This is a genomic window from Shimia sp. (assembly GCF_039969785.1).
In the GTDB taxonomy this organism is placed as follows: Bacteria; Pseudomonadota; Alphaproteobacteria; order Rhodobacterales; family Rhodobacteraceae; genus Shimia.
In genome coordinates this window covers 1-46,133 of sequence record NZ_JBDVNC010000015.1, presented here as the reverse complement: position 1 = coordinate 46,133, position 46,133 = coordinate 1, and the positions used below count along the sequence as shown (strand labels likewise).

General features: G+C 52.6%; 14 protein-coding genes and 4 pseudogenes. 14 read left to right on the top strand and 4 right to left on the bottom strand.

Features of this window, described 5'->3' with window-relative positions; all coding sequences use genetic code 11:
• Positions 1–394, bottom strand: a 394-nt coding sequence (locus ABJI08_RS06620; RefSeq protein ID WP_348401032.1) for a hypothetical protein, incomplete at its 3' end; no start/stop codon positions are given.
• Between the two features lie 166 nt (positions 395–560).
• Positions 561–722: pseudogene (locus tag ABJI08_RS06615) on the bottom strand (IS5/IS1182 family transposase); the annotation flags it as partial.
• Positions 723–793: 71 nt separating this feature from the next.
• On the opposite strand from ABJI08_RS06615, the pseudogene ABJI08_RS06610 reads away from it, so the two are divergent.
• A pseudogene (locus ABJI08_RS06610) lies at positions 794–1,096 on the top strand (transposase); the annotation flags it as partial.
• 337 nt (positions 1,097–1,433) lie between these two features.
• Here ABJI08_RS06610 and ABJI08_RS06605 read toward each other — a convergent pair.
• Positions 1,434–2,219, bottom strand: coding sequence for an efflux RND transporter periplasmic adaptor subunit (locus ABJI08_RS06605; protein WP_348401034.1), 786 nt, complete (start codon positions 2,217–2,219; stop codon positions 1,434–1,436).
• Positions 2,220–2,317: 98 nt separating this feature from the next.
• On the opposite strand from ABJI08_RS06605, the gene ABJI08_RS06600 reads away from it, so the two are divergent.
• The 13 genes and pseudogenes from ABJI08_RS06600 to ABJI08_RS06540 form a co-directional block, all read left to right on the top strand.
• Positions 2,318–3,388, top strand: coding sequence for a methyltransferase (locus tag ABJI08_RS06600; protein ID WP_348401031.1), 1,071 nt, complete (start codon positions 2,318–2,320; stop codon positions 3,386–3,388).
• 206 nt (positions 3,389–3,594) lie between these two features.
• Positions 3,595–3,948 (top strand): hypothetical protein, encoded by a 354-nt coding sequence (locus ABJI08_RS06595; RefSeq protein WP_348401030.1) that lies wholly within the window; start codon positions 3,595–3,597, stop codon positions 3,946–3,948.
• Between the two features lie 240 nt (positions 3,949–4,188).
• Positions 4,189–34,200, top strand: a complete 30,012-nt coding sequence (locus ABJI08_RS06590; RefSeq protein WP_348401033.1) for an LEPR-XLL domain-containing protein — start codon at positions 4,189–4,191, stop codon at positions 34,198–34,200.
• 122 nt (positions 34,201–34,322) lie between these two features.
• A complete protein-coding gene (locus tag ABJI08_RS06585) occupies positions 34,323–34,631 on the top strand; it encodes a DUF3467 domain-containing protein (RefSeq protein ID WP_348401029.1) in 309 nt (102 codons plus the stop codon).
• Positions 34,632–34,714: 83 nt separating this feature from the next.
• Complete coding sequence (locus tag ABJI08_RS06580; RefSeq protein WP_348401028.1) at positions 34,715–36,496, top strand: GAF domain-containing protein; 1,782 nt, start codon at positions 34,715–34,717, stop codon at positions 36,494–36,496.
• Positions 36,497–36,508: 12 nt separating this feature from the next.
• Positions 36,509–38,656 carry a PqqD family peptide modification chaperone gene (locus tag ABJI08_RS06575; protein WP_348401027.1) on the top strand — a complete coding sequence of 716 codons (2,148 nt, stop codon included), beginning with the start codon at positions 36,509–36,511 and terminating at the stop codon, positions 38,654–38,656.
• Positions 38,649–40,655, top strand: coding sequence for a DEAD/DEAH box helicase (locus ABJI08_RS06570; protein WP_348401026.1), 2,007 nt, complete (start codon positions 38,649–38,651; stop codon positions 40,653–40,655). Before ABJI08_RS06575 ends, ABJI08_RS06570 begins: the two co-directional genes overlap by 8 nt.
• Positions 40,656–40,849: 194 nt before the next feature.
• Positions 40,850–41,425 carry a hypothetical protein gene (locus tag ABJI08_RS06565; RefSeq protein ID WP_348401025.1) on the top strand — a complete coding sequence of 192 codons (576 nt, stop codon included), beginning with the start codon at positions 40,850–40,852 and terminating at the stop codon, positions 41,423–41,425.
• Positions 41,426–41,517: 92 nt separating this feature from the next.
• The gene (locus ABJI08_RS06560; protein ID WP_348401024.1) at positions 41,518–42,303 is read left to right on the top strand and encodes a hypothetical protein; all 786 of its coding nucleotides are present in this window, start codon (positions 41,518–41,520) and stop codon (positions 42,301–42,303) included.
• Positions 42,290–43,348, top strand: coding sequence for a radical SAM protein (locus tag ABJI08_RS06555; RefSeq protein WP_348401023.1), 1,059 nt, complete (start codon positions 42,290–42,292; stop codon positions 43,346–43,348). Before ABJI08_RS06560 ends, ABJI08_RS06555 begins: the two co-directional genes overlap by 14 nt.
• 104 nt (positions 43,349–43,452) lie before the next feature.
• A complete protein-coding gene (locus tag ABJI08_RS06550; protein WP_348401022.1) occupies positions 43,453–44,241 on the top strand; it encodes a SapC family protein in 789 nt (262 codons plus the stop codon).
• A gap of 12 nt (positions 44,242–44,253) precedes the next feature.
• A complete protein-coding gene (locus ABJI08_RS06545; protein WP_348401021.1) occupies positions 44,254–45,768 on the top strand; it encodes a tryptophan halogenase family protein in 1,515 nt (504 codons plus the stop codon).
• Positions 45,769–45,809: 41 nt separating this feature from the next.
• A pseudogene (locus ABJI08_RS06540) lies at positions 45,810–45,982 on the top strand (IS6 family transposase); the annotation flags it as partial.
• A gap of 30 nt (positions 45,983–46,012) precedes the next feature.
• On the opposite strand, the pseudogene ABJI08_RS06535 reads toward ABJI08_RS06540, so the two are convergent.
• Positions 46,013–46,133, bottom strand: a pseudogene (locus ABJI08_RS06535) (IS3 family transposase); the annotation flags it as partial.

Sequence of the window (46,133 nt, the reverse complement as noted above, 5' to 3'; positions counted from 1 at the left end):
GAACTGTTCCCTCTACGAATTTATCCGAGGCCATCAACGCTGCGGGGATCGCTTGGACTAATGCATCTTCCCCAAGCTCAGCAAACCCTGGAACCAGCACGTTGCCAAGTTCATCGAGTAGATCCCCATCACGCCCAAGAGCAAATGTGAGTGTGACTACGGATGCACCGGCCAATCCTTCGCCAGCTTCGGCGACAATGAAACTGGTGACAAAACCGTCCACCTTGTCCAACACACCATGCGGGCTAAGCAAACCTTGTGCCATGCGCAAATCATTGAGCAATATACTCGCTGCGGCGTTGCCGAACAGTCCTCCCAGGTCCACTGCCCAACTCCAGTCCCGGGAAGTGCGCACTGGCAAATCCGATGTGTCGTAATACAAACGTGTGGGCACAATGTTAATCCTAAAAACTTTCAAATTATGGCTATGATTTTGGAGAAATTCTATACTTGGGGCAAGTCTCTAATATGGGATTCACGACGCTGAGATCTTTATTGATTAATTCGGCTTTGTTGCACAAATCAGGTGAGGATCGGACTTCCCCTTTCCCCGGACGGATTTAGCCTACGGCTTCTGTGACGGGAATGCCAAGAGCGGTATAGCGGTTGAGGACGGCGATACGGATATGGATCTCTGCGACCTGCCGATCAAAGTCTCTCGCCATGAGGCTTTGCCCCATCAGATTCACACAGTGCATCTTGGTCTCGACATGGCTTCTTCGGAGGTTGCGTGGCATAAAGGACAGCTTCACTGGCCTAGTAGAGACTGGTTCGAATTTGTCTGACACCACCCGGCCGACAGTTTGCGGCCTACCTCGGCCTTGTGCCCCGACAGAACTCGTCAGGCGGTAAGGACCGGCTCGGGCATATATCGAAGATGGGTAACGGCTACTTGCGTCGGTTATTGGTCGTCGGTGCCACTTCTGTCACACGGCGGGCGCCCACCATCGACAGCCGAACGGGTGCTTGGGTCCGATCGCTCCTGGAGCGAAAACCGACCCGGGTTGTCACCGTTGCTATCGCCAATAATACAGCACGCACTGCATGGGCACTGCTCGCGAAGGGAGAAAGCTATAAGGCCACGCCGGTCACCTGAACACAGAAAGAGATGACGGCGACTGGCATCGTCGCAAAGAGATGCAAGGGCAGAAGTGAGTGATGATGATCAAACGGGACCGCAACCGGGACACCCCGAGGTGCTGTCTTGGGCTCAAACCTCGTTCGTCTGATTAGGACCCGGTACGCGGACTTCATCAAGGCCAGCGGTTATACGCACCGCGCACAAAGGCCGGACACATGACCGCAACCTCGAACGATCAAGGTCAGCTCAAATCAATCCTTGCAAAACAGGGGCCGTCCACACGTGACAGCACCAAACAGGGGACGTCCACACATGACACCACCGTTCGAATTTGTCTGGCTCCGTTTCGCTACTATTGGGCGAGTGGCGTTAGAAGATCAATTTTGCATCGAACGCCTGCGGGTATGTTTCCATCTGGGTTGTTCAAATCCAATTGCAGTCCAAAAGTACCACTGGCTGCATCGAAAACCTGATCAATGGCTTTTATCTGTCCCTGAAACACACCATCCAATGGGGCGTTTTGCACCACCTCAAAAAACTGTCCCAACGCGATCTCATTATATGTCGCAATGGGTGCAAAGACTTCGACTTTGAGTGGATCCATTTCAGCGATTGTCAGAATTTCCAATTGCTCATGGGCGTATTCACCGACAGAAGCCTTCACTGCAGTTACAATGCCGTTCGTCGGGCTAAGAATTGTGCGACGATCCAACAGGGCCAGGGCCTGTGCATGCTCAATCTCAGCCAGCCGCCGACCGATTGCAGCTTGTTCGACGGCCAGTTCAGTAAGGGCCGTTTCCATTTTCGCGTCATCCACCGAGGAAGCCGTTGCCACTTTGCGCTCAAGTAACTTCTCTACACGCTCCAACTCTCTTTTGCTTTGCGCCAATCGGACTTTGCTCGATCTTTCTGTGACATCAGATTGCATGCGGGCCCTGGAAATTTGAACCTGAAGGCGTTGAAGACTGTCGTCGAGACGGATCAGGACGTCCCCCTTTGAGACGCGGTCACCACGTGCAACGGCGATTTCAACAATTTGTCCTTTGTCAAACGCAACCAGATTTACAACGCCTTTGGGCGTTATCAGGCAATCCAACGGTTCCGCAGAGACGCCACCAGAAAGTCCGAACAGCGCCATATAAAGCGTAACGGCGCGAAGGCGTGTAAACTGCATTTAATACTGCCTCGTGCTTGGTCAATTTCACAAACTTGCATCATCAATGTCCATGGCGCAAGGTGACGTTTCATTTACCAACATCCATTTCGGAAAGCCTCGTGGATTGTAAAGACGCCAGACTAACCTCATTTGAAACCGAGCTTCTTGATGATGCAACAACGCTTGTCGCGCTGGATTTGGCCTTTCGCCATGGTCTGATTGGAAAGCTGGAAATCACAGCGCGTGATCCCGGTTCGGCCGACGCGACCCGGCTTGAACTTGGGTTTGTTACAACCGTTTTAAGTGGCGCTGGTGCCTTGCAAAAAACGGCGTCTGGTGCTTGCAAGCTCACGCCAATCATGTGCGACCTGTTGAGCGAGAGGGGGCAGTCATTGGCGGCGCGTGCGTATTTCGGCGTTCTGGCGCTCCGGGATCTTGTCAACTTTGGTGACGCCCTGGTGAGCAATGAACCCGAGTTTCGCGCCAGAGCGCAGACTTTTAGTTTCTTTCGATACGACAGGGCGCAGAGCACTAAAGCGGCGAATGTTCAGGATACTGAGCCCTGGGTGCAATATGTTACGGCTCTTAGTGAACTTGAGGCACTGTCTTTGGTACCGATGATACCACTAGATGGGTGCACCAACTTGCTTGAAATCGGCGGTAACAGTGGTGCGTTTGCCATGGGGCTTGTCAGAGAGTGGCCTGAGCTCAGCGTCAGCATACTGGATCTTCCCGCGGTGTGTTATCTGGGCGAAAAATACCTTTCTGACAAAGATCATAGGGCGAGAATTTCGTTTGTTCCCGGGGATGCAGAGACCACGCAGTGGCCTGAATGTGATGCTATTTTGTTCAAATCAATGTTGCACGACTGGAGAGCAGAGCGAGCGGTTTTGTTTTTGCAAAGAGCCGCGCAGCACCTGCCTGCAGGTGGGCGGCTGATTGTTTGTGAGCGTGGGCCCATTGAACATGAAAGGGATCTTAAGGGCGCCATCGCGGCGACCAATCTGGTGTTCGCGCCATTTTATCGAAATCCTGAGTTTTACAAAACCGAAATGAGAAAGCTGGGTTTAATAATCGAGGCACAGGGTGATGAACCGGGAACTTCGAAAATGGATATGGAGTTCCATGTGATATGTGGTCTTAAACCGTGAAAAGGGGTCCGATCATCTCGGTTTCCGGGCGACCGGGTTCAGGTAAAAGCACTTTGTGCGCCGCGATTGCCAAGGAGCTGGCAGGCTCGGTCATTCAATATGATGCCTACGAAGATTTCACCAGACATGGTCCTGAGTTTGTTTTGGATTGGCTGGCCCGGGGCGCTCCCTACGCAGAAATAAAAACCTATGGTCTACGTCGGGATATGGAACGTCTGGCACAAGACGGGCCGGTGATCTTTGACACGCCGTTGGGGCGTGCTCATCCTGACACTGGACCGGTCATTGATTTCTCCATTTGGATTGAATGCACGGCAGACGTTGCTACGACACGTAAAGTTGAACAACTGCGCCAAGGCGTTCCGGCTGGCGAGGAAGCCGCATTTGAGCGTTGGTTGGCTGGTTTTTTGTCTGCTCAGGAAACAATCGTGGAGCCCGCCTGCCGTGTTCAAAAAGAACGCGTTTTACCACGGGTTGATCTGGTCGTGGATGGGCAGAATACGGCCGGGGAGTGCCTGGAGGTTTCTTTAAAAGAAATCGGGAACTTCAGTTTTTCCTAGGCAATTGTTTCCAATTTTGAACCAATAAAGATGCGCGTGAAATACACGAAAAACTTGCCACAACGACGCTAAATATGTGACGGTAATTGAGCAATTGTCTGCAATGAAAACACATAATTTGTTTTTCGGAAGTTTGTCACAGGTATTGGGTTTTAGGTTTTCTATCTAACCTTTTGTTTTGCTTCCTGAAATTTTGTGTGATTGCATTCTTTTCTGCATGAAAGGAACGCCGCCTTGTCTGTGCCATTTCGAATCCAGGAGGCTGGCCAGCTTCCCAAGCTTCCACTGAGTCGCCGGTTTAGATCGTGCTTAAAGCATCGAGATGGCGCGAGATTTAAGGCTTTGGAGCAGGCGGCGCGCAATTTAATGCTCGAGCCTTTGGAGCCTCGGGTGCTGCTGAACGCGGATATTCTCGCACTGGATTTAGCAGCTCTGCATCCGGACAGCAGAGACCACGAACTTACGGTGCGTTTGAACGAAGAAGTGATCAATGCTGGCGGCACAGCGACCACTGTTCAACGCGTCCAAATTCTGAATCTGGACGCCGGCTCTGTTCTTGCATTCGGTGACCTGTCTGAAATCAGCGGAATTTCCATCCTGGGCGGCGATGGTGATCAGTCTGTTGTGATCGAGGCATCCTCGTTTGAGGGAAATGCACCCTTTACGGTAGAATTTATTGGTGGCGCTGGCACGGATTCAATCACATTCGATACGAACGAATCCACCAATTGGATAATTGACGATACCAATGCGGGCTCGGCGACTGATGGGTTCGTGTCGGTGGTGTTTGAGGACACCGAATGGGCCAGAGGCGCTGCGGGCAATGATGACAATTTCACACTAACCGCTGCAGGACATATGTCTGGTGGGATCGACGGAGGTGTCGCTGGATTTGATGTTCTGACCCTAAGCGGTGGCAGCTATGACACCCTCAAGTATCAAACCGTAGATGAAACGTCGGGTTATATTCACCGGGACAACGATACGCTCTACTTCACGGGTCTCGAGCCGATTTATGATAATACGGATGCAGCCAACCTGATTATCGACATCAGCCCGACAGACGGCACCTTGACGGCAACCACGGCCACGCTCGACGTCGGCACCACCATGGACTTTGTCATAGATGGCCCAGCCTTCGAAAGCTGGGAGTTTGATGCGCCATCCAACAGTCTGACCATCACCAGCGAAACACTTTTGCTCAATCCGGTCGTCGATCTGACCATTGAAGGGTTTTCCAGCAATTTTACGGGCGATTTGATCGTTCAGACGGAGAGCATCACAGTCAATTCCGATGTGTCTATCGGTAGCAGCGGTGCTGGAGCACTCAGCAGCGTCCTGCTTGAATCGTCTGATCGTGCGGACGATGGGTCGTTGACAGAGTTGAATTTCGTCGGGATTGGCAGCGTCAGCAGCTTTGTTGACGTGCAGGGTGATATTTTTGCGTCTGGCGAAGTGTCACTTTCGGCCAAGGCCGGCCGTACAATGGATGCGACAGGTGACTTTTCTTTAACGGCGACTAGTGCGCTGTCTCCGTTGCAAATTCCGACGCTTAGCGCGGTCGCGACCGTCGGCGCAAACGCAGTGATCGAAGCCGGGGCTTTCCTGCTTGAAGCTTTGACAGACCTGAATATCACGATTGACGGCAGTCAGTCTGTCCTGAGTTCTTTGTTCAATTACGTCGGCGCAGACGCCACCGCACATGCCATCGTAACGACTGGTGCCTCGATTGATGTGGGCACTGATATGGTCACAGGAGAGGCTGTCAGCGGCCTGATCCGTGCGCAGGATTCTTCGAACATTACTCTGGATACGACACCGAATACCGCTGGTTTGGCTGGTGGTGTGTTGGATGATTTTGGTGTGTCTGTGGGCGTCTTGACCGTGACCCGTGACACTCAGGCTATCGTGAACGCGGCCAATTTTGGGTCCGGGTCATCTGGTAGTCTTGCTGTCGAAGCTTTGAACACAGGCAAATTTGTCAACAAGGTCAGCTCTGGCATTATTGGTGTCACTTATCTGAACGCGTCTGACACGCTGATTGCGAAACTGGATGGGACAACTGTGCGCGGGGACTCTTTGTCGGTTCTGGCGCGCAATACCACCACCTATGACACGCAAGCCAAGATCGCCGTGAACACGATTTCAGGCGAAACAACTGTTTTGATGGATGGCACTGACATAGAGGTCGGCAGTCTGACAGCCCTTGCAAGCGATGAAAGCAAGCTAAGTGCGTCGTCAAAAGACTTTGACGGCACTATGTCGGATTTCTCTTCGATTGACCTATCTGTTGCGGCTGGTGTCAATCAGATGAGCAAGGCGATCTCGGCAAAAATCTCTGGCGGCTCGGTTTCGACGACGACCGGCGTGCTGTCTGTTACTGCTGAGAACTCTCAACAGCTGGTGGGCATCGCGGATGCGCCATCGGTTGAAGACGGGACAGCAGATCTGACGAACTATAGTCTTTCGATGGGGGGCACTTTGTCATCCAACGAGATGTTGGGCGATACTGTTGCAGCCATCGAGATGGGTGCGGTGGTGTCTTCGGCCACTACCCTGACTGTTGAAGCCAAAAATATGTCGGTGATGGACAGCACGACGCAGGCTTCTACCAAAATCACTGGTGGGGCAAATTCGTCGGTTGGGATTTCTATCGCCTTTAACCTGGTTGGCTATGATGTCACCAATATCTTCCTGCTTGGAATTGATGCTCTGCTAGGGTTTGGCCTGGGTGCGACTCCTGGCAGTGCGCAGGCGCATGCCTATATTTCGGCATCAGAAGTCTCGTCTACGGGTGCGATGGCGGTCCGAGCTGAAAACAAGGCGCTGTTAAACGCAACCGTTTCCAATGTTGCCAAGTCAGAGGCCATCGGTGATCCGCTTCGCGAAGCCAACGGCATGGGCTTTGCCATGGTGTTTGCGTCGAACAAGGTTTTGGCAGACGCCAAGGCAGAGATTAAAGATTCCGCAAATCCTGGTGACATCGAATCTGGTGGAACGCTTGATGTGATCGCCAAAAATGAAAGCGGTATTTTCTCGAACGCTAAAGTCACCTCAAGCTCGGTGACCACGAACGACGGTGGCGCCACGCAGGTTGATGCGGCGCTGGGCGAGTATTCGATCGTGGAATGGCGCACGGATGGCGTGATTGTCTCTGAAGCGGATGGCACAGAAAGTGGGACCACAACCAAGGACATCTCATTCGGCAATCGGATTGGGTTGTCAACCGATTACGAAGCGGTGCACCCGGATGCTGGCGGGGCTGCGGGTACGATTTACCGGTATCTTGGAGATACAGATGGTGGCCCGGTTAGCATTGATCTTCTCGCCGAGAATTTTGACAATACCGATGTCTGGCAACCAGTGCCGGAAACCGAACTTGTACCAACCGGCACCAACCTAACCAAAAGTGACAGTATCGGCGTTGGCGGCATGGCCGTTCGCAACGAGCTTACATCAAGCACAACTGCGCGTATTTCGAATTCTGATGTGGAGTCTGTGGGTGATCTGAAGGTAGATGCCACAGAAAACGCAACCCTGAAAGCCGAGGCCGATATTGGTGTCGAAAGTTCCGGGGGCAGCGCATCCGGGTCGGGCACATCCCTGGCCGTTGGGGGCGTATTGACCGTTAATACGGCCAATGCCAGCGCACTTGCCGCGATTGAGAACCAATCGGATGTTGAAGCGACAGCGGGGGCAGTGACCGTTGAGAGCGACAATACCGCCCTTGTCGACGCAAAGCTTAAAGCCGCTATCAGCTCGGGTGCGGATGCTGTTGGGGTCATGGTCGCTTTCAACACATTGGGGTATGCTCCAACAAACCTTTTGTTCCAAACTTTGGATGCGTTGATCGGCACGGACATTGGGGCGCAAACCCCCTCTGACACGATTGCCCGCATCACAGATTCGACTGTTGTCGGGGAAACCGGTGTCACTGTTAAGGCTGACAACAAGGCGACACTTGACGCGACAATCAACACGGATGTCTCTGCCAAAGGGGCCGCATTCCAAGGGGCGTCGGCCATGTCTGCTCAGGGTGTTCTTGCATCGAACATGCTGTCTGGCAGTGCCAAAGCCTATATTGACGACACCGACACGACTCCGTCTGCCGTTAGCGTATCTTCCGGCAGCGGTGCGATTCTGGTTGAGGCAAATGATACGACCACGTTGGAATCCCAAACCATCATGGCCACCGGGTCCTCGCGGACGAACGACCTTGGGCTTGGCTTGTTGAACAAACTGGCTCAGGAGTTACTGGATGCCTATCAGTTCACAACGCAATCGGGCGCAAAAACGCTTGAGTTCGGAAATAAAGTTTTTGTGGCGTCTGATTATGCAAATTCCGGCGATTCCGATACAGACGAAGCAACGCGGGGCAAAGTCTATCAGTTTATGGGTGAAACTGGTGGCGCAGCAGCAAATAATGTCGATTTGAGCGCTGTTAATTTTACCGACACAAATGCCAAGGACCTGTGGAAAGAACTGGATGCCACGAACGTCATCCCATCTGTAATCTCCGGGCTTGCCATCAAGGGTGCAGGTTTGGATGCGGGATCCGCTGAGTCCTATTACGCGTTGGTAACACGGAACGAAGCCCAAGGTGGTGCCGAAGCCTTTATCGATGATTACACAATCGCCGCAGAGACCGGCGTAGGGGTAATTGCCCGCGAACGTGCGACAATGAAGGCGCTGGAAGCCAGCACAATCAATTCAAAAGACACCATTGGCGGGATAATCGCGACCAATGAACTGAATTCCAAGGCGACCGCCTATATCAAAGATAGCGATGTGAACACGACCAGCGGTGATGTCACCGTAAACGCGCTGAACCTTGCTGTGATGGATGCGACAACCTTGTCGGAAATGTCGGCTTCGGCGGATGCGGTAAGTGTTATTATCTCTTTCAACTCGGTTGGTTATGATGGTTCTAACATTTTCTTCCAGGCGGTCGATGCCTTGCTGGGATCAGACTATCTGATCGATGAACAACCTGTAGGAGCCGATGCATACATCGAGGACTCGGTTATTCTATCCGGCGGTGCGGTCGACGTTTCTGCAGAAACAAGCGAGCATCTGTTCGATTTGAGCGGCACAACGGCACAAAGCCTGGACGATATGTCAGAGACCGATGCGCTGGATGAGGATGATGAAGCGCAGGACTTGGCGGCAATCGAAGCCTTGCAGGACGAATTTAAAGTTGCAGAGATTGAATTCACCGGGGCCCTTTCGGTCGAGGTTATTGCAGCGCAAACGCGGTGGTATGTTTCGGACGAAGCCGGGCACACGTGGCAAGTCAGCATCAATCCGGACACGGATGCTTTGGAAGTGGCGCTGGTCAATCTTTTGGATGCGCGGGTGGGCAATGAAACCACTTCAACTGCCAAGAACGACAAGGCGCTGTTTGATGCCTATGTGACGGGTCAGAAGAAGGATAATAAAGGTAAAGGCCTCAAGGACTTAGAGTATGGCGCGAATGGATCTGCCGCGGGCGGTGTGCTCGCTACAAACCGGGTTGCGTCCGAAACCCGTGCCTGGGTAACGAATACGGTTGCCGATTATACGGATGCCGACACGGTAAAGGGGCTGCGGCAGGGCGATACCGTTGCGTTTGACGGCGAAGTCTATGAGTTCGTCGGTGTTGCACAGCTGCGTGAAACTGACTTTGACTACGCAAGTCGTGGTACGATCGCGGACTTGGAGGCTGGCGATCTGGTGCGTTTGCACGAAGATGCCGGCGCCTTCTCGGAAGGTGACATTCTATTGTACTCGGGTGGCAACCTGTCAGACGCGGATGTGTCTGCTCTGGTGGTCAGTGTGGCCGGCCATTTTGCGGTTGCGAACCCCGAATTGGCCATCAGCCTTGAGGATGCAGACCAAAACTATTCAAGCAATTCAGACTGGGCCTTGCGCGACAGTGGTCTGCCGACCGGCTCTGTAACAGCTGCAACTGGTGTGAATGTCAGCGCTGACGACAACGCCAACATCCGCTCTGACAGTGGCCTCGAAGTGTCTTCGGTGGTGATCAATAACGTCGATGCATTTGCCGCTTTGGCGGCGTCGCAGTTAGAGACCAAATACAAATATACCACTGAGTCCGGGTCTCAGACCCTGGAAACCGGCGATTTGATCTATATCGCATCGACCAGCGGTTCGTCCCACGATGGGGCCGTGTTCCAGTATCTGGGACTGGGCGAAGAGATTGACCTTGGCGGTTTGACCGACGGCGTCACGGGCACAAATTTGGGCAATACTACAGTTTGGGACAATGTTTCCGGGGATGCTTCGGTTCAGGATGTTTTCCCAAATATGGGGAATTTGGCAGACAGTAACTCGCGTGCCTATGGTGGTATTATTGTCACCAACGATGTTCGCGCAGGGGCGACAGCCTTGGTTGAAAACGTCACTGTGAACACGACAACAGGTGACGTTGAAATTCAGGCGGTGGTGAATGCCACTATGCTCGCGTTACTGAAATCGTCTGTATCCTCATCAGGCGGCAGTGCCTGGGGAACGGGTGACTCTTTGGCTGTTAACGGCCAAATCGCCACCAATATAGTGCAATCTAGCGCGGATGCATTGGTCAAGGATGCCGTTTTGGCGGCTGCGGCCGGCGGCGTAACAGTAAATGCGGATAACGCGGCTGTACTGGACGCAACGGTGACCTCTGCGACCAACACCGGTGATACCGGTGTTGGTGTGACGCTCAGTTTCAACACGCTGGGTTGGAAATCGTCAAATCTGTTGTTCAATACGGTGGATGCCATCCTTGGTGATCCACTTATCAATTCTGCCCTGGATGGTGAAAACCCGTCCAATGCCACAGCTCGCATTCAAGACAGCGATGTTCATGCCGGAACCAATGTTTTGGTCAAGGCTACTTCTTCCGAACTGCTGAACTCGACTGTGTCAAATGCCGTAATTTCAGATGCTTCTGCTCAACGGGACGCCAGCGGCAAAAGCATTGGCGTTGTTTTGGCGTCGAACAAAGTCAGCGGCGCAGCACATGCCGAGATCGACAGCAGCGGGGCCAGTGTCGGCGAAGACATCACGTCGACCGGCAACGTCACAGTTCAGGCAGATGACAATACGCGTCTGTTCTCGAATTCGAAAATCGTGTCGCAATCGACAGTCAGCAATGATGGCGGGGCCGCCGTTATGCAAGAAAGCCTGAATGATGAAGAGAAGGTAGACTGGACCGCGTTCAGCTCTGGCAATCAGGAAGTTGATGTCAAATTTGGCCATAAGGTCCGTCTTGATGATGGCTATTCCGGCAATGGCTCATCGGGCGGAGTCTATCTTTTCCTTGGTTCGGATGATGAAGGCGAAAACCTTGATCTGAATGCTGGCGGAGATGGTACGAAATCTGATTTCTCCAACACAGATTACTGGAAGCTTACGCTGGATAGTCAGACAGTTCCGCAAGGTTTGAATGTCACGGATTCCGACTCGATCGGTGTCGGGTCGATGTTGGTCTACAACGACCTGCGCTCGGAAGTGTCGGCCTTTATCCGTAGCGCAACTGTTACGACGACGGATGGAGATATCACTGTCCAAGCCGTTGATAATGCTGAGATGAATGCGGTTGTAGATGCCGCAACTACGTCTTCGGGTGGCAGTGCGACCGGGACTGGTACGTCATTGGCGGTTGGTGCGATTATTGCCACCAACCTGATGCAAGGCGGCGCAAAAGCTGGAGTTATCGACAGCTCACTGACCGCAAATGATACAATGGTTTCCGGCGAAGGAAATATCCTTGTCCAAGCTAAAAATACGACTGCGCTGACGGCCACCAATAATGCGCTTGTTGCCACTGGCGACACGGGCGTTAATGTTCTGCTGGCCTTTAACTCGGTCGGTTGGAAGCCATCCAATATTCTGTTCAACACAGTTGACGCGTTGCTGGGCGATCCGTTGATTTCGGATGCCTTCGATGGCGAAGCTCCTGTGGACGCAGAAGCGTTTGTTGTGAACAGCGCGTTGAATGCTGACGCCCAGGTTAAAGTTTATGCGGAAAACGATGCCTCGATTGAGGCGTCTACGTCTAATGAGACCACATCGTCAGCTTCGGCCATGAAGGACGCTAGCGGCACGGCAGTTGGCGCCGTGATCGCAATGAACAAGCTGTCCGGCAAGGCGATGGCCTATATCGATGTTGCCAACCTGCGCGAAAGCGATGGCGAGCAACCGATTTCCAAAGGCGATCGCGTGCTTCTTTTGAACGGTAATGTTTATGAGTATTCCGGTAACGAAGACCATCTGGATTTGCTGTCTGTAAACTACGCCAGCGGCGACTGGGCATTGGTCTATGATACACTAGGATATCGCAACGATATTGATGCGGGCACTGGTGTGATCGTTGAAGCAAAAGACACCAACGATATTGATGCCGACAACAACATGGAAGTGACCACAACCGTTAGCAACGATGGTGGGTATGGGCAAATTCTGACCCAGATTGAGAATGTTGCGAATGACTACGCTTACACGACCAAATCGGGCACGCAAAAGGATGTAAGATTCGGGCAACGTGTTTTGATTGCGTCGGATCACAATGTTGGCGACACGGATGCCGATAAAGGCAAGACCGGCTCAATGTACATGTACGTGGGCATTGATCTGACAGGTAATGAGCTTGATCTGGACGCTGTGGATTATGAATCCGACGGTGATTGGGTGGAAATTGATCCGCTGGATATCGAGTCTTTGGTGCCTCCTGGGTTGAACCTGAATGTTTCAGACAGCGATGCTACTGCGGCGGGTGGTATGATCGCACTGAACGATACGCGCGGCGAAGTGATCGCACGCATCAATGAAGCCACTGTGGACACGATCAGTGGTTATATAACTGTTAAATCGACAGAAGATGCATCTATGGAAGTGCACAATACCGGCAATGTCAAAGCCGATGGTGGAAGCTTCTTTAATGGTGGTGGTACGACTCTTGCCGTCAATGCGTTGATTGCAACAAATCTGGTTCAGGCTACAGCGGATGCCGCAATAGAAAACAGCGATATCGACGCAGGCACCGGTACGGTTACTGTTTGGGCGGCGAATACAGCTGAAATTGACAGCGATATCGACATGGAGACCATCGCCGAGGGTGCCGGGACGTCCATCGGGATTGGTGTTACGCTTGCGTTCAACTCGATCGGAACCGCCAGCCAAAACTTTTTGTTCAGTACAATTGATGCGCTGTTCGGTCTGTTGCCTGCAGATGAAATTCCCTCAATGGCCACCGCGGAAATTATCAACAGCGATGTAATAGCAGATGGTCTTATCAAGGTGGATGCCGACAGTGATATGGATCTTACGGCTGACATTCTGAATGCAGCCCTCTCAACTTCGATATCGCTCAAGGACAATACGGCAGTGTCGGTTGCACCGATTGTCGCGCTTAACCGGGGCAGCAGCGGGGCTGAAGCGGCCATTCGCAATGCAGATGAGGTGAAGTCGACAAATGGCAACATCGAGGTGATCGCCGACGATGAGAGCCTGATCCACGCAGAGGTTGTGTCAGCAGCTGCGTCTCTGGCTGTTGGGGCCGATAAATCTATTGCCGTCGCAGTAGCGACTTCTTTTGGCCGCAACACGTTGCGGTCCACCGTAGATGCGGGAATTTTCTCCTCTGGTTCGGACACTAGTCCAGTTCAGGCCTCTAATGGTGAAATCATTGTTGCAGCAACCCGCAATGCGCAAATCGAAGCCAGATCACAGGCCGTTTCGGCCACCCTTTCGGTAAGCGCAAGCAGTGGCAATTCCATCGCCGTTTCGGTTGGCGGTGCAGTGTCCGTGAACCGCATCTATGGTGCTGCGGATGCGAGCATCGAAGACAGCGTTCTGCGTGCGGATGATGTGAGTGTGAAGGCCAAAGGCATCTCTGCAATTACAGCGGATGTGATTGCAGTTGCCGCATCGGCAACCGTTTCTGCGGCAGGCGATGCCACCGCGGTCGCGGTCGGTATGTCCATCTCTGATAACCTCATCGGGTGGCAGGATGTAGACGTCACGGCGACCCATAATGGCGATCAGACGGTCACATTGGTCAATGGCAATACTGTTGAGGTTGTAACTGGTGCCCGTCGTGGGCAAGTCTATGAATACATTGGAGATACTCAAACATCTTCGACGGATTTATCGATCGCTGACTTCGGAGATTCGCAGGCTTGGAAACAGATTGGCCTTAACCGTGAAGGTGCGCTGACGTCGGCGCATATCGACAACACCAGCATTCTCGACGCAGTCGGGGACAGAGCGGATGTCGTGGTCGAAGCTTTGACACAACAACGGATTTCCGCCGTTGTTTTTGCAGGCGCGGTCGCCGTCGGAGTTGGCAAAGGTGGCACGTCCTTTGGGGGAACCGGTAGCTTCTCGCGTAACCGTATCGCCTCTGATGCTCAGGCCTATGTCACGGGCACTGGCGCCCATGGCATGACTGTTAATACGATACGTGTTCAGGCCTTTGACTACTCGTCAATTGACTCTTTTGTCGGGGCCGCTTCGGCAGCAGGTCAGGTCGGCACCTCTTCCTTCTCGGCTGCGATCTCTTTGGGCGTGGCCATTTCGATGAACGAAATTTCAAACGCCGCTGATGCTTACATCGGTTCCGCAACACTGACGGCACTTGGAACAGGGGCGATTGATGGCTTAGACCCATCATCGGTGGCCGTCACTTCCTTTACAGGTGGTGGTACGAAATTCGATCTTGCGAGCCCTGGGTTCGATGGTGATGATCTGGATAACGCGGCTCAGACAGATATGGTCGAAGTCGCCGATGGTCCGGATGACGATACCGATCCGGATGTTGTCGTGGATACAGTCGACCAGGCCGCAGATATCCTTTTCCTGTCGAATCTGCGCGATGCGATGAACAGTGAGCTGAGCGCTGCTGAACAGATTACCGGAGACTTGCGGGTTTCTGAAGCAGGCAAAAATAAGTGGATTGCACTGGCTGAAGATGGTCGCACCTTTAATCTGCGTTTTGAAGGGGCCGCTCTGAGAGTCGAGCGAAACTCGATCAACTCGACTGCATTTGCTGCCTCGATCAGCGCGGCCATCAGCCCGTCATCGTCCAGTGTGGCAGTAAGTGGTGCAGGTGCTTACGCCGAAAACGTGATTACTTCTCAAACCAAAGCCCATATTGATGGTTCCGTCATTTCGGGGGCCGGAGATGTGGTGATTGACGCGCAGAATGATGCGTCAATTTCTGCAACAGTTGTGGCTGCGTCGGTATCAGTGGCAGTAAGTGGGTCAACAGGTGTTGGTGTCTCAATCGGTGTTGCGATAGCGCGCAATTTCCTTGGGCAAGACCGCACGGGCACGCCGGACTCGGTTCTGGTTCACGCATATTCTTCTAGCTCGCAGATTCATTCGGTTGGCGGCAATCTAAGTATCACCGCTGACGCAGATCAATCGATCAACGCGCTGACCTTTGCGGGTTCGGCTGCTGTTTCAGGTGGTTCGACCGGAGTCGCTGTGAGCGGTTCGGGCGTTTGGAATGAAAACGTTGTTGATGTGAATGTTCTGGCCGCGATTGACGGAGATCACGTCACTGCGCCCGGCAACACGATTGAAGCCGAGTCTGTTACAGTTTCTGCAAAAAATGACAGCGCGATTTCGGCGTTTGCCGGCGCTGCATCGGTGGCGGTTGCCTTTGGATCCACCGGGGTTGCCGTGTCTATCGGTCTGGGTCTTGCCCAGAACCGTATCGGCGGCACAGTTGAAGCCCGTATTCTAAATGCAGATGGCGGTGTCTCTTCAGAAGGCGTTTACACCCGTTCCGGGGACATCAACGTTACCGCAGAAGACAGTGCCGACATTGAAGTAACGGCTCTTGCCGCATCAATAGCCGCGGGCTTTGGGTCGACTGCCATTTCCGTGAGCGGTGCCGGTGCAGAAGCAACGAACCGTCTGAACACCACCACCAAAGCCCATGTCACGAGTAGTGATATCAATGCATTTGCAGGTGATGTTTTCGTGGACGCGGATGCAACCGGAAACATTGATGCGGTCGTTGTGGCGGCTTCTGCGGCTGTGGCTGTTGGCTCCACAGGGGTTGGCGCATCTATCGGCGTTGCGGTTGTGCGCAACTTGGTTGGGTATGAACAAACGGCAGTGGCGGCGACCAATACGACGTCTGATACGGTTCCGGATCTCACTAAGAACACCACGATCGTCGAAATCCTGGCGGGCGCCCGCAAAGGAGATGTTTATAAATACGTTGGCGACACAGTAAACGAAGCTGACAATGTGATTGACGGGGAGGGTACGACTGCCCAATTCGCGTTAAGTGCGCAAGATTATGGCAATACAGACCTGTGGGAACTCGTCAATCTTGGCGAACAACGTGCAGTGGTCGAAGCCGCGATTGTGAATAGCGAAGTGGATGCATTTGACGGCGTATCTGTAGATGCCCGTTCAGAACAATCCATTAAAGCGACAACAATCGCAGGGTCGGTTGCGGTGGCCGGAGGTTCGGTTGGTGTTGCTGTATCTGGCAGCGGCGCAGGTGTAGAAAACCGTATTGCGACAGATGTCAAAGCGCATATTTCGGGCGCTGGGTCTGCAGTGAATTCCCGGTATGTCGTTGTAAATGCTGACGATATATCAACAATTGACGCATTCTCTGCAGCGTTTAGTGTATCTGCGGCCTTTGGCCAAACAGGCGTTGCTGTTGCGCTCGGAATCTCCGTCGCAATAAACGAAATCGCTAACAATGTGTCGGCATACATTGATACGGGCGCGGATGTAACTACGACTGGTGTTGATGCCAATGGTGCAGGGATTACTGTGTCTGCCTCTACACCCGAGCTACCCATTTACCAAGACATCCTTGACCCTTCCATTCCAGGTTTGAATGCGGCCAGTCTCGATGACGCTGCCGCCGTTGAGATGGACGAGAATGAGAATATTGATGCAATTGACCAATCGGAGGATGCTGCAACACTGGCAAGCCTCAAAACAGCGCTGGATCCTCATTTCAACCTGAAGGGTGATTTGCGCATTACAGTGGTGAAGGCGCTTGAAGCCTGGACCGTCATTGATGACGAAGGCACTGTGGTTTCATTGACCAAGTCGGGTTCTACCTACAGTGCGACACGGTCTTCTATCAATGCCGTTTCGGCAGCAGCGGCTGTGTCGCTAGGTATCGGCCAGGTTGGTGTCGGTGTTGCGGGCGCAGGGGCGGTCTCGCTTAACTCGATACAGAGCAATGTCGCAGCTTATGTGGATGGCGCGACTCTGGACGCCAATGGCAATGGAGACATTCGAATTGATGCGCGGTCTGACAGTGAAATCAGCGCGACTGTTCTGTCTGTTTCAGTTGCGGTTGCCGCTGGTCAAGTCGGAGTCAGCGTCGGAATCGGGATTTCGGTGGCACGCAACTTTATTGGTCGTGATCTGACTGGTGAAGTCGTAACCGATACCGGAATGGTTTCTGCCTATGCCAAAAACAGCTCGATTGACGCGCAAGGGCTTTTGGATATCAACGCAGAAAGCGCGCAGACCATTCGCGCCCTCACAATTGCCGGATCAGTTGCTGTGGCGGCTGGTCAGGTTGGGGTCGCCGTTGGCGGCGCAGGCGTTTATGCGGAAAACCTCATCGACGCAACAACCGAAGCCTATATCGATGGTGATGGGGCCACCGGTGTGCTTGCTGATAGCGTCACTGTTTCAGCAACCGATACGTCCAGAATTGATGCAGTTGCTGCGGCGGCCGCGATTTCAGCAGGATTCGGCATGGTGGGCGTTGCCGTGTCCGCTGGGATTTCGATCGCCTCAAACACGATCCTGAGTGATGTGAGCGCAGAAATCCGAAATGCGAACACGCAGGTAAGATCGCGGTCTGGCGACGTGGACGTTCTGGCGACAAACAATGCCGAAATACAGGCGGCAAGTGCCGCTGCGGCCGTGGCGGTTTCTGCTGGTTTGGTCGGTGTGAGCTTTGCAGGGGCAGGGGCCTATGCAACCAACACCATCGAAACCAAAACTGAAGCGAAAATTGACTCATCAACAATCAATGCTTTCGGCGGTGGTGACGTACATGTCACGGCGACCGGAAACACGGAAATAGAAGCTCTTATCCTGGCGGCTTCTGTGGCCATTGGTGGCGGTGCGGTTGGGGTTGGTGTGTCTGTTGGGGCGTCATTGGCCGAGAACTATATCGGCGGTGGGGATGATACAGGTGTGTTTGCCAGCATCGACGACAGCACCGTTACCGCCGAAGGTGACATTGATGTCGAAGCTCTTGTTGAGACAGCCAAAATTGAGGCGACCGTAGTCGCCTTATCTGTTGCCATCGCTGGCGGGGCAACTGCTGGCGCCGCCGCAGGCAGCGGTTCGGATGCACTGAATGTGATTGATTACGCGGTGATCGCAGAAGTTGAGGGAAGCGATCTGACGGCGATTGGTGACAAGGTGACCGTCAAGGCGCGCGACAACTCGACTATCGATAGCTACGTTGGCGCTGCCTCGGTTGCGGGTTCAGCAGGATTGGTTGGGGGATCGGTATCGATCGCGGTTGGCCTGTCTGAAAACACGGTTTCAAACCTGGTTTCTGCAGTCGTGAACAATTCGAATGTGACCGCAGCAGACCTGGACGTCATCGCAGACGATGACAGCGTTATTTATGGCGTGGCCGAGGCCGCGGCTCTTGCAGCCTCAATCAGTCTTGGTTTCAGCGCTGCAGGCTCTGGTGCCCGGACCGTTGCAACATATAGCAACACGGTGAAGGCTGGCGTTTCAGGTATTGGCGGTGACGATGTCATCGACCTGACCGGCGATCTGGATGTGAACGCGACAGCCACCCCGAGTGTCACTGGGGAAACCGGTGTCGCATCTGCGTCGCTGGGGCTGGCTGCGCTAGCCGCGTCGGGTGGCGTTGTTATTGTAAACGCGACCCCGGATGTTGACGTCTATGCGACCAATATTGTTGTGAATGCTGATGAAGTGGATCTTTCTGGCAGTGCACAAGTGCACGCCGCAGGTAGCGCGATTGGTATGTCGGTTTCGACGGGCCTTTCGATGGGTGCCAATGATGTGAATGTGACAAGCTCGCCAAATGTTCAGGCTGATGCAGGCGGCTCGAGCAGCGAGTTCAACGTACGTAATATGACCGTCGAAGCATTGACGCAAAAGAATGCAGGCAGGCTCAATGTTGATGCCTACGCCGCGTCTTCTGCCGGTGGCTTGTTGTTGGGGGCAACTTCGACCCAAACCACTGCCACGAGCAATGAAGTCGTCAAAGCACGTTTAACCACGGGTGCTGATGTCGATGCGAGCGGAACTGTGACAGTTCGTGCGGACAGCAATATCGAACAAAAGGCCGATGCAAACTCTGCTGCACTGGGTCTGGTTGGTGCGGGGGCGTCCACTGCAGTGACGCAATCGGATACGACCATTCAGGCAATTGTCGGCCACAATGCCACGGTTGATGCAGACAAGCTGGAAATCATCGCAGATGGCACAGCGAAAAACACCGCTGAGACAACTGCTGGTTCTGGTGGGCTGGTTTCTGGAGCAGGTGCTGCGCCAGAGACAGACACTAAAGCCGATGTTTTGGCACGGATCAATGACGGCGCTGTGGTGACCCTTCAGTCCGGTGTTGGATCATTGAATGTCACGGCGTCTCACTTGGCGCGTCCGAACACCTTTGTGGTGACCGACAGCTATGGCCTGATCGCTGGTTCAGGTGCTGAGGCCGTCAATGAAGTGGATGCAGATGTCACCGTCGATATCGGTACCGATGATGCCGATGTGTCTGGGGCAACGATCACCGCCAAAACAATTGCGCTTAACGCGACAAATACTGTGACAAAATCTGCGCCACCGGATGTGAACATTGAAGGTGACGCTGGCGGATTGGCCAGCGGTGCCGCTGCAGACAGCGACATCGATCTTGAGCTGTCCACCGAAATTAATGTTACGGATTACAGCACGCTAACCACGACTGACTCTGATGGCGACCTCTCCATGAAAGCCTTCAACGAGATCAATATCGTTGATGAAATTGCGCTGTTTACCGCGGGTGCTATTTCCGGAGCCGGCGCCTATGCCGATTTTGTTGCCGATGAATTGGTGGCTGAAGTTACAGTTGGCACAGGTGCAATGGTGCATGCTGCCGGGGCTTTGGAAATCGAAGCCCAAGGCGAAAACGACATTTATCTGTCTTCGTCGAGCGAGACTTATGGCGCTGGGACAGTGGCTTTGGGCCGGGCGTTTATCGATGTATTTGCTGACAATCAGGTGCATGTCTTTGGCACAGTGTTCTCGGAAGGGGATATGTTCATCAGCACAGGCACCGACAAGGATCGCCGCCTGCCAGAGAATTCTTTGGTGGCGCGTGTTGATAACTTTGCCGGATCGCTTATTCCGATCGATGATCTGGAAACCCGTGCAGTATATATTGTTGATAACATTATTAATGTTCATTCCGGAGCTCTTGCCGAGAGTTATGGAAACATCACGTTGAATGCTGATGAAATCGGTTTGGCAACCGTCGACGGTGTCGCCAAGGCAACCAACTGGGTGTCTGCTGTAGGCGACGCAATCGACAGCGCGCTGGGTGGGAACAACACTGAAATTGGCGATGGTCAGGGATTGGCGGACGCGCAGGCACAGGTCATCGTCGATGGTACAGTGCGGACTGGCGCCAAGCGGGTCAAAGAAATCGTTATTGGATACGATGACTTTGGTGACAATGATCCAAACACCGGAGCTTTCATCGAGACGTCGGGTACTGGCGACATCACCTTTACGGCAGGGCAAGAGCAGGTTGAATCTTCGAATTATCGCCAGTTGGAAGAAGCCCGCGAGAACCTTCAGCGCTATTCGGTCACGCGAACCGATGCGGGGCATGTCGGGGAATATGTGAACCCTGATCTGGTTGCCTTCTATCAAAATCAGATCGATGAGCTGCTGGTCGAGCTTCTGGCCAGTGGCGAAGCCCAATATATCAACAACACCACCGGAGCTGTGGCGCCTGCGGGACTCACTGACTACACGGGCTACACTTTGGTGCCTTTGCTGCCAACGGTCGAGACGATCACTATTGATCCGGTCGTGGCGCAAGCTGGCCGTGTGATGGTTCTGACGGATCAACTCTCGGGTTCGGGCACATTTGATGTTCCGCGGGATTCACGCATTAGCATCATCAATGAAACACACGCCTTCCTGATTATTGAAGGTGCAGAAATTCCGGATGTGAACGGTGGCCTGATTTTCAACGGCACCGATGTATCGCTGATAGGGGATTACAACGGGGCGATCACAGCTGAAAACCTTGTTTCCGTCAACAAAGACAACAATCACCCTGATATTGTCGGCGTCCCTTCGGTTGGACTTATAACGTCAACACTCAATCTCACTGCAGCTTCCACCACGGCGTCTGGTGGTGATCCAACAATTCTGATTGAGAACGACTTTGATGTTGTCGGTGCGGGCCTGAATGGCACTGGCACCGGGGTGTGGCCTGATATCATCATCGAAGGTGATGTTCTGAACCTGCGCGGTGATATTCTTATCGATAACAATTCTCAGTATGGTTCTTCGATTGGCGACATTGTCATTAACGCCGAAGTGAACGGAAAATCTCTGGTTATCCTTTCAGGCGGCACCGTATCCATAGGCGGCGGTGACGAAGAAATCATCTATCACAATGCCGGGGATCCCTATTCCAAATGGAAGACGTCGGTTCTGACCGGTGACATCAACAATGATCTAGTGGCGGGCACGCTGGACGCCGAGAGGATTGATCAGGTTGCAATTGATGCGTTTCTCGATGTCGAGCCTTCTGGTGTCTCACTGGAAGCGCGCAAGATATTTATCGATACGTCGGTTATTAATATCAACGGCACGATCAAAAGTGGGGAAGATACCTATAGCGTTACACTCGATTCGAGTGTGAAGTCTCAGATTGAAGCGCTGCGGGACAGCGGAACCAGTACGGTTACCTTGTTGAATACAAACAACAATGACTTCCAGATCTATTACGATCCAACCGGCAACAATGGCAACGGAAAAGTTATTGTAACCGACCTTGTTGTGTCTGGTGGGTATGTGGATATCACAGGTAAGGTCGCCAACACTCGCAATGGTAAGATCATCGTAAACGGAGGCTATCCCGACATTGATATCGTCAACGAAATGGGTTTTGCCGACGGAACGCAGCCAGAAATCGTGCTGCAGGACCTGGATGCGACAACACGTGGTGACGGCGAGTTGATCCTCAAAGATCAGATTATTCAGCCGAACGGCAGCACTGTTCTTAAGGCAACGATTTATACCGTCGGAGAAGATGGTGTTACGGTAAACCGCAGCGTTGACGGTGTGAATACCGTTCTCGGATCTCGTAATGAGATCGTGAACGGCGTCAGCACCGCAATGGACGGCAGCCATGATGTTTATAATCCACAAGCTGGATATCGCTATGGCTGGACGATTGCGCAAGCCAACCGGACAGAGCTGATCGAAGAATGGACCGAAGGAGATTGGCTAGGCATTGACGCCTTCGTACCGGACCGGCGCCAGCCCGATTACGTTGATTCAACCGACTTTCCCGGTGAATTGCTACCGGACTCGAACTATTTCTATCTGGATACGTCCTTGGACGGTGATGCGTATAAGAATTCCGAAGTTGAAGTGGTCGGCTATGACTCGGGGCGTCAGAGAACAGGATATGACACTTGGTCAACATGGTACGGCACCAACTATACTTGGTTCCAGTACACAACCATCACCGAAAGCTCGACCTACGATACTCATACCATCGAAGCGGATCGGTCGATTGATATCGAATTCCTCGGTCATTCAGAGGGGTCGATCTTTGTCGATGCCCAAAACTCGAATGTTGTGGTTGATGGCATTCTTTCAAATGATCTGGGTACGACCACGATTGAAACATCTGGCACGATCCGGACGTCTCTTGCCGGTGTGAGCGGCGAAATTGGCGGGCGTCGCATTGACTTGTCCGCGGATGCAGGAATCGGGATTGCAATCAATCCGGTGCGCGTTGATTTATCGAATGCTGACGGTGTGACCGGTCAGCGTCTTGATACTGAGGCCGCAGCGGGCGCAATCTATCTCACTGAAACTCTTGGCAATATGGTTGTCGGGGAGATCACAGCCGGCGGGCGTCGCGACGTCGTTCTGGATGCGGATGATGGCATATCACGCGCGTCCGGATCGCATGGTGTGACGGGCGGTGCGATTACCTTGACAGCTGGTAGCGGAAGCATCGGTTCGTCGAGTTCGCTCTTGTCGATCGACTCTGGTGACACGGACCGTGATATCCTCAAGGCCTACGCAGAAGCTGGTGGTGTTCATGTGTCCGAAGCCACAGGAGACCTGCGTCTCTTTGAAGTTTTGGCGGCTGGAGATGTGACCGTTCAGGTTGTGGCTGGCGATCTTGTCGATGGCAATGTGAATGAGGTCAAAGACGACCGGGCGATTGAAGACCTGCAGGCGGGTCTCTGGGGCGATATGAGTCTCACCGATTACACCGACGGTGTTTACACGGGCAACGCGACCGGCAAAGTACAACAAGCCAAAGACACTCTGATCAGCGCCAAAACCGGCGAGTACGTGTCGTATTGGAATGTCCGAACGACCCAGTTGGAGGCCAGAGAAACGGACCTTCGTGCAGGGCTTGTTGCGGGTATTTTGCCCAGCGACGAGGCGGCCATTCAGGCCGATCTTGATACCTGGCATCTGACGTTCCGCAGTGGTGATGCGAAGTTTGATGGGGCACAGTTGATTGCCTTTACCGCCGAAGAATTGGCCTATTACGAAGCGTTCTATTCCCAGCAAGGCATTGACGAAGAAGGCTATACTCTGGGATCAGCTTTGCTGGCACAGTACGTGGCCGATGCAATCCTGACGCTGCGCACAAGCCGGACCGAGCAATATCGCAACCTCGACGCTGTCTATGGCAGCGATCCCGGTGAGGACGGTGATGTTGATACCTTTGATGACACCTATTCAGTCAGCCTCACGGCGGATGAAGAGACCGCGATTGAAGACTCGATCAAAATCTGGACTGAAGACGAGTTGATCAACGCCATTGGTGCAGGTTTGTTGAAGCCGGTGACCGACACGGATGTTGTGATCGAAGATACAAATATTGAGGGTGCAAATGTCAAGTTGGACGTGTTCGGTGCCATCGGTCGCACGGGCGGTCAGGAACTTATAATCTTGGCCGGAGACGTGAACCTAACGGACGATCAGCGATTGTTGCTCGGCGCTGCGGAACGTGACGACGTATTCTACCTGACATCTCCGCGCTATGAGGCAACGGTCGACTTCAACGTTGCTAATGGCACAATTATCAGAAGCGCTGGCACTTGGAGTGCCGATCTGATCGGGCAGGTCATACAAGTTGAAGGTAATTCCGTAAATGCGACAGAAGAGGGCCCGTTCTATACGGTGTCCAATGTGGTTGGGAACACGATCTTTATCGACAACTCACGGGTCGAGTTGCAAGCCAACGAAGTGTCGCAAACTGTTCATCTGTCATCAATCGCGCTTGATCCGCGCGGTGAAACCGCTGAGAGCGAAGTGTCCATTTCCGGGGGCAATACAATTACGCGCTCGGATGGTGACGACTTCTCTGGCTTTACAGTTGGCATGAAAGTCATTCTGGCTGGCGACGATGACATCGCCAACGATGGCGATACGCTGTTCACAATCCTGTCGGTAACGGCGAATGAGATTGTCCTAAGCGGTTCACCTGGTCTTGCTGACAAGACGGATATCGAGATTACGGTGGATCAGTTTGTCGAGCTTTATGCTCTGCAGATTCAGCTGCGCGAAGACCTTGATGTCCTTGCGACTGGTTCGTTTGAAACAACAGCGGGTGACGAAAGCTTTATTGGGTCCGAAGGTCCATTGGCGCTGACCAATGTCAATGTCGATGGCAACCTGCGCATTCGCGCGCAGGGCAATATCACCAACCATATTGGCTCAGGCGCGACAAATGTCACCAGCGACAACCTGTTGCTGGAAGCAGGAGCGGGTGGCGTTGGTGCGAGTGGCGCGGCCAACCGGATTTACATCGATCAGACCGACGGTTCGTCGCTGACTGCGCGTGGCGGCCTTGGGATCTACATTACCGAGAGAACGGGTGACATGAATGTCGCCACGATTTACTCGCAAAATGAAGATGTTGATCTTGTTGCCTATGGCTCGATCCTGGATTTCCAAGGGAATGAGTTCGTAAATATCGAAGGTGATAGTATCACGCTTCTGGCTGAAAATGGCAGTATCGGGACAAATACAAACGCCCTTGAAATCGAAGCTCGCGGGGATGCACCCTCGACGGAACTTGGTTTGCTGACAGCCACGGCGCATGGCGATATTGTGATCTTTGAACAGTTTGGCGATATGAACGTGCGCAACGTTCTGTCGGAAACCGGAGATGTACATCTTGAAGCCGCGTTGAGCATTCTGGATGCAGTCGATCTGAGCGATCCGACCAACCCAACCACAAGTGGTGAGGAGGCAGTCGGCACTGCGCAGCTGGAAGCTGACGTGCTGGCGGCAGGTGATGTGAAAGTAGTGGCGCGTCTTGGCTTTATCGGGGCGTTTGGCAATGAGTTGGACATCGATAGTCGTCGCAGCGGCTCTTCGGGTGTTGTCACCACTTTGAGTGAAGAAAACACTTATCTGATCGAGCAATCCGGCGACATGTATCTTGCTTCGGTAGGGGTGACATCGACTGATGCGCTTGCAACTGCCTATTTGACGGCAACTGTTGGCGGCATCTTTAATGGCGCGCCGGGTGGGGCTTCCAACGTCTCAAGTGGTCGTACGTTCCTGACGGCGCAGACCGACATCGGGACCGCACTTAATCCGTTGTTCACTGAAGTTGGGATGATTCAATCCATCTCGACGACCGGATCGACCTATGTGACCAACGAAGGTGCGTTGAATGTAGACGTGCTTGATGGGGGCGTGGGTGACGGACAATTCGCGGGTGGATCCGTGCAAACGGTCGCTTCCAGCCCAATCACAGTATCCAGCAACATTATCAGTGGCACCGGCATTGAGCTGTTCGCCGATGAGACAAAAGCTGCCGGGTTTGGCGATTACGACACGATCACAGTTCTGGCTGATGTTCTGGTTCAGGCCACAACCGGTGACATACTGTTTGATGCCGGTGATCACATCGTTGTCGAAGCGGCAACCTTGGCCGGATTGGCAGGCGTTCATGCCCTGGATGGGAATATTGAATTCCGCGCGGACTTTGATCGCGCCGATCTGGGCGATCTAGAAATCAACAGTGATGTTGCAGGTGGTCAAATCACAGTTCTGGGCACGGTTGATGCATCGCAAAGCATCACCATGACCACGCATGGTGACGACGACACTGTTACCTTGTCTGGTGTTGTTGATGCAGGTGGCAACTTTACTCTGAATACCGGCGAAGACGCGGATATTGTGGTCGTTGATGGCACTATCCTCTCCGGTGCGAACGTTGCGATCAATACTGGCGGTGGCGCGGATACACTGACCGTGTCCAATCAAGTAAATGCAGGCAATAACGCATCTATCAACACAGGTGCGCAGGCGGATTCCGTTACGATATCTGGAATTCTGTCTGCAGTTGCTGCGCTTACTCTTTCTACCGGTGATGGCGATGATGCTGTTGGTATTTCTGGCGTTGCAATCGCCGGCGGTGCTGCTTCGGTAAATTTGGGAGCGGACGAAGACCAGTTGGTCATTGGTGGCACTTTGGAAGCGGGTACGGCGCTGACCATCGATTCCGGAACGGTGCGTGACTTTGTGACAGTAACCGGTGATCTGGTTGCCGGAGAGTCAGTCGAATTATTGCTGGGAACGGGTAATGATCAACTCGTCGTGACAGGCGGCGTAACGGCGGGAACGACGATCACGGTGCATGGGAACGACGGCGACGATAGTGTTCTGTTTAAGGACATGCATGCCTTTACAGGAATTGCCAGTATCTATGGTGATGATGGTGACGATCAGGTTGAAGTGGTCCGTCTTCTGACTCAAGATCGGTCGACTGACAGTCTGCTGATTGATGGCGGAGCCGGGTCCGACGATGTGACGATCCAGTCTCACGGGTCAATTGCCGGGGTATCGGTCGATTACATCATTGATGTGTTCGACACAGGGCTTCCGGGGCAGGGCGCAGATACAATGGTTGTGGTCGGAACAGCTGACGAAGACTTCTTCCTCAGTCGCCGCAATTTCCTGGCAGTTCTTCACGGAACAACGGACGAAATCCGCGGTGATCTCGTGAGCCGTCCTGATACCGTTGAGCGGATCAATTATGACCGCAATATCAATGGCCGTGTAACGGCTCTTGGTATGGATGGAAATGACAACTTCGTTGCAGACGACAACAGCTCGATTATGACGTTTGACGGCGGTTCTGGTGACGATGATTTCCAGTTTGGCCAGCTGTTTGGCATCGAACCGATTGAGGGCAATAGCGGCATCGCAGTCGGCGATGGCATCGACACTGTACTCACGACGCGTGGCTATTTGTCAGGTGGAATTAGCTTTGCAACAGTTGCCTTTGGCGGCGAAGGCAATGACCGCTTTACTGTCTATTCTAACCGGGCTCAGGTGAAGCTTGAGGGTGAAGACGGAAATGATGACTTTATTGTGCGGGCCTTCCTTTTGGATAATGGTGAAAGCACGAGTCAGGAAGAAACCGAAATTCTTGGCGGTGACGGCGACGACAATATTCAGTACAACATCAACTCACCTGTTGATATCGACGGTGGCGCCGGATTTGATACCGTTATCGTGTTGGGCACCGAAGGCGATGACAACTTTGTGGTTTCGGAAGACGGCATTTTTGGCGCCGGATTGAACGTCAGGATTTCGAACACTGAAGAGGCCGTTGAAGTTGATGGCCTTGAAGGGGACGATACCTTCTTCATTCTTTCAACCGCTGCAGGTGCGGTAACTAACGTGATCGGTGGACTTGGCTCTGATACGTTCAATGTTACCGGCGACGTGACCGAACAAATCATCTCTTCCGATATCGAAGGTCGCTCTGGTCTGGTGAATCATCAGGTTGAGAGTGATGATGATGCTTATGACGAAACCTTTGTTGCTGGTTTGGGCACGACCATTGCTGATGCCAAGAAGGGCGCAGTTGTCATTAGCCAAGAAGGTGTTGGTGACAGCACTCCCGGCAAGTCCGTCGTGTCTGAGCTGGGTGGAGGAACAGAGGATATCTACACCGTGGCACTGGCCGCGGCTCCTGTGATTGGAACTGTCTACGTAACTGTTTCGGCTACCCGCGCTTCAACTGCTGACAAGGCACTGACCGTGCCTCGGATGACAGCAGGCACAGGCATCAGCTTTACTGCTGGCGGAACGGTTTTGACCCGTGATTCCGGTAGCTGGATCGATGAAGGCTTTGATCTTTATCAGTCGCTTGAACTCAATGATGTAGGCGACAATGATGGCGTTTACGAAATCGTGTCGGTTTCTGCTACGGAGATTGTTGTAGTCGAGACCTTTGCAACAACCGAAGGCAGCCTGACAACCGCATCTGTTCTGGGCCAGGAGGCGGAATCCGTCTTGATTTCGGCAGGCGGCGACTTCACGGATGCGCTGGTGCTTGAGTTCAACGCGAGCAACTGGAATATCGCGCAGACAGTTACTATTCGGGCTCAGGATGACGCTGCCGCTGAGGGTACGCGCAACGTTGTCATCAGTCATTCGGTCATGGCGGCAGAAGATGTCGTTACGGCGGATGGTGTAGCATTTGACGGAGCGCAGGTTCAGAACATCGTCGTGGAAGTCCGTGACGATGATCTGGCTGGTGTTGAAATTTCAGAAAGCGGCACCGAGACGCAAGTGCTTGAGGGGTCTGCAATAACCCAGATCACTGATACTTGGGACGTCGTTCTGACGAGAGCACCGGAAGACGGTGAAACGGTGACGATCACGTTGACGGATGATAGTAATTCTTCTGATCTGTCTTACAGCTCCAGCATTTTGACATTTGACGCCAGCAACTGGTCTGTTGCGCAAACTGTGACAGTTACGGCTGTTGCCAACGATGGAGTTGAAAACGAAGAACGTGTGATCGTGACGCATGCGGTTACCACAGACGGAACTGTTTATAGCAATGCGGCCGATGCAGAGGCCACGGTTGCCGTCATTGACGGCGATACTGCTGGAGTTCTGGTACGTGAAACGGATGGCGATACCATCATCATCGATAACGCCGGTGAAACGGATGACTATCTGATCCGCCTGACGCATGCGCCGACAGACGCGGTCACCGTGAACATATTTGACGATGGACAAAGCCGTATTGTCGCGGGCGGACGGGTGACAATGGCCACGCTTGCTGCTGAGACATTGGCGGTTGAGTTCGTGCACGTCTCGGAGGGCGCTGACTATATCACGCGAACCAGCGGTGATTGGGCGGCAGACGGGTTTGGCTCGGGGCAGACGCTGGATATTTCAGGTACAGCCGACAACGATGGGGCTGTTTTGATCGGTGGCGTTTCGGAAGACGGCCTGACATTGTTCCTGGCAGGTGGGGTTACTGTATCCAACGAGAACGCAGGTACCGCTGATCTTACAGTTGAAGCCGCCCAGATTACGTTTGATACAACCAACTGGTGGCAGGACGTCACAGTTGTTCTTGAGGCGGATGACACATTTGTCGCGGATGAAAATAGCTATGTGACCAAAGTGTTCGCCGCAGAAGAGCACACCACGTCGAAAGTGTTTGGTCCCTTGATCATCGACGGTGGCCCAACCACCGAACGCAGCCTGAGAACGGCTGTTATGCTGCCAACTGAAAGTGACCCCGGTCCGCTCGAGCTTGATCTGGATATTGACGAAAGCGAGCAGAACGATCGCGTGAATATCTTTAATGACACAGACGTTACCGGCGCAGCTGGGTTCATGACTACAACCACTTTGCCTGGCGGTGAAGAAGCCCTTTTGGTGAATGGTCTGGGTATGGGGACGGGAACCGTCGTGTTTGACGAAGGCGACGTCAACACTGGTGAAATCCTGGTGACCTATGCCGATGGTATCACGATGCGAACCGTGGAAATTGTCGACGTTCTTCTAGGTGAAGGCGATGATAACTTTACCGTGCTGGATACCAACAGATTCTCTGACAACACTGTGGATCTTCCTGTCACGGCCATTCATGGCGGCGGCGGCTCGGATACGATCACTGTCACTGGCGGAGCAGGACCTGAGTCACTCTTGGTGATCTACGGCGACACTGTGACCGATGGATCGCGCTATAACTATCTTGGCGCGGCACCAACCGGTGGCGGATTGGTATTTGACGGCTTGGATGCGCCTGAAAATCATGCTGACTTTATTGATGCTTCGGCTTTGACCTTTGACGGAACGGTGGGTGTCGGTCTGACGATCTATGGTGGTATCGGCAATGATACTATTCACGGAAGCCAGGCCGGTGATCATATTGCCGGTGGCGGTGGAGATGACAGTATCTTTGGCCACGGCGGCGCTGATCACATTTATGGTGACAACGGGTTTATTGTAGATTTGTACGCCCGCGAACTTGCGGTCGTCGATGTCCCGAACGCGACCCCTTCACTCGATAGTGCGGACACGCGCCTTCCTGGGGCTGATACCATTGATGGTGGTGATGGAAATGACATCATCCTGTCCGATCTGGGTGAGATAGTTCAGGTTGCAGGCACAATGCGGCTTGCAACAACCGGGCTGGTAAACCGCGTGGAAACCACTCAACCGATCTTTGGTGCAAGTGACCGGGTCATGACCGGATTGGGCAACGATATTGTTCTGGCCGGACTCGGCGATGACACAATCGAAGCCGCAGGCGGTGACAATGTTCTCCTTGGCGATCATGGATTTGCCACTTGGGCGACTGTGAATGAACAGGTTGAGCATATGACCCTTGTTCAAAGCCATTCCACCGCGGTGGGCGGCGATGACGAAATCAACGCCGCGGGAGGACATGATATCGTCGTTGGTGGCTTTGGTGCTGACCTGATTGATGCAGGTCAGGGCGACAATGTCGTCTTTGGTGACAACGCAATGATCGCGACCGGAAGCGGTGCTGCGAACCTGGGTGCGCTTCCGACCGAGTTGTTGGACATTTCGACTATGGATCCGTCTCTTGGCTCTGGTGACGTGATCACAACTGGCTTGGGTGAAGATATTGTTCTTGGTGGTGCCGGCGGTGACGAGATCAACACTGGCGATGCTGGATTGCTGGCTGGGCCCGATGGTGCTGATATTGTCATGGGTGATCATGGCTTTATCGCTTGGGTAAACGGAGCTGACAATTCGACCGATCTCGCCCGTCAGATCAGGTCCACGGATGTGAATGAAGGTGGCGATGATCTGATTTCAACGTCAGACGGAAATGACATTATTATCGGGGGTACTGGCGCTGACATTATCAATGCAGGAGCAGATAACGACCTGATCCTGGGCGATCACGCTAACATCTCGGGTGATATTGATGAGACAGCGATGCCGTTGGTCACGGGCACCCGTCCGTTTGACTATACCTCAATCTGGACTAGCGACATTGATGGCGGTGCTGGTGACTATATCGTTGCCGGTGCGGGTGATGACATGGTCCTGGGTCAATTTGGTGCTGACGTTATCTTTGGCAATGATGGAGATGACGACATCATCGGCGGTCATAATGTCGAACAAGATCAAAATGGTTCTGCGGCATTTGATGGTGGTGATGCGATTGACGCCGGTGCAGGAAACGATGTGGTCGTTGCAGACAACGGGCGAATTTATCGTTCCGGTGTCGACGCCGATGCGCGGATGCGCGCGTTGAGTGGCTCAGTCATCTATGGAACAACCGCGGGTGTCGATGATGGCCAGGCCCTGATTGATACGACTGCACAGGACAACGTTGATGGCATTGTGCAACGTGATATTGAAATCTTCGACCATTATGCCGGCGCCAACCCTGATGAATATGGAGCAGATTATGTGGCCGGCGGTGCCGACGATGATATATTGTTCGGCCAGATGGGAGACGACACTATTCAGGGCGATGGCAGCATTGATCTGGATGGGGATGGACTTGCGGACAATGATGCCTTGGACACAGATGCGTCTGCGGTAAATGCTCTGCGTGGCGTTGATCGTTTGTTGCAACTCTGGGCGTCTGTCGATGATTTTGCCGAGCCAGATGGTGATGGTGACGATTACATTGAAGGCAACGGTGGTGACGATGTGATCTTTGGCAACCTTGGTCAAGATGACATTATAGGTGGGTCTTCCACTTTGTTTATGGGGCTTCAGGGCGATAGCAGCCAGAGACCAGATGGCGAAGACCTGATCTTTGGCGGATCAGGTCTTGCGGCTGGCAGGAATGATCTCGGTGACGAAGGTGTAGATGGCCATGCGAGAGATGCCGATGTGATCATCGGTGACAATGGTGACATTTTACGTCTGGTTGGTACCAACGGGTCCAGCTCGGGCGACTACCTTGGCTTCAACTATGATAGCTACGGCGGCCAACGGATTATTGCACGGGCTGTCGTGCTTCAGGACTACACCGAAGGCGGTGAAGACTTTGACGCGGTCTCTGCTGCCGGTGACATTGGTGGGGCCGATGAAATCCACGGCGAAGCTGGAGATGACTCAATCTATGGTATGACCGGCAGCGATGCATTGTTTGGCGATGCTCAAAACGATGACATCATCGGCGGTTGGGGGCACGACTGGATCTCCGGCGGCACTGGAAACGATGGCGTCATCGGCGACGACGGCCGTATCATGACCAGCCGGAATTCGACGGATTATGGCGAAGAGCTGCATGGTGTTTCCGCTCTAGACGCTGTCGACGTTTTGGTCACAGCGCCTAACTCGTTCAATCTTCGCTACATCATTGATGTTGACCAACAGCTGACAAAATCTGTCAATATCACTCCGTTCTATCTTGATCCGGCTCAGAGCGATAAGCATTTCGCGCCGACAATGGCGGATGACGTGATCTTCGGTGGTTGGGGCGATGACTCGTTGCACGGTGCATCCGGAGATGACGCCATTTCCGGAGCAGAGGCACTGCCACTGTCTGAAACTCCAGAGAGTATGAATGGAATTGTCATCAGCTATGACACGCCGTTCAATCCGGGCGGTTTGCTTGGCTATGATGCCGTTACGCAGGAATTTGCACATTATGATGAGGACAATCCTCGTGCGAAGGTTACCACCACAAATGGTACTTTCTTTCTGAACTTTGATCACACAGAAGGCCCAGTTGACGCGCGTTCGACCAACGGCTTTGCGACCGATGGTGATGACGCCATCTTTGGTGGCTTTGGCAATGATGCCTTGGTCGGCGGTACAGGTCGCGACAGAATGTATGGTGGGTATGGAGACGACTGGCACAATGCGGATGACAACCTAGAAACACTGGGTGGCACAAATGATGGGACCGACACAGATATCTCCTACGAGGACTATGTCCTTGGTGGTGCAGGTCGCGATGTTTTGATCGCCAATACTGGCGGGGATCGCCTGCATGACTGGACCGGTGAATTCAATAGCTTCATCGTTCCGTTCAAGCCATTTGGTGCCCCTACCGTCAACAGATTGATGGCACCGTCGGCAATTGAGTTCTGGTACGATCTTGGACGCAGCGATGGTGCTGACCCGACGCGTGCCGCTGACAGCGGGACTGATCCCCTTCGCCATGGCGAGCCAGAAGGCGAAATGGGCATCGTTACACAACAGGATGATGATTGGGGTGACCAACACGGTGGTCCGGCGGATCCGCAGCCTGGGAATGGTCCGGCGAAGCGCGATGTGCGGGTCTCTTCAGCAACAGGTGGACACAACGATGCGAAGTCACCAACTGGCGACTATGGTGGAGTAGGGGTGATAGGTGCGCAAACTTTGCCAGCGACGGAGACAGATCCTGACCCACTTGGCGAAGATACCATAACTACGGCGGAGCGACCGACAATTGATGATTTTGTGAATGCCATTGAGAACAGCGAAATTGTTTTCGACATTCACAATAATTCTAAGAAGAATCAGAGCAAAGGATCCTATGTCTATGATGCAGACACCGGTGAATTCCTCCTGCAAACGTCATTCAGCAATCATCCAGATGCACCAACGAATTCGGCCTATGAAATGTTGGATGAAGACGGTGAGTTGTTTGCCTATGTTGACACCAATGGGGGACTCTGGATTATCGATGATATCCACGAAAATCCGGGTGGCTACGCGGATGATGAGGTTGACGATTGGGTGTTTCACTCTGATTACTGACCAGAGCTAAAATGTCGGGCTTCTATTGTTTATTTCACTTTGGAATTTTCTCTTTGGTGGTCTAGGCTTAGCTTTATCGGCGCCGGTGGCACCGTGGGAGATATCAGGGAAGGACGCGACGAATGGCCAACACCAAGGATGACTCTGAAGCTAGTCAGGATCGCAAGCAGTCAACTGTCGAATGGAATGACACAGCGATGCAGACGACTTTTGCGAATGTCGTCAATATTCAGGGTACCCGAGAGCAGGTCGAAGTGTTTTATGGAACAAATCGAACTTGGGATGTGAATAACGATGGGCCAGTTCGTGTTGATCTGACCAATCGGGTCATAATGACGCCATATGCTGCGAAACGCATGCATCAGATTTTGACCGGAGTATTACGTGAGTATGAAGCGCGTCATGGCGTTCTGAAAGTTGACGATAAGTGAGCGAAAGCACTCAAGCCACCGCTGAATCCTCGCAGCAGGTTACAATGCTTGAGGGCGGTCTGTGGCGTCAATTGACGCGCGCAATGGGATCTGAAGCTGCTGCCAAGTCATGGGCTCCGCTTATGTATTCGCAGATACAGCAGGCCGAATTGTGCTGTACGTTTATCAAAAACCCAGAAGATGGCCGCTTGAGAATGACGGCAAATTGGCCCGAAGCGCGTTTGGCGACTTCTGCAACGCTGGCAGCCGCCGAAGAGGCGGTTGCCGGAAATCATGGCGTGGTTCGGGGCTATAGCGAAGACACGTTTGGTGAGTTGGTGGCAATTGCTGCGCCGTTGGCGCTGGATGGCACGCCTTTGGGCGCAGTTGCCATTGAATTTCTACCGGAAAGTAATACCGATTTAAAGACTGCGATGCGGCAACTGCAATGGGGGGCCGCCTGGTTGCGGGATCATCTGCGGCGCGAAGAGGCTTTTGAGAAAACCGCCCGCTATGAGATGGCAATCGAAGCTCTGGGCACGGTTGTCACGGTGGCAGAAAACGAAGATATCGCCACGGCGGCAAGGGCGGCGGCCACAGATTTGGCGACGCGATTTGGATGTGATCGGGTTTCTATTGGGTTCCGTCGTTTGCGGGGCGTTGCTGTCACCGCAATTTCGCACTCTTCCCAGTTTGGCAAGCGCATGAACCTTGTGCGTCAATTAGGGGCCGCAATGGACGAAGCCGTAGATCAACGCGGCGTGGTGCTTTTTCCCAGTGACAACATTGAGCCTCCCCGCGCGACGCATCGTCATGAAAAGCTTGCTCAAAGTCATTCAATTGGCTGGGTGCTGACTGTCCCCCTTTTTGCATCTGATCGCTTTATTGGTGCGGTTGTTTTTGAACGGCCAACCCAAAAGCCATTTTCTCAAGACGAGACAGAATTACTGGAAGCCGTTTGTACGGTCATTGCACCTGTTCTTGAAGAAAAACGGCGAAATGATCGGTGGTTGGTCTCGAAGTTTTTCGAAATTCTTGGAAGTCACATCCGGCGCCTCGTTGGACCGGGGCGGTTCGGGCGAAAATTGTTTGTAATTGCTATCGCTGCGCTGGCCATTTTTTTCTGGTACGCAAAAGGGGAAGACCGCGTGGCCGCAAACGCGGTCGTAGAAGGAGAGCTACAACGCTCAATTGCTGCGCCTTTTGACAGCTACATCGCCGAGAGTTTTGCGCGGGCAGGTGACTATGTAGAAAAAGGCGACCTTTTAGTGCGACTGGATGATCGTGAATTGGCATTAGAAAGGTTGCGCATATCGAGCGTTCTACAACGTCAAAAAATCGAATTTGACCGTGCCCTGGCAGAGGGAAACCGTGCGCAATCCTCAATCTACCGCAACCAGATCAAGCAGTCAGAGACTGAGATTTCACTCGTGGACCAACAACTGGCACGGACGCGACTGACTGCGCCCTTTTCGGGATTGGTGACATCGGGAGATCTCTCTCAATCCATCGGATCAGCGGTTGAATTGGGGAGGGCGCTTTTGACGATTACCCCAACTGAGAACTACCGCATCGTCCTTGGAATTGATGAAGCGCGCATCGCCGATATTAAGCGAGGATTGGCGGGCAGTTTGCTTGTTACTGCTTTGCCTGAGGATAGCTTTGACATTCAGGTCACCAAAATCACACCCGTGGCCGAATACGGTGATGGTGCAACGACATTTCGGGTCGAAGCGTCTCTTGATGGCGAACACACCAGTCTGCAACCCGGCATGGAAGGGATCGCAAAAGTTGATATTGGTGAAAAACGTCTGATTGCGATTTGGACCCGGCCGATGGTGAACTGGGCCAAGTTGTGGGCGTGGCGCTGGCTGAATTGGGAATAGAGAGGGCGATCCATGGCTAACGCGTCTTTTCTGTCTCAGAACTGGTACCGGGTTGCTCCGTTACGTCCACGTTTGCGCAGCCATGTGGAAATTCACCGACAAAAATTTCGTGGACAGGTTTGGTACATCGTGCAGGATCTGCATTCAGGTAAGTATCATCGGATCAGCCCTGCAGGAAACTTTATTGTCAGCCTGATGGATGGTCGGCGCAGTATGCAATCGCTGTGGGAGGCGGCCTGTGACCGGTTCGAAGATGACCCTCCATCGCAACCCGATGTTATCGGGCTGTTGGCGCAGTTACATGCCTCTGACCTGATCGCCGGGGACGTACCACCTGACTTTGTCGAGATGGGGCAAAGATTTCACGATCAAAGCCAAAAAACCTTTCTCTCCAGATTGCGAAATCCATTGGCACTTCGGTTTCCATTGATGGACCCGGATGGGTTCCTGGATGCCACGAACTGGCTGGTGCGCCCAGTTTTTTCGGTTTGGGGATTTCTGGCCTGGTTGGCATTGGTGGTGACTGGGGTGACCCTTGCCGTCATGAACTGGCCTGAATTGACCGATAGTGTTGCGGACAAAATCCTGTCGGCAGAAAACCTATTCCTTATCGCGATTGCCTATCCAATGATCAAGGCTATCCACGAGTTGGGGCACGCGTATGCGACCAAGGCCTGGGGTGGTGAGGTTCATGAAGTAGGTTTCATGTTGTTGGTGTTGATCCCCGTCCCCTACGTAGATGCATCATCATCAGCGGCATTTCCCCAAAAGTCGCGACGCGCAGTCGTCGGCGGTGCGGGGATTATGTGCGAACTTGCTTTGGCAGCTATAGCGATGATTTTCTGGGTGAATGCAGAGCCGGGACTGGCGCGCGCCTTTGCGTTTAACATTATGCTGATTGGTGGTGTGTCCACCCTTTTGTTCAATGGAAACCCGTTGCTTCGGTTCGACGGCTATTTTGTTTTTGCTGACTTGATTGAAATTCCCAATCTGGGCCAACGTTCCAACAAATACTTTTGGTATCTGGTGAAAAAATATCTCCTGGGGATCAGGACTGCTGACAACCCGGTCACTGCAAAAGGCGAACGCGGTTGGTTTTTGTTTTACTCAGTGGCGGCCTTTTTGTATCGCGTGTCGATTTCCATTGGGATTTCATTGTTCATCGCCTCAAAACTGTTTTTCGTTGGTATTCTGTTGGCAATCTGGGCTTTGTCCAACGTATTCGTTTTCCCCGTTTTCAAGGGGCTTAAGTTTGTATTGACGTCCGGATCGTTACGCGGGCGCAGGGCGCGAGCGGTGACTTTGACGGCATTGATCATCGCTGTTCTTATGGGGGGAATAACTGCGTTCCCGGTTCCACATGCGACCATGGCGGGCGCGGTTGTATGGTTGGACGAGGATGAAATCCTGCGTGCCGGAACCGATGGGTTTATTTCTTCGGTCGGACAGGAAGACGGGCAGGTTGCGAAGGATGCAATCTTGATGAATATGTCCGACCCCATTTTGGATAGTCAGACGAAGCTTGCAGAAATTCGATTGCAGGAAATTCAGCTGCGTTTGGCAAGTGTTGTGACGCGGGATCTGGTTCAGAGCGAGCTTTTGCGCGCACAAGAGCGTCACCTCAAAGGGCGTTTGGCATTGTTTAACGAAAGAAAGAATGCCCTGGTGCTTCGGGCCGCGCGCAATGGGCGCGTGCTTATCCCAAATGCTCAAAACCTGAAGGGTCAAATGGTTCGAAAAGGCGCTGTAGTGGGCTATTTACTCAAAGGGCAAAACATGCGGCTTTTGGTGGCCGTTCCTGAGGATGAAGCAGACCTGGTGCGCAATGAACTTGAGACTGTGGATTTGCGCATGGCAGACCAGTTGGATCGCCCCATTCCGGCCCACATTGTATCTTCGGCGCCTGAAGGCCAACCTATTCTTCCATCACCTGCCCTGTCGACAACGGCAGGTGGCAGCATTGTTCTGGATCCTGCAGACCCCGAGCAGCGACGCACACTCGAAACACTGTTTCTTTTTCAGATTTCGCCCAATCACCCTTTGCCCACGACCTTTGTCGGTAGTCGTGCAATTGTGCGGTTCGGGCATGGCAATGAACCGCTGGGTCGCAGAATTTATCGCGGATTGCGTCAGTTGTTCCTGAGGCAGTTCAATGTTTGATGGCGAACAAACCAGCCTAATAACTCTGCCCCGCCTTGAAAGTTATGCGGAACGCCCGGACGAACAGGATACAAAGTTCGACAAATGGGGGGCCAGGGCGTCAGGTGTTTTCAAAGCGAAATTCAGTTCGTTGAGGGCGATCAGGTTAAGGCGGATATTGAAACACGTTAAGCGGCACGAAAAACGTCTTTCCGAAGAAAGTGACGCGAGCTTGAGGCAATTGGCCGAACATCTCAGGGTCAGTTTGCAACAGGCTGTTGTACAGCCTGAGTCGTCAATCGCCTGTGTCGGCGAGACCTTTGCGTTGGTCCGTGAGGTATCTTTCCGAACTCTTGGACTAAAACACTATGACGTTCAGGTGCTGGGAGCGTGGTCCATGCTCAAAGGGCAGATCGCTGAGATGCGCACAGGTGAGGGCAAAACACTTTGCGCGACGTTGGCCGCGGCCACGATGGCATTGGCGGGGCGTCCGGTGCATGTCATTACAGTGAATGATTATCTGGCACAGCGCGACGCCGAGCTTTTGCAGCCGCTTTACGATTTTCTGGGCTTGTCGGTCGGCGCCATCCTTGAAGGGCAGCAATACGAAGAGCGTCACGAGATCTATAAGAGTGATATCGTACATGGATCCAATAAAGAGATCGCCTTTGATTACTTGCGCGACAGGATGGAGTTGCGGAAAAGACCGGGGAATCTGCGTCGCAAAATAGAAAGCTTGTCCGAAGGCAATCTTGCGCCGGAATTGCGAATGAGAGGTTTACACTTTGCCATTGTCGATGAGGCTGACAGCGTCTTGATAGACGAAGCTCGAACGCCTTTGGTGATTTCGGGGCAGGTTGCAGATGGTGGACTGGTCGACGCCTCCATGTTGCGCACCGCAATGACTGTGGCAGAGCAACTTGAGGAAGGGGTTCACTATAAGATCCATCATAATGAATCCCGGGTTGAGATAACGGAAGACGGCGAGATCTTTCTCGAAACTGTTGGCGAGCGCAGCAAAGGGGCTTTTCGGGTTGCGGCCATCCGGGATCACGCGGTCATGCAAGCTTTGACGGCCATGCATCTGTTTCATCGGGACGCCGCCTATATCGTCCGCGACGGCAAGATTCAGATCGTTGACGAAAATACGGGTCGTGTCATGGAAGATCGCAGCTGGTCCGAAGGTTTGCACCAGCTGGTCGAAATCAAAGAGGACCTTGAACTGACCGAACCGCGCGAAACGTTGGGTCGGATTACATACCAACGATTTTTCAGAAGATACGAGTCCTTGGCCGGCATGACCGGTACGGCGCAAGATGCAGCCTGGGAATTTTGGTCCGTCTATGGACTGGCCATCGCAAGGATCCCGACAAATCGACCTGACGCACGTCGTTTCCTGTCGGACCGGGTGTTTGGATCAGAAGAAAAGAAACTTCGGGCTATCACCAAACAGGTTTCGGCTCTAAACAAGAAAGGTGTTCCGGTCCTGCTTGGTACCCGAACTGTTGCGACCTCTGAAAAAATCAGCGAGCACCTTTCTGAAGTCGGCATTGCTCATCAGGTTCTGAGCGCGGCGCAGGACGCAGATGAAGCGCATATTGTCGAGCGCGCGGGTCATCACGGGACCGTCACTGTCGCGACAAATATGGCGGGCAGGGGGACCGACATCAAATTGGGCTCCGGTGTGTCCGACCTTGGGGGACTGCATGTGCTGCTCTCCGAGAGACATGACAGTCGGCGTGTTGACCGGCAATTGGAAGGCCGTTGCGGTCGCCAGGGGGATCCGGGCATCGTGCAGGCATTCTTGTCTCTTGATGATGATTTGATGCGACCCAAAAGCGCGCGCTTGCATCGTTGGGTGGCGCGCTCAACTCTTGTCTTTGCGCCAGCTGTGGCAGGGTTAATGATACGTTGGCGTCAAAAAACAATAGAGCGAGTTCATGGGAGAATGCGGCACGACTTGCTTGATGCGGACAGCAATCTCGGGAAATTACTCGCGTTCTCTGGTAAGCTAGAGTGATGATGGCTGAGGTTCTCGAAAATATTGAAGTGCGATCACGATTGTACGCAGGTCTTGTGGACATCGACCGCCCCTTACTTATTGAGCGGTCGGTGAAGTCAATCGGATCGGAGTTGCGATCCGGGCGATTTCTGATCAGTTTTCCAAGAACTGCGCTGGGTCCGGGACCCAGCAGAAAGTTTTCGGACATTTGTATGTCTCTGAATGCTCCCGAGGATGGGTTTTGCGATATCGACGCTTTGCAGGCAAAGGCTGACGTTATTCATTTTGGATACGAGCCAGAGGCAGGTGCTGAAATGTTGAAATGCTATCTGGAATTTACGACCCCTCTTAGGCAGCACCCCCAAATGAGATTTTTTGCTCTTAAATGGCGCCAAGATGGGGCATGGGCGCATTCAAAATATAAGTTATGCGAAGGCTTTGACATGGAAACGCGCAAAGCAATTCTGGAAACGCATATTGAGGCGGGGCCGCAATGCGATGTAATGGTCGGGTTTTCGGAACAGGTTGGTCAAGATGCGCCGTTCCTAGAGGTGACTGAACCGGGAAATCCACGGGTTTCAGTCGATTTAAACCTGACCAGCATGTCGAAACGCATTGGTGAATTGACCAACGCATTGCAGTTGTTATTGGGCAAGCAGGCGATCCCGTATTTGGAAGAATATCGTGACGACAAAGTTGGCCATGTCTCGGCAGGCATCGCCCGAGATCAGCGTGCGTTTTCGACTGTGTACCATGGTGCGGAATTCATGCACGGAGATTTGGCATGACGTGGTCCTTGTCCGAGCAAATCAGGTCGGCGTCACCTAACGATCCGTCGTTTGATTATTGCTTGTGGCCATATCGACCTCCACGTGAACCCATGTCTGACGGCTGGCAATCATCAGCTCTTTTATACCATTCGTTTGCCGTCGCCGGTGTGTCCGAAAAAATGGTTCGTTTCTGCAAGGCTCTGCAATTTTCCGTCGGACCCTTTAAGACGGTTTGGGGGGTTAAACACGCAAACGGCCGAATGAGCTGGGAATTCTATTTCTATGATTACGCGCGAATGGAGCGCAGTTTTTCAACGGCTGACTTTCGCGATCTTGCCAAAAACTACGTGACACTGGATGTTCCCGTTAACGACACACAGCCCTATTTTATGTTTTCAGTCGAGGTGGGGGCTGTGGAAATTGATCAGGGCGCGCCGGTTACGCAATTGGATTTGTACCTTGGAAACCCTGGCAGCGAAGTATCTTCAGGAATTTGTTATGGGCTAACCAATGCTGGGATGGAGATGCGTAACTTTTACTTTTTCTTCGATGCCTTGAAACATGCGCACGATATTCGTGAGAAAGTTGTTTCAAACGCTCACGTTCCATTGAACAAGCTAGACCTGAACGACATTATTTGGCCGAACATGACAGAAGCACAGACGATCGTTGTGGCGAACAAACGTCTGAATGACGGACTGTATTTCTCCAGAATCCCAGTTGAGAATCTTTTGTTGTTCATGAAACGGTTGGATTTTCCAGGCGAACTTCAAACGTTTGCATCTGCGAACGCGCATCGCTTTCAGCATGTATTGTTCGATGTGGGATACGATTATGATTTCAATCAGGATGATGGGGTAAGGTATTTGAAAGGCAGCTATTATGGGCTCCTCTGACATTCCTGAAAGCGATCCGGTTCTGGACGCGATTCAATTGGTCAATGTTGAAGGCGTCCGTGCCGGGGTAACAACTCCATTGCAACAGCAACGCGAACGGCCGCGTATTTCACTACGTGATCACGAGAAATACATCTCACTCACGATGGAGTTCAGGTGCAATCTTAAGTGTGTGCATTGTATGATCGAGGGCACGATGGATGATCTGCAACCGACTCCGGACCAGCTGTTCCAGCAGGTTTTGGAGGAACAACGCAGATCCAATCGGTGGCAAGGGTTAGTCCTGACAGGATCAGAGATTACCTTGCACCGGGATCTTCCCAAGATGGCGGAGCAAGCCAGGCGCGCAGGATTTGACCGGGTAAGAATTCAGACCCACGGGATGCGGCTCGGGAAAACGGAGTATGCGGATACCCTGCTTGATGCCGGCGTGAATGAGTTTTTCGTTTCAGTCGCCGGAGCAGGCGCGATCCAACACGACAAAATCACGCAGGTTCAAGGTGCGTGGGAGCGAATGCTGGCTGGCATGGAGCACCTAGATGGAAAGCCGGATGTAAAGCTCCTTACCAATACTGTTGTGACGTCTTTAAGCTTTCGGCAATTGCCAGAGATAGTCACTTTACTAGGCGATCTAAGAAGTTTGGTGCAAATGGAGTTTTGGAACTATTGGCCGATGTCGGAAACAGACGAAAAACAGCTCTGTGCCTCGAACATGGACACACTTCCATACCTGAGAGAGGCTATTCAACGAGCCCGTGACCTTGGTCGATACGTCGAGGTGAAGAACTTTCCTGAATGCTTGTTGACTGATTTTGGCGATGCAGTCGTGAATGCCCAACCTACTTTGGTTATCGACCCGGCATTCTGGAAAGAGTTTGACCGTAACGGCTTCTATCAGTGTCGCCATCAAGAACAATGCGCGTCGACGGAATGTCTTGGCCTCAACACAGCATATATCGAGAGGTTTGGCTGGGAATCCGAGATTTTGTCACCGATCTCGAAACAAACGAATGAAATGTCGAATGTTGAAGGCGAAAATATCTAAAACCTTGCAAACATGGATCAATATGGTTTGATGACAAGCGCGTTTCGACATAAGCTGATGTGCTTACAAAACTTTATCAACAATAAACAGACGGGGATATTTGGGTGACCAAACAATTGATGATCTATGAACGGGCTGTGCCAATTTCTTCCGAACGCCACAAAGACTGGTCAGTTCGCACCGGTGTGGATTTCAGCTTTGCTAAGAACGTAAATTCTGTTCCTTTGGTCGCTGCTGAATTCATTGCCGCGTGTCAGGACTATACGGTTGTTTTTGCAGGGGATGCAGAAACGGTGTTCCCAAGCATCATTCTGGGCATGCGAGATAGCGAAAACAATTATGTGGACGAAAACGGTGCTTGGACCGGAAGCTACATTCCTGCTTTTCTTAGACGGTATCCGTTTGTGTTCGCGTCTTCAGATGATAACCAAACATTTACGCTTTGCCTGGATGAAGAATTCGAAGGCTTCAACAAGGATGGTAAAGGGGAACGCATGTTCGATGCAGAAGGCAATCGGACACAATTTCTCGAATCCATGCTGGCGTTTGCCCAAGAATACCAAGCTTTGTTCCAGAGAACTCAACTGTTTTGCAAACGCCTGAAAGAACATGATCTTCTTGAGCCAGCACAGGCGCAGTTTAATTTGGCTGATGGCGAAAAAGCACAGCTATCTGGGTTTTTCACAATCAGTCGCGAAAAGCTCAAGGCGCTAGGCGCCGAGACGCTGGCTGAAATGGCCAAAACGGATGAGTTGGAACTTTGTTATGTTCACCTGAACTCGCTTAACAACCTGACACCAATGGCACGCCGGGTGGCCGCGAAACAGGCGGCAGAGACCGAAGATACCGCAGGCAAAGGCGCTGCAAAGACAAATTCCAAAGCGGATAACTAGGATATTTCGCTTATGAAGGTCGTCATTGTCGGAGGTGGTTCAGCGGGCTGGATCACCGCGGCAACCCTCGCTTCGAGGTTTGAAATCGGGGCTCATTCAGGGCTGGAAGTTACCGTCATCGCCTCGGCCAGCATACCGCGTATTGGGGTCGGAGAAGCCACGATACCAACAGTTCGCAACATGCTTCGTCGATTTGATTTGGACGAATCAGAGTTTATGCATCGATGTGATGCGACCTTCAAATACGGAATACAGTTTGAAGATTGGGCCGGTCTAGAAACTTGTTTCTTGCACCCTTTCGAGCGGATCAATACCCCCGACACGCGCAATATCACGAGCCGATGGGTTGCAGCAAAGAACCGTCAGAAATTTTCAGATTATGTGAGCGCACAAAGCCATGTAATTCGAAATAAACTTGCCCCTAGGTCAGTTGAAGCACCTGATTTTCAGGGAGAATTTCCATATGCCTATCACATGGATGCCGAACTTTTTGCCGACCTTTTACAGGAAAAAACCATGCAAAGAGGTGTTCAGTATGTAGAAGGGGAAGTGGCAGAAATCCGGCGTACGGACGGGGGAGCAATTGCCTGTTTGGAACTTGTAAATGGGCGAGCAATTGAGGCTGATTTCTTTGTGGATTGCACGGGTTTTGCTTCAATTCTCTCAAATGATGATGAAAATGAGTCAAATTGGGTCGATCAGTCTGGTTCTTTGCTTTGTGATCATGTTGTCACTCTGAGAGTTCCTGAAGACCCCGAAACCTTCGCGCCGGAAACCTTCACGATATCAAAGGCTCTTTCTGCTGGCTGGTGCTGGGAGATTGGCTTACGCAACAGAAAAGGTTTTGGATATGTCTATTCCTCAGCGTTTTTGAGTGCGGAAGATGCAGAGAAAGAGCTGCGCGCGCAACTTGACCTTCCAACGCTGGACGTTGATGTGAACCATTTGGAATTTCGGGTGGGGCGGGTAAAGGCCGCGTGGCAACAGAACGTCGTCGCAATCGGCCTTTCAGCCGGGTTTCTCGAACCTCTGGAATCAACAGGCTTGTTTTTGGCTGACTATGCGGCCCGATGCCTTTGTGAGATGTTTCCCACCCATTCAGGTGCTGTGTCTTCCCACGCCTTATCGACGCGATACAATCAATTGGTTTCGGAAATGCACGATGATATTTTTGATTTTATTACAATGCATTATCATGTTGCAAAGCGCCGAGATACGCAATTTTGGAAGGCGGCATCATCACGAGATAGATTAAGCGATCGCCTGAAGATGCTTCTAGGTATCTGGGATTTAAGACCCCCAAGTTTTTCTGACTTTTCTCTTCGATACTCTCCATTCACCCATCAGAACTACGAATATATTCTCCTCGGGTCTGGATGGGCTCCAGACAATATAACCATCGAAATTGACAATTTGGATGTGGCTTCCTCAGTTTTGAAAAGACAGGCCAATTTGAAAACAGGTTTACCGCTCCAAATTGATTTCTTGAAGGTGCCTTGTCAGAGCGATGGGGCGTTGTCAGACTAAACCGACTTGAGACGGGTAAAGCGGCTTCATAGCGTGCCGTCATGACCAAACGTTCTCCTTTTCGCTACTTCAAAACCAGCCCTGAGATATCCGCCTTGCGGTGATGATGTATGCCCGATTTCCGCTTTCGCTTAGAAACGTGGAGGATCTTCTGCATGAACGCGGCGTCGATGTGAGCCACGAAACGATCCGTTTTTGGTGGAACCGGTTTGGCCCATTGAGTTGCCCCCCGAGGCACCCTCATTCATAACGAGAGTTTGCGGGTATTGATTTCATAATCGTCGGTTTCGTTTTGGGCAAGCGCGTCGTGCGCGGAGCCCTCAAATTGCTCGAGCGCTCGACGCGCTTCAGCGGGTGTTTGGTTG

Coding starts and splice junctions, on each gene's coding strand:
- ABJI08_RS06605 (WP_348401034.1), bottom strand. CDS start 2,219: ATGGCGCTGTTCGGACTTTCTGGTGGCGTCTCTGCGGAACCGTTGGAT.
- ABJI08_RS06595 (WP_348401030.1), top strand. CDS start 3,595: ATGGAACGTCTGGCACAAGACGGGCCGGTGATCTTTGACACGCCGTTG.
- ABJI08_RS06585 (WP_348401029.1), top strand. CDS start 34,323: ATGGCCAACACCAAGGATGACTCTGAAGCTAGTCAGGATCGCAAGCAG.
- ABJI08_RS06580 (WP_348401028.1), top strand. CDS start 34,715: ATGGGATCTGAAGCTGCTGCCAAGTCATGGGCTCCGCTTATGTATTCG.
- ABJI08_RS06575 (WP_348401027.1), top strand. CDS start 36,509: ATGGCTAACGCGTCTTTTCTGTCTCAGAACTGGTACCGGGTTGCTCCG.
- ABJI08_RS06570 (WP_348401026.1), top strand. CDS start 38,649: ATGTTTGATGGCGAACAAACCAGCCTAATAACTCTGCCCCGCCTTGAA.
- ABJI08_RS06565 (WP_348401025.1), top strand. CDS start 40,850: ATGTCTCTGAATGCTCCCGAGGATGGGTTTTGCGATATCGACGCTTTG.
- ABJI08_RS06560 (WP_348401024.1), top strand. CDS start 41,518: ATGTCTGACGGCTGGCAATCATCAGCTCTTTTATACCATTCGTTTGCC.
- ABJI08_RS06555 (WP_348401023.1), top strand. CDS start 42,290: ATGGGCTCCTCTGACATTCCTGAAAGCGATCCGGTTCTGGACGCGATT.
- ABJI08_RS06545 (WP_348401021.1), top strand. CDS start 44,254: ATGAAGGTCGTCATTGTCGGAGGTGGTTCAGCGGGCTGGATCACCGCG.